Annotated in this window: 58 protein-coding genes and 2 pseudogenes (1 of these 60 running past the window's edge); 16 read left to right on the top strand and 44 right to left on the bottom strand. The window is 49.3% G+C overall.

Features of this window, described 5'->3' with window-relative positions; all coding sequences use genetic code 11:
• Positions 1-138 precede the first annotated feature (138 nt).
• The 5 genes from opp4C to C7R93_RS00025 all read right to left on the bottom strand — a co-directional run bounded on the left by opp4C (position 139) and on the right by C7R93_RS00025 (position 5,649).
• A complete protein-coding gene (gene opp4C, locus C7R93_RS00005; RefSeq protein WP_106836894.1) occupies positions 139-1,065 on the bottom strand; it encodes an oligopeptide ABC transporter permease in 927 nt (308 codons plus the stop codon).
• Positions 1,066-1,076: 11 nt separating this feature from the next.
• Positions 1,077-2,033: an ABC transporter permease gene (locus C7R93_RS00010; RefSeq protein ID WP_106836895.1), complete on the bottom strand. Its 957-nt coding sequence runs from the start codon at positions 2,031-2,033 to the stop codon at positions 1,077-1,079.
• Positions 2,034-2,119: 86 nt separating this feature from the next.
• Complete coding sequence (locus tag C7R93_RS00015; protein WP_106836896.1) at positions 2,120-3,868, bottom strand: ABC transporter substrate-binding protein; 1,749 nt, start codon at positions 3,866-3,868, stop codon at positions 2,120-2,122.
• 181 nt (positions 3,869-4,049) lie between these two features.
• Positions 4,050-4,979, bottom strand: coding sequence for a phosphotransferase family protein (locus C7R93_RS00020; protein ID WP_106836897.1), 930 nt, complete (start codon positions 4,977-4,979; stop codon positions 4,050-4,052).
• A gap of 13 nt (positions 4,980-4,992) precedes the next feature.
• The gene (locus tag C7R93_RS00025) at positions 4,993-5,649 is read right to left on the bottom strand and encodes a TetR/AcrR family transcriptional regulator (RefSeq protein WP_106836898.1); all 657 of its coding nucleotides are present in this window, start codon (positions 5,647-5,649) and stop codon (positions 4,993-4,995) included.
• Between the two features lie 118 nt (positions 5,650-5,767).
• Here C7R93_RS00025 and C7R93_RS00030 point away from each other — a divergent pair, with 118 nt between their 5' ends.
• Positions 5,768-6,139 carry a hypothetical protein gene (locus C7R93_RS00030; protein WP_106836899.1) on the top strand — a complete coding sequence of 124 codons (372 nt, stop codon included), beginning with the start codon at positions 5,768-5,770 and terminating at the stop codon, positions 6,137-6,139.
• A 497-nt stretch (positions 6,140-6,636) separates the two neighbouring features.
• On the opposite strand, the gene C7R93_RS00040 is transcribed toward C7R93_RS00030, so the two are convergent.
• Both C7R93_RS00040 and C7R93_RS00045 read right to left on the bottom strand, forming a co-directional pair.
• The gene (locus C7R93_RS00040; protein ID WP_106836900.1) at positions 6,637-7,026 is read right to left on the bottom strand and encodes a VOC family protein; all 390 of its coding nucleotides are present in this window, start codon (positions 7,024-7,026) and stop codon (positions 6,637-6,639) included.
• Between the two features lie 42 nt (positions 7,027-7,068).
• Entirely contained in the window at positions 7,069-8,451 is a 1,383-nt protein-coding gene (locus C7R93_RS00045; RefSeq protein WP_106836901.1) for an aminotransferase-like domain-containing protein, read from the bottom strand.
• 122 nt (positions 8,452-8,573) lie between these two features.
• On the opposite strand from C7R93_RS00045, the gene C7R93_RS00050 reads away from it, so the two are divergent.
• Positions 8,574-8,990, top strand: coding sequence for a GNAT family N-acetyltransferase (locus C7R93_RS00050; protein ID WP_106836902.1), 417 nt, complete (start codon positions 8,574-8,576; stop codon positions 8,988-8,990).
• On the opposite strand, the gene C7R93_RS00055 is transcribed toward C7R93_RS00050, so the two are convergent.
• The 5 genes from C7R93_RS00055 to C7R93_RS00080 all read right to left on the bottom strand — a co-directional run bounded on the left by C7R93_RS00055 (position 8,977) and on the right by C7R93_RS00080 (position 13,274).
• On the bottom strand, positions 8,977-10,041 hold the full coding sequence (locus C7R93_RS00055; RefSeq protein ID WP_106836903.1) for a CapA family protein: 1,065 nt from the start codon (positions 10,039-10,041) through the stop codon (positions 8,977-8,979). The two genes, C7R93_RS00050 and C7R93_RS00055, sit on opposite strands and share 14 nt — an antisense overlap.
• Positions 10,042-10,448: 407 nt before the next feature.
• Positions 10,449-11,315: an SDR family oxidoreductase gene (locus tag C7R93_RS00065; RefSeq protein WP_106836904.1), complete on the bottom strand. Its 867-nt coding sequence runs from the start codon at positions 11,313-11,315 to the stop codon at positions 10,449-10,451.
• Between the two features lie 23 nt (positions 11,316-11,338).
• Positions 11,339-11,821 (bottom strand): hypothetical protein, encoded by a 483-nt coding sequence (locus tag C7R93_RS00070; protein WP_106836905.1) that lies wholly within the window; start codon positions 11,819-11,821, stop codon positions 11,339-11,341.
• Between the two features lie 106 nt (positions 11,822-11,927).
• Positions 11,928-12,458 carry a MarR family winged helix-turn-helix transcriptional regulator gene (locus C7R93_RS00075; RefSeq protein WP_106836906.1) on the bottom strand — a complete coding sequence of 177 codons (531 nt, stop codon included), beginning with the start codon at positions 12,456-12,458 and terminating at the stop codon, positions 11,928-11,930.
• Positions 12,459-12,503: 45 nt separating this feature from the next.
• A complete protein-coding gene (locus tag C7R93_RS00080; RefSeq protein ID WP_106836907.1) occupies positions 12,504-13,274 on the bottom strand; it encodes a 3-hydroxyacyl-CoA dehydrogenase in 771 nt (256 codons plus the stop codon).
• A gap of 272 nt (positions 13,275-13,546) precedes the next feature.
• Between C7R93_RS00080 and C7R93_RS00085 the strand changes: the two genes are divergently transcribed.
• Positions 13,547-14,635, top strand: a complete 1,089-nt coding sequence (locus tag C7R93_RS00085) for a DUF418 domain-containing protein (RefSeq protein WP_106836908.1) — start codon at positions 13,547-13,549, stop codon at positions 14,633-14,635.
• A gap of 95 nt (positions 14,636-14,730) precedes the next feature.
• Complete coding sequence (locus C7R93_RS00090; RefSeq protein ID WP_106836909.1) at positions 14,731-15,204, top strand: GNAT family N-acetyltransferase; 474 nt, start codon at positions 14,731-14,733, stop codon at positions 15,202-15,204.
• A 55-nt stretch (positions 15,205-15,259) separates the two neighbouring features.
• On the opposite strand, the gene C7R93_RS00095 is transcribed toward C7R93_RS00090, so the two are convergent.
• From C7R93_RS00095 to adhP, 7 genes are all read right to left on the bottom strand, one after another.
• Positions 15,260-16,228: a tripartite tricarboxylate transporter substrate binding protein gene (locus C7R93_RS00095; protein WP_106837086.1), complete on the bottom strand. Its 969-nt coding sequence runs from the start codon at positions 16,226-16,228 to the stop codon at positions 15,260-15,262.
• 57 nt (positions 16,229-16,285) lie between these two features.
• On the bottom strand, positions 16,286-17,812 hold the full coding sequence (locus tag C7R93_RS00100; protein ID WP_106836910.1) for a tripartite tricarboxylate transporter permease: 1,527 nt from the start codon (positions 17,810-17,812) through the stop codon (positions 16,286-16,288).
• 18 nt (positions 17,813-17,830) lie between these two features.
• Entirely contained in the window at positions 17,831-18,304 is a 474-nt protein-coding gene (locus C7R93_RS00105; RefSeq protein WP_106836911.1) for a tripartite tricarboxylate transporter TctB family protein, read from the bottom strand.
• 114 nt (positions 18,305-18,418) lie between these two features.
• Positions 18,419-18,736: an HD domain-containing protein gene (locus C7R93_RS00110; RefSeq protein WP_106836912.1), complete on the bottom strand. Its 318-nt coding sequence runs from the start codon at positions 18,734-18,736 to the stop codon at positions 18,419-18,421.
• Between the two features lie 304 nt (positions 18,737-19,040).
• Positions 19,041-19,166, bottom strand: a complete 126-nt coding sequence (locus tag C7R93_RS30905; RefSeq protein ID WP_279629434.1) for a hypothetical protein — start codon at positions 19,164-19,166, stop codon at positions 19,041-19,043.
• 3 nt (positions 19,167-19,169) lie between these two features.
• Positions 19,170-20,453 carry a helix-turn-helix domain-containing protein gene (locus C7R93_RS00115; RefSeq protein ID WP_106836913.1) on the bottom strand — a complete coding sequence of 428 codons (1,284 nt, stop codon included), beginning with the start codon at positions 20,451-20,453 and terminating at the stop codon, positions 19,170-19,172.
• Between the two features lie 519 nt (positions 20,454-20,972).
• Complete coding sequence (gene adhP / locus C7R93_RS00120) at positions 20,973-21,986, bottom strand: alcohol dehydrogenase AdhP (RefSeq protein ID WP_106836914.1); 1,014 nt, start codon at positions 21,984-21,986, stop codon at positions 20,973-20,975.
• Positions 21,987-22,077: 91 nt separating this feature from the next.
• On the opposite strand from adhP, the gene C7R93_RS29990 reads away from it, so the two are divergent.
• From C7R93_RS29990 to C7R93_RS00140, 5 genes and pseudogenes are all read left to right on the top strand, one after another.
• The gene (locus C7R93_RS29990; RefSeq protein ID WP_158264000.1) at positions 22,078-22,224 is read left to right on the top strand and encodes a hypothetical protein; all 147 of its coding nucleotides are present in this window, start codon (positions 22,078-22,080) and stop codon (positions 22,222-22,224) included.
• A 20-nt stretch (positions 22,225-22,244) separates the two neighbouring features.
• Positions 22,245-23,393 (top strand): iron-containing alcohol dehydrogenase, encoded by a 1,149-nt coding sequence (locus C7R93_RS00125; RefSeq protein WP_106836915.1) that lies wholly within the window; start codon positions 22,245-22,247, stop codon positions 23,391-23,393.
• Positions 23,394-23,403: 10 nt separating this feature from the next.
• Positions 23,404-24,717, top strand: a complete 1,314-nt coding sequence (locus C7R93_RS00130; RefSeq protein WP_106836916.1) for a sensor histidine kinase — start codon at positions 23,404-23,406, stop codon at positions 24,715-24,717.
• A pseudogene (locus C7R93_RS00135) lies at positions 24,686-25,333 on the top strand (sigma-54-dependent transcriptional regulator); the annotation flags it as partial. The gene C7R93_RS00130 and the pseudogene C7R93_RS00135, both read left to right, overlap by 32 nt.
• Positions 25,334-25,470: 137 nt before the next feature.
• The gene (locus C7R93_RS00140) at positions 25,471-26,706 is read left to right on the top strand and encodes a benzoate/H(+) symporter BenE family transporter (RefSeq protein ID WP_106836917.1); all 1,236 of its coding nucleotides are present in this window, start codon (positions 25,471-25,473) and stop codon (positions 26,704-26,706) included.
• Positions 26,707-26,778: 72 nt separating this feature from the next.
• Here C7R93_RS00140 and C7R93_RS00145 read toward each other — a convergent pair whose 3' ends face one another.
• Positions 26,779-27,654, bottom strand: coding sequence for an SDR family oxidoreductase (locus C7R93_RS00145; protein WP_106836918.1), 876 nt, complete (start codon positions 27,652-27,654; stop codon positions 26,779-26,781).
• 120 nt (positions 27,655-27,774) lie between these two features.
• Between C7R93_RS00145 and C7R93_RS00150 the strand changes: the two genes are divergently transcribed.
• Positions 27,775-28,731 (top strand): helix-turn-helix transcriptional regulator, encoded by a 957-nt coding sequence (locus tag C7R93_RS00150; protein ID WP_106836919.1) that lies wholly within the window; start codon positions 27,775-27,777, stop codon positions 28,729-28,731.
• On the opposite strand, the gene C7R93_RS00155 is transcribed toward C7R93_RS00150, so the two are convergent.
• The 3 genes from C7R93_RS00155 to C7R93_RS00165 all read right to left on the bottom strand — a co-directional run bounded on the left by C7R93_RS00155 (position 28,700) and on the right by C7R93_RS00165 (position 31,841).
• Positions 28,700-29,893: an MFS transporter gene (locus C7R93_RS00155; protein ID WP_106836920.1), complete on the bottom strand. Its 1,194-nt coding sequence runs from the start codon at positions 29,891-29,893 to the stop codon at positions 28,700-28,702. The genes C7R93_RS00150 and C7R93_RS00155 overlap by 32 nt on opposite strands.
• Before the next feature lie 200 nt (positions 29,894-30,093).
• On the bottom strand, positions 30,094-30,873 hold the full coding sequence (locus tag C7R93_RS00160) for a helix-turn-helix domain-containing protein (protein WP_106836921.1): 780 nt from the start codon (positions 30,871-30,873) through the stop codon (positions 30,094-30,096).
• A gap of 107 nt (positions 30,874-30,980) precedes the next feature.
• On the bottom strand, positions 30,981-31,841 hold the full coding sequence (locus tag C7R93_RS00165; protein WP_106836922.1) for a LysR family transcriptional regulator: 861 nt from the start codon (positions 31,839-31,841) through the stop codon (positions 30,981-30,983).
• Positions 31,842-31,970: 129 nt separating this feature from the next.
• On the opposite strand from C7R93_RS00165, the gene C7R93_RS00170 reads away from it, so the two are divergent.
• Positions 31,971-32,939: a DMT family transporter gene (locus C7R93_RS00170; protein ID WP_106836923.1), complete on the top strand. Its 969-nt coding sequence runs from the start codon at positions 31,971-31,973 to the stop codon at positions 32,937-32,939.
• A 145-nt stretch (positions 32,940-33,084) separates the two neighbouring features.
• Here C7R93_RS00170 and C7R93_RS00175 read toward each other — a convergent pair whose 3' ends face one another.
• The 4 genes from C7R93_RS00175 to C7R93_RS00190 all read right to left on the bottom strand — a co-directional run bounded on the left by C7R93_RS00175 (position 33,085) and on the right by C7R93_RS00190 (position 35,743).
• Positions 33,085-33,744, bottom strand: coding sequence for an anti-sigma factor (locus C7R93_RS00175; protein ID WP_244191403.1), 660 nt, complete (start codon positions 33,742-33,744; stop codon positions 33,085-33,087).
• Between the two features lie 59 nt (positions 33,745-33,803).
• Entirely contained in the window at positions 33,804-34,349 is a 546-nt protein-coding gene (locus tag C7R93_RS00180; protein ID WP_106836925.1) for an RNA polymerase sigma factor, read from the bottom strand.
• A gap of 93 nt (positions 34,350-34,442) precedes the next feature.
• Positions 34,443-34,901: a hypothetical protein gene (locus C7R93_RS00185; RefSeq protein ID WP_106836926.1), complete on the bottom strand. Its 459-nt coding sequence runs from the start codon at positions 34,899-34,901 to the stop codon at positions 34,443-34,445.
• A 38-nt stretch (positions 34,902-34,939) separates the two neighbouring features.
• Positions 34,940-35,743, bottom strand: coding sequence for an extracellular solute-binding protein (locus tag C7R93_RS00190; RefSeq protein ID WP_106836927.1), 804 nt, complete (start codon positions 35,741-35,743; stop codon positions 34,940-34,942).
• Positions 35,744-35,904: 161 nt separating this feature from the next.
• Between C7R93_RS00190 and C7R93_RS00195 the strand changes: the two genes are divergently transcribed.
• Positions 35,905-36,123 carry a hypothetical protein gene (locus C7R93_RS00195; protein WP_146142400.1) on the top strand — a complete coding sequence of 73 codons (219 nt, stop codon included), beginning with the start codon at positions 35,905-35,907 and terminating at the stop codon, positions 36,121-36,123.
• 160 nt (positions 36,124-36,283) lie between these two features.
• Here C7R93_RS00195 and C7R93_RS00200 read toward each other — a convergent pair whose 3' ends face one another.
• Complete coding sequence (locus C7R93_RS00200) at positions 36,284-36,679, bottom strand: GNAT family N-acetyltransferase (protein WP_106836929.1); 396 nt, start codon at positions 36,677-36,679, stop codon at positions 36,284-36,286.
• 436 nt (positions 36,680-37,115) lie between these two features.
• On the bottom strand, positions 37,116-38,105 hold the full coding sequence (lplA, locus tag C7R93_RS00205) for a lipoate--protein ligase (protein ID WP_106836930.1): 990 nt from the start codon (positions 38,103-38,105) through the stop codon (positions 37,116-37,118).
• A gap of 242 nt (positions 38,106-38,347) precedes the next feature.
• Between lplA and C7R93_RS00210 the strand changes: the two genes are divergently transcribed.
• Positions 38,348-40,105, top strand: a complete 1,758-nt coding sequence (locus tag C7R93_RS00210; protein WP_106836931.1) for a methyl-accepting chemotaxis protein — start codon at positions 38,348-38,350, stop codon at positions 40,103-40,105.
• 87 nt (positions 40,106-40,192) lie between these two features.
• Here the strand turns inward: C7R93_RS00210 and C7R93_RS00215 are convergent, their stop codons facing one another.
• The gene (locus tag C7R93_RS00215) at positions 40,193-41,956 is read right to left on the bottom strand and encodes a sensor histidine kinase (RefSeq protein WP_106836932.1); all 1,764 of its coding nucleotides are present in this window, start codon (positions 41,954-41,956) and stop codon (positions 40,193-40,195) included.
• Entirely contained in the window at positions 41,946-42,671 is a 726-nt protein-coding gene (locus tag C7R93_RS00220) for a response regulator transcription factor (protein ID WP_106836933.1), read from the bottom strand. Before C7R93_RS00220 ends, C7R93_RS00215 begins: the two co-directional genes overlap by 11 nt.
• 199 nt (positions 42,672-42,870) lie before the next feature.
• Here C7R93_RS00220 and C7R93_RS00225 point away from each other — a divergent pair, with 199 nt between their 5' ends.
• The gene (locus C7R93_RS00225; protein WP_106836934.1) at positions 42,871-43,860 is read left to right on the top strand and encodes a M23 family metallopeptidase; all 990 of its coding nucleotides are present in this window, start codon (positions 42,871-42,873) and stop codon (positions 43,858-43,860) included.
• A gap of 49 nt (positions 43,861-43,909) precedes the next feature.
• Here the strand turns inward: C7R93_RS00225 and C7R93_RS00230 are convergent, their stop codons facing one another.
• Positions 43,910-44,509, bottom strand: coding sequence for a DJ-1/PfpI family protein (locus C7R93_RS00230; protein ID WP_106836935.1), 600 nt, complete (start codon positions 44,507-44,509; stop codon positions 43,910-43,912).
• 135 nt (positions 44,510-44,644) lie between these two features.
• Here C7R93_RS00230 and C7R93_RS00235 point away from each other — a divergent pair, with 135 nt between their 5' ends.
• Complete coding sequence (locus C7R93_RS00235) at positions 44,645-45,352, top strand: ArsR/SmtB family transcription factor (protein ID WP_106836936.1); 708 nt, start codon at positions 44,645-44,647, stop codon at positions 45,350-45,352.
• Here C7R93_RS00235 and C7R93_RS00240 read toward each other — a convergent pair whose 3' ends face one another.
• The 9 genes and pseudogenes from C7R93_RS00240 to C7R93_RS00280 form a co-directional block, all read right to left on the bottom strand.
• Positions 45,353-46,240, bottom strand: coding sequence for a DMT family transporter (locus C7R93_RS00240; RefSeq protein WP_106836937.1), 888 nt, complete (start codon positions 46,238-46,240; stop codon positions 45,353-45,355).
• Between the two features lie 95 nt (positions 46,241-46,335).
• A complete protein-coding gene (locus tag C7R93_RS00245; protein WP_106836938.1) occupies positions 46,336-47,481 on the bottom strand; it encodes a GNAT family N-acetyltransferase in 1,146 nt (381 codons plus the stop codon).
• On the bottom strand, positions 47,474-48,808 hold the full coding sequence (locus tag C7R93_RS00250) for a F390 synthetase-related protein (RefSeq protein ID WP_106836939.1): 1,335 nt from the start codon (positions 48,806-48,808) through the stop codon (positions 47,474-47,476). Before C7R93_RS00250 ends, C7R93_RS00245 begins: the two co-directional genes overlap by 8 nt.
• The gene (locus tag C7R93_RS00255) at positions 48,796-49,647 is read right to left on the bottom strand and encodes an MBL fold metallo-hydrolase (protein WP_106836940.1); all 852 of its coding nucleotides are present in this window, start codon (positions 49,645-49,647) and stop codon (positions 48,796-48,798) included. The genes C7R93_RS00250 and C7R93_RS00255 overlap by 13 nt, the downstream gene beginning before the upstream one ends.
• Positions 49,637-50,638, bottom strand: coding sequence for an NAD-dependent epimerase/dehydratase family protein (locus C7R93_RS00260; protein ID WP_106836941.1), 1,002 nt, complete (start codon positions 50,636-50,638; stop codon positions 49,637-49,639). Before C7R93_RS00260 ends, C7R93_RS00255 begins: the two co-directional genes overlap by 11 nt.
• Positions 50,639-50,653: 15 nt before the next feature.
• Entirely contained in the window at positions 50,654-51,829 is a 1,176-nt protein-coding gene (locus C7R93_RS00265; protein ID WP_106836942.1) for an ATP-grasp domain-containing protein, read from the bottom strand.
• Positions 51,819-52,814, bottom strand: coding sequence for a beta-ketoacyl-ACP synthase III (locus C7R93_RS00270; RefSeq protein ID WP_106836943.1), 996 nt, complete (start codon positions 52,812-52,814; stop codon positions 51,819-51,821). Before C7R93_RS00270 ends, C7R93_RS00265 begins: the two co-directional genes overlap by 11 nt.
• A gap of 142 nt (positions 52,815-52,956) precedes the next feature.
• Positions 52,957-53,154: pseudogene (locus C7R93_RS00275) on the bottom strand (winged helix-turn-helix domain-containing protein); the annotation flags it as partial.
• A complete protein-coding gene (locus C7R93_RS00280) occupies positions 53,142-53,558 on the bottom strand; it encodes a hypothetical protein (RefSeq protein WP_244191405.1) in 417 nt (138 codons plus the stop codon). The pseudogene C7R93_RS00275 and the gene C7R93_RS00280, both read right to left, overlap by 13 nt.
• Positions 53,559-53,731: 173 nt before the next feature.
• On the opposite strand from C7R93_RS00280, the gene C7R93_RS00285 reads away from it, so the two are divergent.
• Positions 53,732-54,610, top strand: a complete 879-nt coding sequence (locus tag C7R93_RS00285) for a proline iminopeptidase-family hydrolase (RefSeq protein WP_106836944.1) — start codon at positions 53,732-53,734, stop codon at positions 54,608-54,610.
• Between the two features lie 51 nt (positions 54,611-54,661).
• On the opposite strand, the gene C7R93_RS00290 is transcribed toward C7R93_RS00285, so the two are convergent.
• The 3 genes from C7R93_RS00290 to C7R93_RS00300 form a co-directional block, all read right to left on the bottom strand.
• Positions 54,662-55,648, bottom strand: a complete 987-nt coding sequence (locus C7R93_RS00290; RefSeq protein ID WP_106836945.1) for a FecCD family ABC transporter permease — start codon at positions 55,646-55,648, stop codon at positions 54,662-54,664.
• Positions 55,645-56,637 (bottom strand): FecCD family ABC transporter permease, encoded by a 993-nt coding sequence (locus tag C7R93_RS00295; RefSeq protein WP_106836946.1) that lies wholly within the window; start codon positions 56,635-56,637, stop codon positions 55,645-55,647. The genes C7R93_RS00290 and C7R93_RS00295 overlap by 4 nt, the downstream gene beginning before the upstream one ends.
• A 72-nt stretch (positions 56,638-56,709) precedes the next feature.
• Positions 56,710-57,671 carry the 3' portion of an ABC transporter substrate-binding protein gene (locus C7R93_RS00300; RefSeq protein ID WP_106836947.1) on the bottom strand. Its footprint extends 19 nt past the window's final position, so 962 of the gene's 981 nt are visible here — the last part of the coding sequence; its start codon lies beyond the right edge, outside the window — the gene reads right to left on this strand; the stop codon is at positions 56,710-56,712.

Below are 57,671 nucleotides of genomic sequence, written 5' to 3' on the forward strand. Positions count from 1 at the left end.
AAGCTGAAATTCCCCGCCATTTTTTTCGATGCTGGGAGGGGCTCCAGAGGCGCTTGGACTGGAAATCACTTCTCCCTGCGCTGCTTCAGTATTCTCTTGAAAGGAAGTTCAAGAAGGTAAAAAACTTATAAACACTCATCATCGCTTCTGCTTCGGGTCCAAAGCATCTCGCAGTCCATCCCCCAGCAGATTGATCGAGATGACGGTAGCAAAAATAGCAATACCTGGCGGAACCCATAGCCACGGTCTTTTCTGAAAATCGATCAGGGTGTTCGCCGCATCCATCATGTTGCCCCATGTAGGCGTGGGAGGAACGACACCGAGTCCGAAATACGATAATACAGATTCACTCAGGATGGCACCACCGACGTTTAAGGTGGCAACTACAATCAAGAGTGGTGTCAGATTGGGTAGCAAATGGAAGTATAGCTTGCGTCTGTCGCGCAGACCGAGTACTTCTGCTGCTTGCATGAATTCACTTTCGCGCAGGGTGAGCATCTGGCTGCGGACCATTCGCGCCAAGCCGGGCCAGCCGATCAGGCTCAGCATGATCATGACAATGTAAATGCGGTAATCGGTCGGGATTTTCCACTCGGAGAGGACTGCGCCCATAATAAACAAGAGCGGTAGACCAGGAATGGTCATGAGTACGTCTGCCACACGCATGATCACTTGATCGACCCACCCGCGGTAAAAGCCGGCCAGTGCACCGAGAAGGGCGCCAATGGAAACGGAGAGCACCATGGAAGCGATGCCGACTGTCAGCGAGATTCGACCAGCCTGCATCAATCGCGTCAAAATGTCTCTGCCCAAACTGTCTGTCCCAAGCCAATGGGAGAGGCTTGGCGGCTTGTTGATCATGGCGGTATTAATCTTGCCGGATGCGTACGGAGAAAAAAACGGACCGATAAAGCATACAACTGCCATGACGAGTAAAAACACAAGTCCAAACATGGCCAGACGCTTCTTTTTCAGTCGCAAAAACGCCTCGTGCCACAAGGAAGAACGCAACGCTACCTGCTCTGGTCTCGTCACCTCCGCTACTTCACTTACCGTTGATGCCATCGTTTTCCCTCCTATTTCAACCGAACCCGCGGGTCAGCCACTCTATACAGCAAATCAGCAGATAGATTCCCGATGACAGTGAGAATCGCCAGGAACATCGTAAAGCCCATCAATAGCGGGTAGTCCCGTACAGAAAATGCCTGCATGTACAACTGTCCGACACCGGGCCAGTTAAAGATTTTTTCCGTGATGATCGCCCCACCGAACAATGCTGGCAGCTCAAAGCCCAGCAGTGTAATCGCAGGCAAAAGTGCATTGCGCAGCGCGTGCTTGTGCAGGACGACTTTTTCCTTCAGCCCTTTTGCCCGGGCCGTGCGAACGAAGTCTTGTTGAATGACCTCCAGCATGTTCGTGCGGAAATAGCGCGTCAGCGTCCCCACACTCAGCAAAGTCAGAACCGTCACAGGCAAAATCATATGCTGAACCACGTCCCACGCATAAGCGAGCCCTGTTTCCTTGCTGCCGATCGTCATCATGCCCCCTGCGGGAAACAGCTTGGCATCGACGGCAAACAACTTGATAAACAGCAGACCGACGAAGAAGACAGGTAACGACATCGCAGCAAAAACACCGATCGTCACGAGCGCATCGAACCAGGAATGCTGCCTTGCAGCAGACAGAACTCCGATTGAGATCGCGATCAGCCACGTAAAAAAGGTGGAGGTAATCGCCAGCAAAAACGAATTCCAGATGTAATCGTTCAACAGTGACATCACCGGCTGCTGGTATTGCAGGGAATAACCAAAATCGCCTTGAAAGGCGTTTTTCATCCAGATGAAATACCGTTCGACGACAGGCTTATCCAGCCCGTACATCGCTTTTAGCTCCAGCTTTCGTTCGGCTGTTAGCTTGGGACTCGTATCGACGAAGTCACCAGGCGTTAGGGCATACAGGAAAAAAATCAAAATGGATGCGCCGAAGAGCGTCAACGCCATGTAAAAAACCCTTTTCAGGAAGTAGAACGTCATCGTTGGCCTCCTTTCATGCTTTGGAAAAAAAGAAAGCCCAGCCCCAGGGCCGGGCACAACATTCGTGAGTCAATTACTCCAACTTGTTACTCCATTTTGATACCAGGCAGGCTGGTCGAAATGCCCGTGAACGGATTCGGCTCCAAGCCCTTGATCTTGCCGTTGTGCGCAGACAAAATTTTGCGGTAGCCGAGGAAGATGTACGGCGGGTCATCGCTCAGCTCTTTATACAGGTCTTTGTAGATCGCTTTACGTTTCTCGATGTCCAGCGTAGAAAGACCTGCTTCCAGCAATTCGTCTACTTTGGCATTGGAGTAGCCATTCGTTCCGGTAAATCCACTCTTTCCCTTTTTCGTCGAGAAGGCGTCTACACCGTCATCTGGATCGATCAGCATCGTGGTCGAGAACGAAGCGAGGTCGTGATCGCCTTTTTCCGTCCGTGCCAATACGGCGTTGTAGTCCATCATTTCCGCTTCAAACTGGATGCCCAGCTCTTTGTAGTTTTCTTTAGCAATGGGGATCAGGACCTCTCCTAGCTTTCCTTTGGTCGTATAGTAATGCACGACCAGCTTCTGCCCGTCTTTTTCGCGGATGCCGTCAGCGCCCGGCTTCCAGCCCGCTTCATCCAAGAGCTGCTTCGCCTTTTCTGGATTGTACGCGTACGGATTGACATCCTCCGTGTACGCCCACGAAACAGGGCTAATCGGTACATTGGCAACTTGCGCGTATCCTTGGTAGGTCAGGTCCAGAATCTTTTGGCGATCCAGTCCGTAAATGAAGGCTTGGCGGACGCGCTTGTCTTTGAAAAATGGCTTGGAATGATTGAACTTGATGTACGAATAGGCGCTGGATGTGTACAAATTGATATTCACATATCCCAGCTCTTGCAGCTGCTCAATGTTATCCGAGTTGACGGTAAAGGAGTTGTAATCCATTTCCCCTGTCTGGATAAACTGTAGAGCGTCGCCCTCGGTCGTCTTGTAGATAAAGTGCTCGACTTGCGGCTTGCCTGCGTAATAGTGCTCGTTTGCGAGATAGCGGACTTCTTGACCAGGAATGTACGCCTCGAATTTGTAAGGTCCGGCTCCCAATGGCTTGCCGTGCAAGGTGCGGAGATACTCCAGATTGCCTGGTTTGTACTCCTTACCGTAGTACGCTTTGGAGAGCACCTGCCCGCCTAACAGGACGAGAGACTTGGCGTTCACTTTCTCCGTGGTGATCTGGAGCGTCTGTGGATCAATTACCTTGATTCCTTCGATCGTGTTCGCTTTGCCTTCCTTGTATTCACGGCCGCCTTTGATACTTGCTACGAAAATGTCCGTTTCGCCGTCGTACGTTTTGTCGTGCAGAATCGTCAGTGTAAAGGCTACATCCTCTGCCGTCAGCGGTGAACCATCGCTGAATTTCAGATTCGGTCTCAGGTGGAACGTATACGTGAGCTGGTCAGGAGATACGTCCCATTTTTCCGCGAGCTTGGGTACTGGTTTTCCTGTCGCATCGACATCCACCAGTGATTCGAAGATCGCAGAGGAGACGTTGCCATCATAGCCGTTGTGGTAAAAAAACGGGTTAAACACGCCGCCTGGCTCCGTCAGTCCCGCAATAAATGTATCGGTCCTTTTGGTGGCTGCTTCCGGCAGCTTGGATAAATCCGTAGCCAAATTGATGCCGTCTTTTATGTCTTGAACCTTGCTGGCAGCTGGTGCTGGTGCTTCTGTCGACGGAGTCGCCGTTTGTGTCGAGGTAGTCGGCGCACTGCCTTCAGAGCTGCATCCGGTGACCAGCAGAGTCCCTAACAGCAAAGTTGAAATGATTTGCGAAAGCCTTTTTTTCATCGTGATCCTCCTTCATATCCACGTAAGTCAGTGAAGCATCAGGTCCTCCGGTGGTCCGGTCGGATCAAATAACAAAACTAATAAATCATACCTGTTTACTATGAATTAGATTATAGGTATCGATACCGGATCGGTCAACAGTTTTTTCCAAAACAAAAAACCTCGATTAATCGAGGTCTTTTTATTCAGCATGCCTTGCATACGGAATGTTCAGTTTTTCACACGCTTGCCTGACGAACAAGGAATGTCGCTCACGCATGATTCTCTCTGTATCTTCATCCAATCCCCAAGCAGATAGATTCGATGCCGGTCGCAGTGCCGCACATAAATCCCAGTACGGAAGATCGGTGTAATCGAGTTTCGTCACGGCAGCCTGATAGTGAAGTGTAAAATCGTTCATGGCTTGTACACCAAATCCCCAAAGAATTTCCAATCTAGCATTCCCGAAATCAGCTAGCGGGTCTCCGATCCCAGCATCCTCCCAGTCGATGACAGCTGCCAGCTTCTCGTCCTTCCACATCGTATTTCCCGGCCAGAAATCGCCATGCAAAAGGGATGGCGCATTCGCCTGTGGCAGCGGCCAAACGGACTCCAGCACTTCGCGAATGAGCCCCTCATCCAATGATTGGTCTAGATTCATTGATGTTTTATGAAGCTTTTCGGTTATTGCTTCCTCCTGTTTCGGCAAAAATGTGTCCGCCAGCATAGAAGGGTCCACCGAATGGATACGAGTCAGCACCTCGGCTACTTGTTGCAGGAAGCTAGACAAATCGGCTGGTGTAGCGACTGTCTGTCCTTCTATGAATTCGATGACAAGGCACGGCGTGGGAAAAATATCGCTGGATGCTTCGAGATGATAGGGCGTTGGAGTCGGCAAGCCAGCTGTCTTCAGTATTTGCAAAAGTTTGAATTCATCTGATGCGATCTGCGGATTTCGCTTGAGGTCAGCCTGACCATGCTCGCGGACGACTACTTTTTTCTTCGTACCATCAGGGCTCTCCATTTCTAGCGCAGTGACCTGTGCAGAGATCCCGCCTTTTAGCTCCCATGCACGAAGGAGCTTGGCTTGCGGGTTCATGTTATGTGCCAGGAGTGACCATTTTTCATCCATTATTTTTCCCCCTTCATGCCCCACTGTCTGACTGCTTGTACAGCCCTACCTTCATCATTTCCATGTACGTTTCTAATTCCTCAAAAAATAATTGGACATGTGCGAAGCCTTTATCGCTCGCTTCGTAGTTTTCGCGGACGTACTTTTGCGTCAATGCCTCTACAGCCGACAGCAAAAAATGCAGTGCCTTTTCCGGATCGAACTGTGCTTTGATCAATGACGTATCGACTTGATCCAGAAACAAGGGAATATATCGCGCATTGAACTGTGTTTCTCTGTCTTCGATCTCAGCCCGGCATTCCTCGGGATAGTCGAAAAAAGTCGCCACTGCCATTTGATAAATCGCTGGTTCCTCGGCAAAGAGCGCCATTTTCGCTTGATTGCCATGAAGAAATCGCGCAAAAAAGTCTTGCGGCGCCGCTTCCATTCGCGCTTGTATATAGGCAAAAAATCGTTCGATACAAGCATCAACAATCGCCAGAAACAGTCCCTTTTTATTCCCGAAAAAATGGAACAGCATCCCTTTTGATACACCTGCGTTCTGGACGATTTGATTGGTAGAGCCTCGTTCATATCCTTTGGCGGAAAATTCAATAAGGGCCGCTTCCAACAGCTTTCGCTTATTCGGCTCCAGTGTTTCGGCCTGCCAGATTCCTTTTATGTCCGTCACCTTCTCCCCCGTTCTTCTTTTCCCTATCATAACGCATATTGACCAGGTGGTCAAAGTGGAGTTATACTTTCCTCGAAGACTTCATCATCCATATTCCACCACAAGGAAGTGATGCCTTATGGCACGGACTTTGCCTGTATTCGCTCGTATCATCCTTGGTTTGATTTTGCTTGGAGCAGGTGTGAATGGTTACATTGTGTTGTTTGGATTCGAGCCTATCTTCCCAACCAGCCCTGCTGCCATGGAGCTTTTGCAAGGGTACTTGCTGGTTTTGGTCAAAACCGTCGAAATCATCTGTGGATTGCTATTCCTGACGAACCGCTTCGTCCCACTGGCCCTTACCGCCACCGCTCCTCTTGTAGTTAATATCTTGACGTTCCACTTGTTTGTCGATCCCGATATGCTCGCTATGGGACTGATCGTCGCGATTTTGGAAGTGTATTTGCTGTGGAGCTATCGGCGTAGTTTTCGTCAGTTGATGACGATGTAGATGGATGTCCGACTGCTGTTGTGGTCGGGAGAAGTCCTGCCACATGTTTTCCAGTCGCCTATATCCTCACTACGTTCGGGCGGTCTCCTTCCAAACATGTGACAGGACTTCCGTACAGCTGTGGAATCCTTCGTATGTTTAAAACGTTTTGCAAGTTAACACAAGGACGCTTCTGAATTGGAATAAAACATCTTAGAACCACTTTCAATGAATGAGCGAAAAGCTACGTAGGAAGAAGCGAATTTCCAGTCCAAGCGCCTCTGGAGCCCATCCCAGCATCGGAAAAAATGGCGGGGAATTTCAGCTTTACTTATGAGCTACCTCCTCGAAACTTCTACGTTTAAAGCGCTCCCGCCATTTATTCCGATGCGGACAGTGATACACCTTGTGGGGCGTAGGCCGAAGCGTAGACTGGAAATTCGCTTCTTCCCCCCACTACAGCTACTTCATAAAAACTAAAAAAGCCGGTACCAAGAGGTGTACCGGCTTTTCAACTATCATCTTTTCGGTAAATTAATCTGCCACGATACTCCGAAACGATCTTGAACCCATCCGAACTTTTCGCTGAACGGCGGTAATGGTCCAAGTGGCATGAGTACTTGTCCATCCGAGGAAAGCTGTTCAAAAACACGATCAATTTCTTCCTCCGAATCGCAGTCCACAAACAACGAAATCGCTGGAGTAAAGGCATGATGGTCACCGTTCGTATTGTCGATACACATGAAGGTTTGGCCTTTTAATGTAAAGGTAGCGTGCAGGACTTGTCCATTCTCATGATGCATCACCTGCTTGATTTCTGAGCGATCAAAAATCGAAGTATAAAACTTCATGGCTTCTTCTGCTTGTCCATGGAACATGAAAAACATTGTGATGGCTTGCACGAACAACCACTCCTTTTCGTGAAGATCAGCGTTTTCCTATTCATTTCCTTACGTCCAGTCAATCATCCGCCACTGCCCTTCTTTTCTTTGCTTTTGCAACAGCGCAGTCGCCGTTTCTGCTAACAGGGCGATCCCTCTCTCTATCTTATCAGCATCGGTTTGAATAATACTAATTCGCAACCCGTTTTCACGAGGAAAGGTAGGCAGATAGCTCTGGTTCGTGGACGTGACCCGCACGTTTTTCTGGTGCAACGCCGCGATGATATCTTGGGCGTCCAGTTCTGCTGGAAGCAGTACTCTCGAAAAAATCCCGCCTGTTCCGATTTGTGCGTGAAGCTGCGGAGGAAGATAACGCTGGCAGCAGTCGGCCAATGTCTCCATCCGCAGGCGATAACGTTCCCGGACAAGGGCAGCATGGTGGTCGTACATCCCGCTATTCAAATATAGCTCCAAAGCCGCCTGAGACAAGACAGCCGTGCTGGAATCACACGATGCTTTAAACAACCGGAACGTTTCCATCACGGAAGGGGGGAGGACGACTGTCGCCAAGCGAAGTCCGGGCAGCATGATCTTGGAAAAGCTTTTGACGTACAGGACACGCCCTGATTGATCGTAGCTGTAGATTGGGTCTGCCTTCAAACTAGTTTCCATGTCCGCCAGATAGTCATCCTCGACGATGTATACATCGTAGCGCTGAGCCAGCTTGACGATTTGTTTCTTTTGCTCTGTTGTATAACTCGTCCCCAACGGATTGTGAAACCGGGGAACCGTGTAGAAAAACTTGATTTGGTTGTTGCGGAAATGCCGCTCCAGCTCATCCATATCGATGCCTGCTGTGGTCCGCTGGATGCCCAGAACCGTAACGCCCAGCAGCTCGAGTGAACGCAGCATGCCGTGAAAGGTAGGCTGTTCGACCAGCACGGCACTCTTCCCATTCGGAAACGGCATAGAGGCGAGCAGATGCAGCGCTTGCTGAGCTCCCGAAACCACGCAAATTTGGGAAGGAGATGCAAATACTTGTGACTCCGCGAGATGACTCTCCAATGCCCGGCGCAAGGAGAAAAAGCCCTGGGGGTCTGAATAGGAGAACAACTGGTCCTCGTACAATTCAATCGCGCGGTTTAGACAATGCTGGAAATCTTTGAATGGCATGACTTCTGGATCTGGGCTGGCTGCCGTAAAGTCAATTCGCTCCTCTGGCAAACGCATTCTTTGAAGAGGGCGCAGGACTGCATAATAACCGCTTTTAGGAATGGAATAAATCAAGTGCTCCTTCTCCAGCTCTTGATACGCCCGTATCGCCGTATTCAAACTGCACGACCATCGCTCGGATGCAGTACGAATCGATGGCAGCTTCTCCCCTGGCTTGATTGTATGGGTGCGAAGCTGCTCTTTTATGCTGTCTCTCACTACTTCGTATTTATTCTTCATCCCGTTTACTCCCCCGTCATCTGTGTGGGTACAGATTCACTTTTCTCTCCTTTATGCGCCCTTTTCCCTTGAGTATAGTGAATTATAAGCAAAGGAGTAAATACAAATACGGAGGGATACAGATGGAAGCAAGACACGCGACACTGCCTTACACAATCAGTGATGAGAAGCAATTACTCGATAAGGAACGCATCAGCGACTGGCTGTCGACAACGTACTGGGCTTCTGAACGCTCCAAGGAAATGATCATGAAAAGTATCGAAAATTCACTCTGTTTCGGCTTGTATAGTGAGAATGGACAGGCAGGGTTCGTCCGAATTGTGAGCGATTACGCGACGATTTCGTGGGTATGTGATGTCTTCGTCGATCCAGAGCATCGAGGCAAGGGATTGAGCAAATGGCTAATGGAAGTGATGGTGGAACATCCAGCCATTCGGCATACGAGCATGATACTCGGTACTCGGGATGCCCATGGTTTATACGAGCAGTACGGTTTCACACGAAGAGAAATGATGCGCAGACCAGTTATTGAGGCTTAGACTCGCTAACCTCGCCTTTTGCGTCTTTGCTCGCCCCATAGGAAATGCGGTTGAGCTTGGCGATGATCCTCTGTTTGTTTTTCTCGTCCATCGGAGCAGGCTGACCGCTCGTGAGCTTCACCGGGATCACGCGGCTCTTGCTCCCGTCTTTTGTAAACGTCAGTTGGACCATCATGGCTTCGCGACCTTTAGGATTGCGCGAGGTGGTGAACACAAAATTTCCTACGCTGTAGTAGATTGGCACCTGTTTATAAAACTCAACGCCCATGATCGAATGGCTGTGCGACCCGACAATGGCATCCACACCGCTGTCGATCAGCTTTTTCGCCATCTCACGCGCATATGATTCTGGGTAATCCTTATATTCCCGATTCCAGTGCATGACCGCAATCGTAATGTCTGACTCCGCCACTGCCTTTTTTACATGAGACAACATCGGCTCATAAGAGTAGGCATGTGCGAGACCCGGCTTGTTTTTTCTCGCATACCAACGCTCGTTTGGAAGGACACGGCTGATCCCGATGACTGCTACGCGTTTCCCCTTGATCGTTTGGATATAGGGAGCGAATGCTTCCCCTTCGTTTTTTCCTGCCCCTACATAACCGATCTTCGCCTTTTTCAAATGCTCCATCGTATCGTAGAGCGCATCCATTCCGTAATCCAACGAATGATTATTCGCCAGATTGACCACGTCGATGCCCGCGTTCACGAGCCCCTTCAACGACTCTGGCTTCGCACGGTAGGTATATTCCTTTTTCTCTGGACGTCCCCGCGTGCTGACTGGTGTCTCCAGATTACCAATCGTCAAATCGGCCTGCTTGAGAAAATCCGCTGTTTTTTGAAACGGATAATCTACGCCGTACCGCCCGATCTGATTCCCGACGCTCTTATCCAAAATCATATCTCCGACAAACGCTACCTGAATGGAATCCTCCTCTTGCAAATCCCCTTCGCTGCTCGCCTGCACTGCGACTGATTCGGTCCCCATCGCAACACAGAGCATCAATGCAGCTACCACGATTACGGCGTGCTTCCATCGACCGATCTTCATGCCCACATGCCCATCCTTCGTTTTTTGCTTTCATTCTAGAAGGTGTGGGATGTGAAGACTGTTGAAGCATGTCTGGCTTCCTTGGAAATTTCTCGCCTAAAAGTGACGACTGTGCAAAAGATGGCGGTTTAGGGCCTGCTTCTTGGAACAACAGATTCCTTCTTTTTTAAAATTTCGATATTTACCGATAACAAGTATCGCAAAAAAGGAAGCGCTGGCTTTCCTCCACGAAGCGCTCATGATTAGTGGAAACAATTGCTACGTCCGTAGCTTTCTGGACGAGGGAACGGCGATGTCGGCTGCGTACGTCAATCAACTGCTAGCCCTGTTCCCAAAGAAAATAGAGAAAAGAAAAGCTCCTTTGATCGAGCCACTAACGGGAAAGGAAATGATAATAGTCCCACTGATTAACGGAACGATTCGATCTGCTCATGCAAAAAAGCGTCCAGCTTGCGAGGTGCTCTGCCGAGAACACGCTCGACATCGTCTGTCGGCTTTTCCGGGATCGCCACAGACATGGCTTGAATTTCGACGACGTGACTAGCGAGCCACTCTGGCATCTTTCCATACTCCATCAGATCACGTCGGAGTGCTTCGCTATCCTTGTTGATGTACGTAATCGGGCGGTCGAGCAACTCGGACAGCTTGCTCGCAATTTGCGGATAGCTGAAAACCCGAGAACCAGTCAGTGTGTATACATGACCTGCCTTTTCAGGATCGGTCAATGCCTCTGCGGCAACATCGGCGATATCCCGGCAATCGATAAAGTTGCATGCTGTTTCGCCCATCGTGCCGAAGAAAACATGTTGCGTTTGGATCGTCGGTGCGAAGCGGAGCAGATTTTGCATAAAGGCGTACGGTCGCAGCACGGTGCTTTTCATCCCGGATTCAGATAATGCGCGCTCGATTTCCTGGTGCCATCCCGCTACGGCGACTGGCGCCTTTTCGTCGTAGGCTGGACTGGATATTTTCACGATGTGTTGGATTCCAGCCTCAGCAGCTATGCGAATTATCGAGGTTTCCAACTCGACCTGACTGGGACTGTTTGATAGAGAAAGGAAGAGCTGATTCGCACCTGCAAATGCCCGGCGCAACGATTCAGGGTCAGAAGCTTCCGCTGCTGCAACTTCCACCATAGATGCTGCCTCCTCTCCAATTCGCATCTGCAGTTTTTCCGGCGTTCTGCTCAATGCCCGAGTTGGGACACCAAGCTCTATCAATCTTTTCAAAAGTGCACTGCCTATGGTTCCTGTTGCTCCCATAACTACGATCATTTTCTATCTCCTCCGTAACCGATTCATTTTTGATGATCATGGTTGATGGAACTACGCCACCCCCATGTGATTAATGTGCTGGCGATTATCGCTGATAGCGGGAAGTCGATCCAGACACGACTTAGCCAAGCCAACGATTCACCGGGAGCAAAGATGACGAGTAGCTCCGTTGTTAGCCATGCTGCCAGTAGACCGATTACAGCCAGTGTCATCCCCATAACCGCTACCAGCGCCAAACGAGGTGTGCCGGTGACCCAGCGTTTATGTATACCACAGCTCTGTAACCATTGCCCAAGGAGTAAGGCAATCAATGCGGATGTTCCGCCAATCGTGGTCAATGCCCCTAATTGCAGACCTTTATCAGCGGTGATCCAGCCTCCTATGCTCGCCATGATCGCAGGAGACAAATAAGCCATGAATGCTTCTCGCCATAGAACAAACGATTTTCGCTTGGAACGTGCCACCTTGATCGGATAAGCAACTCCCGATTTTTCAGGGTCATGCATGTTATTCACCTCCTTTCCCCTGTCCGAAAAATAATTAGGAACCTAATTATATAGGAGTAAAAATGGGCTAGCTTCCTAGCCCGTTTTACCACTGCCTGCTGTTTACTTATTCATCTGTCAGTGCCGAGATGCCTTGTGTCACGCGGCCAAGCAGGTCGAGGAATACACTTCGCTCCTCTGTATTGAGCAATCCGACCATCGCTTCCAATCTCGCAAAGTGCTCTGGCGCCATTTCACGCAGCTTGCTTGCCCCGAGCTCCGTTAAAATGACCGATTTTTGCCTGCCATCTTTTGCACTCGCTCGTCGGGAAACAAGACCATCGCGCTCCAGGATGTCGATCAGACCGGTAACAGTAGCGCGTGTTACTCCCAGATGCTCTGCCAATTGTGACGGCAGCACTTCCCCTCCGTTATCTTCAAGGTCTGCCAATAACCGATATCGTCCCGTGGATAAGCCGAATCTAGCAAAATGTATTTCGGCCGCATGCCCAAGTTTTGCTCCTGCCTCCATCAGCCTGGCGGCAACGAGTACAGCTTGCGCATCAACATCGAGTCCATACCGATCAATCTGGCGTTGCGATTGAACAAGCGAAGGGATCGCGTCTTCTTGTTTTCTTCCATTTGAATGGTTTGTCATGAATATAGTATGGCACCTAACTATTTTTCTGTCAACACGTCTTCTCTATTTCGGTGCCATCCTGATTGCCCCATCCAACCGGATCGTTTCTCCATTCAACATCGGATTCGTGACGATACTGTTCACGAGCATCGCATATTCTTGCGGATCACCCATGCGAGGGGGGAACGGAACAGTCGCACCCAACGCATCTTTTACAGAGCGCGGGAGCTGATCAAACATCGGCGTGTCAAATAGACCGGGAGCAATTGTCATGACACGTATGCCATACGAAGCCAGGTCTCTTGCTAGCGGCAGGGTCATGCTTACAATTCCGCCTTTGGAGGCGCTATAGGCAACCTGCCCCACCTGCCCTTCAAAAGCCGCCACCGATGCGGTATTGATGATGACACCCCGCTCCCCCTGTTGGTTCGGCTCGTTTCCTGCCATTTGCTCCACCGCCAACCGAAGGACATTAAAAGTACCGATCAGATTGACAGAAATGACTTTGCTAAAGGACTCTAGTAGATGTGGACCGCTTCGCGACAGCGTTTTTTGTGTCAAACTGATCCCCGCACAGTTGACCACGGCGTGAATCGTACCGAATGTGCCAGCAGCCTGATCGATAGCGTCTCGTACACTCGCCTCACTCAAGACATCCGTATGCACGAACAAAGCATTTTCTCGCCCCAGCTCATTCGCCAACGCTTGCCCCTTTTCTACCGCCAAATCAAGAATGGCTACTCTTCCCCCGTGTTGAACTACATTCCTCACAGTGGCTTCTCCCAAACCGGAAGCACCACCCGTTACAATGGCAACCACTTCCCGCATATCCAAGCCATTCTCTCCCTTCCTCAGCAATGGCATCCGCATTCAGAAAGAAGCATTGCAAGTTGGATACCAACCGAATCCCCCTTGTCGCACGTTATTTTGACAAGCGACAGTCGGTCTGCACCTTCTCAAATCCAAACAGGTATGAGACATCGGTGTCCCGGCAAAGGACAGTTTTGTTTTTCATGTCCAACATTTTAGGGCTTGATATTTACAATTCCACCCAGTATATTTTACTTACCGGTAAGTAAAATAAAAATAGAGAGGAAAGAACCCGGATGAAAGTATCTTCTACCAGAGTCATTGGTCTCGATTTTGCGAGGGCGTGGGCCATGCTGGGCATGATGATCGTCAACTACGTCGTCATCTTGAACGCAGAACATAATGGACCTGATTGGCTCATTGCTTTTTCCAGTTTGTTTCAGGGCAGAGCATCTACCGTTTTCGTTGTTTTAGCAGGAATCGGTATTGCCTATATGACAAAAAAAGCGAGGACCTCAGGTGACCCGGCCCTCTTGCAGGCTAGCCGCCACATCCTTTGGAAGCGCTCCTTGTTTTTATTCACGACCGGGATCTTGCTCTATCTCGGTGGATGGAGCGGCGACATCCTACATTACTACGGTGTCTACATGCTCATTGCCTCCTTCCTCCTCGTCATATCGGGGAAAACGCTTCTTCTCGCATTCAGCGGCATCCTGCTCACAGCTCAAACACTCCAATTGTCGCTCAACTATATGCAAGGGTGGGACCCAAAGCAACCATTTATCGAGTATCTTGATTTTTGGACGGTCGAAGGATTCCTGCGCAACTTGCTATACAACGGCTATCACCCGGTATTTCCCTGGATGTGCTTTTTCCTTCTTGGCTTGTGGCTGGGGCGACTAAACCTGCTCGATCCATCTGTACGCAAAAAAATGTTGGGATGGGCAGCTGCCCTATTCGTCAGCTTGGAAGTTTTATCGTATTGGTTGATCAAGCTCTCTGTTCCGGTCGTCGGCAGCGACTTCGCCCTATTTTTATGGGGAACGAAACCAGTTCCACCCAACCTGTTTTATGTGCTGTCCAGCTCAAGCTCCGCTGTCATCATCATCCTTCTGTGCGTCAGCTTTGCGGAAAAATTCGCAAACAGCTGGTTTACGCAAACATTGGTAAAAACCGGACAGCTGACACTGACACACTACGTCAGCCATATCGTTGTCGGGCTTGGCTTCCTCGCATGGATTGGCAGATTCGAAAATCAAACGCTCGCTTTTGCGATGCTCTACGCCGTAGGATTCTTCCTCTTTTCCATTGTGCTCTCGCTCTTATGGAGACTTTGGTTCGAGCGGGGACCGTTGGAGAGCTTCATGAGAAAAATCAGTGGGTAACCATTTTGTGGGTTCATCCGTCTGCTATATAGGAGAATTTTGCTAATTATTCATACACCGATTTCGAAGTAGTCAGACGAACTGGAGATGATCTCATGAGTCCTATGGTTTTTTTCAAAAAGGCTGTCCCCGCGAACGCGGAGCAACTCACCCAAATTGCTGTTCGCTGCTTTGCAGAAGACGTCCAAAAGTATGGAGAAGGCCCTGCCGGACATGACAAGCCTGACCAGCATGTTTTGTTCATGCAAAAGGCCCATTACTATACGATCTTGCTGGATGACCAGATCATTGGCGGTTTTTGTCTCCTTCCAGTCGATCATGAGCATTTGGAGCTGGGGATCATCTATGTCGATCCTGATAAGCAAAACTTGCGTATCGGAAGCCAAACCATGCAGTTCATGGAGGCTGCTTATCCACACATCAAGAAGTGGACGCTCGATACCGGCTATGAAGCGGCACGCAACCAACACTTTTACGAGAAATGCGGTTACAAAAAGGTCGGCGAGACTGCACCGAACATAGCGAATGGTTTTTATAAATTCAGGTATGAAAAACGGATACCTAAATAGATAGATGGAAAAGGGAGAACAGCTACATGCTATTCTCCCTTTTTTCTTTCATCGCTTATTTTCGAATCCCCTTTTTGCTCGCCAATTCCAAGTAGTACGTCGTTTCTGCCTGTGTTTCCTTCGTAAATGCTTCACTGGCCGCGTATGTCGGCTCCACCTGGATTTCACTCAGCTTTTGCAAAAAGGCTGGGTCCTTTTCCATCTTGGCAATCGCTTCTTCCCATTTGCGGATAACTGACTCTGGCGTTCCTTTGGCAAAGGACACTCCCGTCCACCAGAAAACCGACAAGCCTTGGATCCCTTGCTCCCCCGCAGTAGGGACGTCAGGCAGGAACGGACTTCGCGTGTCACCGGATACGGCGAGGATTTTGACCTTGCCCGCTTGCAGCATCGGCATGATCTCCCCCACTGTATGCACTGCTAAAATCGCGTGCCCTCCAGCGACTTTCGGGACAGAATCGGAGGCGCCTTTCGTCACGATCATTCGCGTCTTGGAGAAGTCAGCTCCAATCACATCCAGCCACTCTGCCACCCCAAAAGCGGAAAAACCTGCTGGTCCTACAGAGGTCCACGTTAACTGCTCCGGATTCGTACGCACCCACGCGGAAAATTCAGCGAAATCTTTCCAAGGCGCGTCGGCTTTTACTGCAAAAGCAAGCGTTCCTTTGCCAATCCTGGCCGTATAGACTTGATCCTCGTTTGTAATCGGCGGCGTTTTCATCCCAGCTGTAAGCATCGTCGTATTGGATACATTGACAGCAAGCGCTGTGTACCCATCGTTTTTAGCTTGCTTTAAGGCATACTCCGCACCTACCGCCCCACCACCACCCGCCTTGTTGACGACGACGATGGGCTGCCCCCATTCCTTGCTCAAATAATCTGCTGCCGCTCTGGCCACGAGATCGACTCCGCCCCCGGCAGAATACGGCACGATATACTCCACCTGCTTCGATGGATAGGCCGCCTCGACTGTCCCTTGATTTCCACATCCACTAACGGCTACAGCCAAAAGGAACGACATCATGACAGCCGTCCATTGTTTATATCCTCTCAATGACTCTTCCTCCCGTTTCTAACTCGCTCACGCCACATCTACTCCCCGGTCCCGCTCTTCTTTCAACCGTTGCTGTGTCCGGCGGTTCAACATCATAGAAATAATCAAGAGTGCTCCTGCTGCCAACAAGATGGTCAACGATAAAGGACGGAACAAAACAATGCTGAGATCACCCGAGCCCATCGCCATCGTTTGAATAAACGATTCTTCCAGAAGAGGTCCCAGAATGAAGCACAAAACCAGCGGAACCACTGGCCATTTATATTTGGAAAAGACATACCCGAGTCCGCCAAACAGAAAGGCGACCCACACATCAAACATGCTGTTCCGCACACTGTACGCCCCAATCGTGCAAAACATCAAGATAATCGGAGCCATGATGCCATATGGAACCCTCGTCAATTTGACCCACACCCATACCATCGGGAGGTTCAGCACGAGAAGCATCGCATTCCCCACGAACATCGAAGCGATGACCGTCCAGACAAAGCTCGCATTTTGTTCAAACAAAACAGGTCCTGGCGTCAATCCGTAGATCATCAAGCCCGCCAACAAAATCGCGAGTGGCGGTGAGGAAGGAATCCCGAGCGAAAACAGCGGGATGAAGCCCGCACTGCTTGTCGCATTATTCGCTGCTTCTGGTGCCGCCACCCCTTCGATCGTTCCCTGACCGAACTTCTCTGGATGCTTGGAGATTTTTTTCTCCATATCGTACGCCAAAAACGACGTGATCGCAGCCGAACAGCCCGGCAGCAATCCGAGAAAAAAGCCGACAAGCCCGCCCCTCAGCATGGGCCCCGCACTCACTCTCACGTCTTCTTTTTTCGGGTAGACACTTCCTGGCTTGCCAATCAGGGTAGCTGAGCGCTTTTCATCAATCCCTTTAAGAACTTCTGTAATCGCAAACAATCCGATAATGATGCTAATCATGTCAAAACCGCCGACCAATGCAGGGACGCCGTAATCAAAGCGCGGCATGCCTGAGGAAGGTCCCAGCCCAACAAGGGCGAGCGTATAGCCGAATGCCCCCATCAAAAACGATTTGACCAAAGATCCTCCTGATAGACTGACCATTAGCGTGAGAGCCAAAATCATCAGCGCAAAATATTCAGGCGGCCCGAATTTTAACGCTTGATCTGCCAGAATCGGAGCGAAAAAAACGAGTCCGATCACCCCAAGAACCCCTGCACCAAACGACGACAGTGCCGATATTCCCAACGCTGGTCCGCCCCTCCCTTTTTTCGCGAGGGGATAGCCGTCCAAGCACGTAGGAACCGAGGATAACTCCCCTGGGATATTCAGCAGAATCGCCGTCGTCGAGCCGCCGTACATCGCTCCATAATAAATTCCTGCCAGCATGATCATACCTTGTGTCGGCTCTAGCACGGCTGTCACCGGAAGCAAAATCGCGATGGCAGAGGTGGGCCCGAGACCGGGCAATACGCCTACAAAGGTGCCAATAAGAGCACCGAGTGCTGCCATGAGCAAATGCTCCGGGGTGAGGGCTGAAGCAAAGCCAGCCAGTAATAATTGGAACGTCTCGACGATCAGCACCTCCCAAAAGTACGCGCTCTAAAACAAATCTCCGCCAGGCAGTGTGATATGTAGTGAGTAGATGAACACCACATACAGACCCCCTGTCAAAAGAACGGAATACACAACGGACGTACGCCACCGGTAACTGCCGATCAAAATAAAAAAGACAAAGGAAACAAAGAGGGTAGCCATTGTGTAGCCGATCGCGCCGAGCAGCCAAACATACAACAACAGGAATAAAAAACAAAGCAGCAGACGCAGCCTCTTTCCAGGAACAAGTGGTCCGGGATTTGGCGAAGCGGCATCCTCGGTCACACGGAATGATTGGACCAGCAGCACACCTCCCAGCATGAAAAGCAATAAGCCGAGAATCGCAGGCAGTGTGTGATCCCCTACGTACAAGGACGTCGAAAATGTCTCCAGACGATAGGCCTCGAACGATATGACGACTCCAAGGACCATACTTAGAAGGGCACCGATAAAATCTGGCTGATTATCCGGGCGTCTCATGTGTATCACCTCAGCAAAAAGCTACCACCAGCCTATGGCACATGCGCCCATTGTGTGCGAAAGCAAAAAAACTACCATAGCCTGCCCGCATGGGACACAGCATATGGTAGTCATCTACATTTCGATTTGGTCGATCAGACGAATAATGGCATGGGCGACTTTCGCTTCATACGTCTCATTGCTTTCGAACTCGCTCCACAGCTCTTTGATATCGCTGTTCGAAACATCGTCTATTCGCAGCCCGCGAAAGGAGGAGCCTTTCTGCTCCGGGATCGTTTCTCGTTTTGCAGACATGGAGGCGACATCATGGATCATCAGCATTTTCAAAAGCTTCTCCATATTGGCCTGATTGCGGATCAAATGCGGCTCCATCCGCTTAACCACCATCCATAATTTTTGCGAATTGACCATCGTCGTCGTCACCATCAGCACCCGCTACCCCCATACCAATTATAACTATATATAACTAGTTATAATTAATTATAACCAAATACTCAAGTGAAAATGTTGTCTTCTGACTGTTGTGGTCAGGTGGAAGCCCTGCCACATGCTTTCCAGTCGCCTTTTTCCTCACTTCGTTCGGGCGGTCTCCTTCCAAGCATGTGACAGGACTTCTGTACAGCTTTGGATTTCTTCGTGTATGAAAAATAACAAATGCCCTCCAAGTGGAGGGCATTGATGGCATTTTTCTGTTTATTGCTTCTGCATCAACAAGCCCTCGACACTTATGAGACGCTTACCAAGGCTCCGGCCAGCCATATTGGATAATCAGATTTGTTTGCTTGGCTGGTTGTTGTTCTACTAAAACTGGTAATGTAATGAAGGCAGTTAACATACACAAAGACAATATCCATTTCTTCATGACCTATACCTCCTGTTTGATACTATGATTACTTCCATTATACACATTTGACAATTTATGGAGTATATCAATTGGAAGATTTTTTTTCTGTGACAAGTAGAATTCAAAAAGAGCGCTAAGACTCTTGTCTGCATGTTTTATTTCATTGATTGCGCGATAGTAATTCACGCTTTCTACAAGACTATCGACTCCTAGATCTACCTCATTTTTTTGAATGCAAAAGATGCCCTTCGTTCGAAAATACAGACCCAATTGATTGTATTGATTCGGAGTAGTTAGATTCTTTGGCAGGATAGAGGCTTCTGCCAAAAATAGATCACGGATTTTCTCTACTTCCCCTACCTGTATATAAATCTCCAACAAATCATTCGCTATCACAATCTTGTCATCTTGTGTTTGTTGCGCCAGACACTCTTGTAATACCGGAATGGCCTTATCAAATTTCCCCGTCTTTCCGTATAGTTTCCCCCGAATATGTCGGGCATGTTTATGTACTTCGGGATAATCGAACATTTCGTATCTCTCCAGATAAAAATGTCCCAATGTGTAGTCTTCCAACTCAAAATAGGAAATGATGATCGCAAGGATCGCTGCTGCTTTTTGCTCACTCTGACTATTGTCGATTTCAAGTCCTTGTTTACACAGATGAATACAATCTGAGTAGAATCCAAGACGTAATGCATGGAAGGAAAATTTATAGTAGGCCAAAATTCGCTCATTTACATGCAGATAGGACGTGTAGTGTAATAGCTCCTTGCCCTCTACATAGGTTTGATCCAGCTGACTAAGATTTTCACGTCGAATCATATATCGTTGGAAAAGCGATCTTGCCAGATACAAAGGAATTCCATGCTCACGTGAGTAGTCAGAGATCACGTCATAAAGAGCCAAGCGCAGTTCTTCATTCCCTTCAGTCCCTGCGGTTTGATACAGATAGTCTAAAGATAGAAATGTATTGCTTTTGGGACAATTAAGCAATTGCAAAGCTACTTTTTGGGTAAGAACCACATTCTTCTGTTCCATGACAGCCTCTAATAGAAGCCGAAGTGTCGCTTCTCGCTTAATGTTATATAAGTATGGTACGATAGCCGTATAAAGTGAAATATCCAGTACTTTTGCCAGTTTCATTATATGCTGCATATTTGGTAAAGTAAGTGTATCGGACTCTATCTTACTAATGGTTCCAGAAGCTACACCTGTTCTTTCCGATAACTCAGTCAGTGTTAAGTTTGCTCTATTTCGATATGCTCGTAATATGCCCCCAAAGGTTTTTCCCTCTGAAATCACAGCAAATACACCCTCCTGATGATTCCTTTTTATGGATATAATAGCACAATAAACCACAGATGTTATAATCGTTTTGAATCATTTTTAAATAGATTACACCTTTTCTACTAAAATGAAAGTGTTTCTTTATTGAGTATGCTATTCTTTTGAGGAATATAGGGGCCGAGTAAATCTTTCTCGCTCCTAGATACACTATCAATGATGAACCAAAAGCTACGTAGGAAGAAGTGAATTTCCAGTCCAAGCGCCTCTGGAGCCCATCCTAGCTTTGGAATAAATGGCGGGGGTTTTCAGCTTCACTTATGATTTACCTCATCGAAATTTCTACGTTTGAAGCGCTCCCGCCATTTATTCCAAAGCGGACAGTCTTCCCCCCTTGCAGGGCGTAGGCCGAAGCGTAGACTGGAAATTCACTTCTTCCCCCACAACAGCTACTTTCCTACACATAAACCAAAAAGCTGTCGCCCAGACCATGCTCAAGAAAAGCATAGCCCGACAACAGCTTCACGTATCCTTCAACTACTCCATCGTCAAAACAACCCGGCCATTGATTTGACCTTTTTCCAAACGCTCCAGTACATCGTTGATCTGATCCAGCGGCTGCGTCTCAATAATTGCGCGAACCTTGCCACGTGCAGCAAAATCAAGCGCTTCTTGCATATCCTTGCGCGTCCCCACGATGGAGCCTTTTACCGTCACGCCATTCAACACCGTGTCAAAAATCGGGATGGGCAGCTCTGCATTCGGCAAGCCAACAACGACAAGCGAACCGCCGCGTCGAATGGATTTGTAGGCTTGTTCAAACGCCTTCTTGGTAACTGCTACGCTGATCGCCCCGTGGACACCGCCCACCTGCTCTTGAATAGCTTGTACGGGATCAACCTCACTGCCGTTTACTGTAACATCTGCCCCTAGTTCTTTTGCCAAGTCCAGCTTTTCCTTGTGAATATCGACCGCTACGACGTTGTAGCCCATCGCCTTGGCATATTGGAGAGCCACATGTCCCAAGCCACCGATGCCGTAGATCGCGACCCACTCACCCGGCTTCACGTTTGCTACCTTCAACGCTTTATAAGTGGTCACTCCTGCGCACAGGATCGGTGCTGCTTCTACATCGCCCAATTCGTCTGGAATGCGCGCTACGTAAGCAGCAGGCGCTACGCAATATTCGGCATAAGCACCGTCAGCAGAATAGCCCCCGTTTAACTGCTGCAAGCACAGCGTCTCCCATCCTGTCAGGCAGTAGTCACATTCGCCGCAAGCGGAGAATAGCCACGGAATTCCTACCCGATCACCAATTTTCAGTGAGGTAACGCCCTCCCCCAGCTTTTCGACAACACCTACGCCTTCATGTCCAGGAATCAAAGGCAGCTTTGGCTTCACAGGCCAATCCCCATGTGCCGCATGCAGGTCCGTATGGCAGACACCGCACGTTTTGATTTTCACCAGAACCTCACCGTGTCCGACCTCTGGAATGGCAACTTCCTTTACTTCCAGCTTTTGATGGAACTCGTTGACTACTGCTGCTTTCATCTTGACCTTCCTCCTCTTTTTCCCCTTCAGGCATGTACGTAAAGGGCAGGTGTTCTTCCCGCCTCCTACTAGTTGCAAGCAGTATGCCAATATGAAAACGTTTAAAAAACCAGTTATCATGCCGCTTCCTTTCATCCACGCAGCCGATATTGCGGCACATGAGCCGAAAAAACGGCCCACTTGCCAACCTTTTGGCCGAAAAAGGGTATTCTTCCTTGCCTGCGGTATTACTACGTAGTGGAAAAAGGGGGAGAACGCATGCAAATATCCAAGTTCATGACGCCGGAAATCATTTTCGGGAACCAGTCTCTTGGCCAGGTAGGGGAAAGCTTGCGCAGATTGGGAGCCTCTCGCGTCTTTCTTGTCAGTGATCCGGGAGTCGCAAACGCTGGCTGGGTCGAGCGGATCATCTGTTATTTGCAGCAGCAACGGCTCGACTACCATCTATGGACCAACGTGACAGCCAATCCGAAAGATTACGAGATTCATGCCGGGATTGCCGAATATCGCGCCAAGGAATGCAATGCCATTCTCGGTGTCGGCGGAGGCAGTGCCATCGATGCAGCCAAGGCCATCGCGCTGTTGGCTACCAACGAGGGCAGCATCGTCCAATACGAAGGCGTCGACAATATCCAGCATCCTCTTCCTCCCATGGTGATGGTACCGACGACAGCCGGCTCCGGATCGGAGGTGTCGCAATTTTCCATTATTGTGGACAGTACGCGCAAAGTAAAAATGGCGATCATCTCCAAATCGCTCATACCCGATATCGCTATCATCGACCCGCAAACCTTGATGACCAAGGACAAGCTCCTCACTGCCAATACAGGCATGGATGTGCTGACTCATGCCATTGAATCGTATATTTCGCTTGCCGCGACGCCACTTACCGAGGTTCATTCGCTGCAAGCTATTCGTCTCATCGCCCAACATCTGCGCCCTTCCGTCGCCAGTCAATACAATACAGAGGCCAAGCAAGCGATGGCCATGGCGAGTCTTCAAGCCGGAATCGCTTTTTCCAACGCCATACTCGGTGCTGTACATGCCATGTCCCATCAGCTCGGGGGATTCCTCGACGCTCCGCATGGCGAGGTGAATGCCATCCTGCTTCCCCATGTGCTCGAGTACAACTACATCGCGGCTCCAGAAAAATACAGGCAAATCGCAGACTGCCTCGGTGAAAACACGGCGGGATTGAGCGCCCATGCCGCCTCTCGTCTCACACTCAAAGCGGTCAAGGAGCTGGTAAGCGATTTGGAGGTGCCCCAATCGTTGTCGGCCATCGGGCTGCATCCAGGGCAAATCGACCTGCTCAGTTCGCTCGCTGTGCTGGACGTGTGCATGACAACCAATCCCCGCGACATGACTGTCCACGATGTCGCCACGTTGTTTCGCCAAGCCTTGTAGGAGGTTCACCATGCATACCAAACAAGAGATTTTGGAAAAATTGACCGGGATTCAATCCTCGCGAAAAAGCTATTACAGTGAGCTCGTCTATCTCATCGAGGAGATGAAAAAGAAAAACAAGCAGCTCGCCGTCATTAACCAGCTGACACAAATCCAGATCAACGCCACATGGCCGCAAACGACGAGTTATATCGCCGCACAGCTCTCGCAAATTCTCGTGTTCGAGCATTTTGCCCTGACCATCGTGAAGGGAGGCATACTTTCCTCCTATCTCGCCAAGTGGGGTGACGGGGGTTGGCAATGCCATACGCTGACACAGACCGTTTCAGTCGAATCCCCTGTGCTCACCAGGCAGGTTCATCTTACCCTTGCCGAAGTGCTGCCTGAGTATCACTCCACCTCTGTTCCGCTGCGCAGTCAGTTGAATCAGACCTTTGGTTTTCTGACGCTCTTACGCCAAACCAAGCAGCTAGCAGATCGGGACGAAGCCGAATTGATCCAGCTCGTCGCCAGCCATGTCGGTGTCGTCGTAGAAAACAGCCTGCTTTTTCAAGACGTGAATGAAAAGATCAAAATCGAAGCCCAACTGATTCAATCCGCAAAAATGGCGGCGATTGGCGAGATGGCTGCTGGCATTGCCCATGAGCTGAACAGTCCACTCACGGCCATCCTCGGCAATTCGCAATTGCTCATGCGCGAAATGACAGATGCCCCAGAGGCTCCCTTGATGAAAGACATCTATCAATGCGGGGTTCGCTGCAAAAAGATCATTCAAAACCTGCTCACCTTCTCGCGGCAGGAAGAGTACTTGTTTTCTACAACCTCTATCGACGAAGTGGTAGAAGACGTACTGGGACTGATTGGCTACCAGTTGTCTGTTTCTGGCTTGACCATAACCCGGGAAATGTCCGAACCTCCCCTGCTGTTTCATGGAAGTCGTCATCAAATCGAGCAAATTGTGATCAATCTCCTGTTAAATGCACGGGACGCTGTGGCAGGCAGCGACTCTCCACACATTGTCATCCGTTCCTTCCTCGTACAAGAGGAGCATAGCGCTTACGTAGGCTTGTCCGTTTACGATAATGGTATCGGGATTTGTGCCGAACAGCTTTCGCAGATTTTTCAGCCCTTCTTCTCGACGAAGGGACGGACAAAAGGGACTGGTCTCGGGCTTTCCGTCAGTCTTGGAATTGCAGAAGCGCATGGCGGGAAGCTGTTTGCCGAGAGCGTGGAGGGAGAGTACAGCAAGTTTACGATGCTTTTGCCACTGTTAGCTGACGAGGAGGACAACGATGGAGAAAAAACGGATATTAATCGTGGATGATGAAACAGAAGTAACTACCTTTTTCACCTATTTTCTCAAGAAAAAAGACTGCCATATCGTCGTCGCCAATTCTGGCAAGGACGTGGAACGGCTGCTTCACTCGGATTCTACCCGCTTTCACGCTGCACTCGTGGACCTGAAGCTGCCTGATGCCGACGGATTGTCGCTGCTCAAACAGATCAAGGCCGTATTTCCCGCCTGCGAAGTCTTGATCATGACGGGCTACAGTACGATTAAATCGGCTGTGACAGCGATGCAATGGGGCGCGCGCGATTACTTGGAGAAGCCGTTCGACGATCTGGACAGTCTGGAGCAGGTCATTTACTCGGTGCTGTCCTCTTCTAACAAACACAGCGATCACCTATCCCAAGAAGCCGCCCAATATGGTATCGTGTATTCATCTGACAGTCCGATGGCCAATGTGACCGCAATTGCCAAAAAATTAGCAAAAAAGGCGATCCATGTACTCATTGAGGGCGAAACGGGTACAGGCAAGGAGCTGATGGCCCGTTTTCTCCACGGAGCAAGCAATCGCGCCCAGCAGCCTTTTGTGGCTTTTAACTGCGGAGCAGTGCCGGAATCCTTACTGGAAAGTGAGCTGTTCGGCTATGAAAAGAGCGAGGGCTTGACCGAAACGAATGGAAACAGACAGCTTTTAAGCAAAAAATTAAACATCACCAAACGGACGATCCGCTATATCTTGAACGAAAAAGCATAACGTCTGCATTGGCGCATCTAGGAGGCATTCAAGTCGTGGTTCCCGAAAAACCTTTCTCGACCCTTAAAAAAATCCCTGCTGACTTCTCTCTATCCGCTGTTATCGTTGGACTCATCGCCACGATGGTCTCCTATGCAGGACCATTGCTGATCGTCTTTCAAGCTGCCAAGGGTGCCGGACTCAGCGACGCTGTCCTCGCCTCTTGGATTTGGGCCATCTCGATTGGGAGCGGCTTGACGTGTATTGTGCTCAGTATCTGGTTTCGCACCCCGATCATCACAGCATGGTCGACGCCAGGGGCAGTTCTGTTAGTCACCAGCTTAACGGTATACTCCTTCCCTGACGCGATTGGCGCTTATATTTTCTCGGCCGTAGTCATCACGCTCGTGGGTGTTTCCGGGTTCTTTTCCGTCTTGATGAAATACGTCCCGCAGTCGATTACGACCGCCATGCTCGCGGGGATTCTTTTGTCTTTTGGCGTAGACGTCTTTGTTTCCATGCAGCACCTGCCTGCATTGGCTCTTCCGATGATCTTTTGCTACCTGTTCGCCAAACGCTGGTCTCCACGGTATGCTGTCGTGCTTACGCTTTTGGTCGGCTTGGTTGTCGCCTTTCTTTTGGGGCGTTTGCAAATGGACAATGTCCAGATGTCCCTCGTCCAGCCCGTCTTTACGATGCCGACGTTTTCTCTCGATGCGCTCATCGGCTTGGGGATTCCATTGTGCATCGTCGCGCTTGCTTCTCAGAACGCACCAGGAATTAGCGTATTAAAAGCAGACGGGTACGATACACCTCCTGGACCGCTCGTAACGACTACTGGCATCGCTTCGCTATTGCTCGCTCCTTTTGGTTCACCAGGCATCAATCTTGCAGCGATTACAGCTGCCATTTGCACGGGAAAAGAAGCTCATCCGGATCATACCAAGCGCTACATAGCCGGGATTGCATGCGGGGGCTTTTACTTAATCTTCGGGATGTTTGGTGCTACGATGGCTTCGGTGTTCGCTGCCTTGCCCAAAGAATTGATTGCCGTCATTGCTGGCTTGGCTCTGTTTGCCTCGCTCAGTTCTAGCCTCGCGCAGGCGATGAGCGAAGCAAAGGAACGGGAAAGCGCCCTGGTTACGTTTCTCGTCACGATTTCCGGTATTTCCATTGGCGGGATTGGCGCTGCTTTCTGGGGATTGATTGCGGGGGTGATCACCCATCTGATTTTGAATGGCAATGTGAAAAGCTGGTTTGTAAAAAAGAAGAATACGCAGCCGTTGGCATAACTGCCTTACCATGCCATGTAAGAAACGGCTCCTCGAATGAATCTGAGGAGCCGTTTTGTATGTTTCCTGAAACTAGCGGTAAAACCCTTGTTCCTCGGCGTAATTACCCCAATGCGGGCGGCTACCGTCCCTATCCGTGAATGGGTACTCGTCCGAAAGACCCCATGTACTGAACGTTTTCCCCGTTTTTTCTGCGACAGCCGGGTCTGAAGCCAGCGCAACTACTGCTCGCCCGATGTACGCAGGTGTTTCCGACATGATGAAGTGCTTATCTTGCTTCACTGCCTCTCTCCATGTCTCTTCTGTCACGCCGAAATGCTCGAGCATTGCTTCCGAGCGTAGGAAGCCCGGTGTTAAAGCCAACGCAGTAACCCCGTGTGGGCGCAGGTCCTCTGCCATCGACGCAGCTAGATGAATCGTCGAGATTTTTGCCAAGCTGTAGTACAGATTACCGCGGTACCGATAGTCGATTCCATCTGTAATCTCGATGATCAGTCCTTTTTTCTGTGCCACCATGAGCGGAACCGCATAGTGACTGGTGATCATATGCGTACGAATGGCACGCTCTTGCATTAAGAGGCCATCCGCCAATGGCTGCTCCCAGAACGGCGTCCCCCAATGGGTCAACGGATCTCCACCCCAGATGTCATTAACCAAAAGATCGATTTGTCCATTTTGTTCCGCTTTTACTCGCTCAAAGAATGCTTTTACCTCTTCTTCCTGCGTATGATCGACTCGCACAGCGATTCCGACTCCACCACTTGCCGTCACGAGCTCTGCTGTCTCTTCGATCGTCTCCTGTCGCGCCATATCAGAGTGCTGACCACGTACTGTGCGTCCGGTTACATATACTGTCGCCCCTGCTTCGCCGAGACTGACAGCAATCCCCCGTCCTGCTCCTCTTGTGCCCCCCGCTACCACCGCTACTTTTCCTTGTAATGGCTTCATTCGTTATGCCTCCTTTATCGATTCATACATCAAGAATAACGAAGTAAATATGACAACCGTTGTCATATTCGTTAAGATACAATCAAAGTCATTTTGTTTTTACTTCTAGGAGGGCTTTTTATGCGGGCAGATCGACTCCTTACGATCTTGTTGCTCTTGCAAAACCACGGTCGCATGACGTCCAAGCAATTAGCAGAAAGGCTAGAGGTATCCGAGCGAACCGTTCACCGTGATATGGAAGCCTTGAGTGCGTCAGGCGTTCCCGTCTATGCGCTGCGCGGTGCAGATGGGGGCTGGGCTTTGGCAGAAGGATATCGCAGTAATTTGACCGGAATGAAAATAGATGAGCTGCAATCACTGCTCGTAGCCTCCCCTGCTGCCTTGTTGAATGATCTCGGGCTGCATGAAAACTATGAAGCGGCTTTTTTCAAGCTGCTATCGGCGCTGCCAAAAACCGTTCAGCAGGATGCCATCCACGTACGCCAGCTGCTTCATATCGATGGGGCTGGCTGGCATGAATCGACCGAAACTTTTCCGTTCCTGTCTGCTGTTCAAGATGCGGTATGGCTTTCACGCAAGCTGTTCATTTGTTACATGCGCGAGGATGTGGCCGTAGAGCGCATTGTCTGCCCACTCGGACTCGTAGCCAAGCGAAGCATCTGGTATTTGGTCGCCCAGGTGGACGAGGACATGCGAACGTACCGGATTTCACGACTTTTGGATGCACACCTGCTAGATGATGGCTTTATCCGCCCAAGCGATTTCGACCTCGCACGATACTGGGAGCAATCCACACTCGACTTCAAATCCAGCCTCCCGCGATATCCAGCGCGGTTGCGGATTGATAAAGAGACCTTTCCAGCCGTAAAACAGGAGCGCTATTTAAAAATAGCTTCCACCCAAGCCGCAATAGACGGCTGGATAGAAGCAGAAGTTGAATTTCATACACTGGCATCAGCATGCTCGCTGATTCTCAGCTTCGGCCCACACATCCAAGTGTTGGAGCCCCAAGAATTGAAACGTGAGGTCATTGAGCAGGCGCGTGCTATACTTGGCCTGTACGAGGTCCCGAATTAGCAAGGACTTTCGTTTCTCGTCCGTACACGAGCAGGACGATTGCTCCCACGATCAGCACCGCGGTAAATACACTAAAAATGAACGTGTAGCTGTAATGATGCGACGAGTAGTAACCGACGAGATACGGTGCGATAATGCTGCCGATTCTTCCGACACCGGATGCCATTCCAGAACCGGTAGCGCGCAACGGTGTCGGATAGTTTTCCGGCGTGTACGCGTACAAAGCACCCCAAGCCCCCAGGTTGAAGAAGGACAAGAATGCTCCCGTCACCAACAGCTCTATCGTGCCACTGCTTTGTCCAAAAGCGAAGGCCATCACACCAGTCATGAACAAGAAGGTCGCCAGCGTCCATTTCCGTCCCCATTTTTCCACGAGATAGGCTGCCGCGAAATATCCTGGCAGTTGGGCCAATGTCATGATCAGTACGTACTGGAAGCTTTTGATCATCGTAAAGCCTTTGTCGACCAAAACAGATGGCATCCATAAAAACATGCCGTAGTACGAGAAAGCAATTGCAAACCAGACAACCCACAGTGTAATCGTCTCTGTGCGATGGGACGTCAACAGCGTTCCAACAGGAATCTTCTCGGCCTGCTTTTGAAACTGCGGAGATTCAGGAATGCTGCTCCGGGCGAACCAGGCGTACACAACGGGCAATGCCCCGATCATGACAGCCACGCGCCAGCCATAGTCCGGAATGATGAAATACGCTATGACGGCTGCCGCGATCCAACCGACCGCCCAAAAACTCTCCAACAGCACAACCGTACTTCCTCGCTTCTCCGGCGGTGCAAACTCGTTTACCAACGTCGAGGCTACCGGCAACTCTGCTCCCAAACCGAGTCCCATCAGGAAGCGGAACAGCAGCATGGTTGCAAAACCAGTTGCGAAAGCGCTCGCAAAACTCGCCAAGCCAAACAAGACCAAGGTCAGCAAAAATACTGGCTTGCGGCCAATCCGGTCAGCCAAGTAGCCCCCTGCAATAGCCCCAATCGCCATGCCGACGAGATTGCCCGTCCCTAAAAGCCCGGCCTCTTCCCCTGTCAAACCCCATTCCTGTCGTAATGCCACCATAATAAAAGATAAAAGTGCAACATCCATGGCATCGAACATCCAGCCAAAACCGGCTGCCCAAAAAACTTTTTTGTAAGGCTTTGACATTCTCGTTCCCTGCTTTCCTTTCGTTTGCGCCTGATATTCGCGCCTAGTTATCATTTCGCTTTTTCGTCCAATATCCTGCTCACGGAAAAAAGTTCGACTATTGTGATAGTAGGCTTTCCCAAGAAGCTCCAATCTAGTCGGGAACATAGCAAAAAAGGCAGCCTTATTATGCGTAAGCCGCCATTTTTTCTATCCTGGGACTATTGAGGAAGCCGCTGAATGAATCTGTTCATGAGCAAAGAAAGAGATATCAAAATAGGAGGGTCGTCCGGATGAGGCACATGGAGAGTAACTTGCTGATGAGGGACGATCGTAGTTGGTGTGACAATGATTGGTTTCTTGGAACGTGTGCGCAATGTCTCGTACGGCAAGAGAAAATCCATCGCCTGCATGCCCCAGGCAACTGATGTCGCCATCAAGTAATACGTGCCCGGCTTGACATTGGTAAAACAAAAATTGCCTTGTGAGGGTAGCAATGTTCCGTACAAAGGAAGACCTTCTGGAATCGGCTTGGCAAACAATCCAATCAAAATGACACCTTGAAAAGGCTCGGTGGACTCGATTGTCCCTGCAATGGTCATCGGTCGCTCGGGGGCAGGATGCAACCGAGTCCACTCTGTCAACTGCTGTAAGGAACGGAGACGATCTTCGGCTAGCTGGGCCGTTTCTCGAAATTCGCTAGGCGACACCCCGACACGCTCCGTAAAACGGGTAGAGAACGTCCCCAAGCTCTGCTGGCCAATTTCCAGACCAATGTCGCGAACACTCATGTTCGTGCGTAGCAGTAAATCCTTTGCCCTTTGGAGGCGCATGGTCGATACGTAATAAAGCGGGGGGAGACCGATTCTTTCTTTAAAAATCCGCGCAAAATGATACTGGCTATACGCAACATGATTCGCCAACCGGGAAAGTGGTAAAGGCTCATCTAAATGTCGATGGATATAAGCGATCACTTCGTCAATTTCAGTATACCTGTCCATCAGTAGAGCCGCTCCCTCCTTCATATGCACCGCCAGATATAGAACGCTTGTTCTGAAATAAAATTTACCATATTTTTCACATCGATGGAAGGAGGAAATTGCAGCACTTACGCTTTCATTTTCTGCAAACGGATTTCGTCCAGAAACGCTTGCATCGTGCTCGTTATAAATGAATCTTTTCGGCGAATAAAAACGGTTGTTACCTCATGATAAGGCTCCGGGATGCAATGAATATGAACCGCTCCGCTCTCGACCAAGTGATGCACTGCCGACTTCGGCAAAATGGTAATGCCGATCCCCGCTGCTACGCCCCCGATAATCGTCTCGAACGTTCCGAATTCCATCACTTTTTTCGGAATCAAGCCCTCTACCTTCATCCAGGTCTCTAACCGCTCACGATACCCGCAGCCCTTTTTGTAGAGCAAAAGAGCTTTCCCTGTGATATCACTGGCAGTGAAGGAACTGTTTTTCGTTACCAACACCAACTCCTCTTGAAACACTTGCTCCTGCTCAATTAAAGGATGGTTGATCGGCCCACTTACGAACGCGCCATCCAGCGCGAGATCCAGCACTTTTTGCAGCAAATTCTCCGTCACCCCTGCCTTGAGTGACAGATCGACATGCGGATACTGGCTGCAATACGAGGATAACAGCCCTGGAAGGGCATTGATGGTCTCGACCATCCCGACTTCCAGCACCCCGGACGGCTCAGACGCCCGATGAAAATAATTTTGCATTTCTTCGAACTTGGCGATGATTTCTCGCGAATACTCGAGCAGGCGCTTCCCTTCTGTATTTAAGGTCATTCCTCGCTTGTTGCGATAAAACAAAGGCGTTCCCAGCTCTTTTTCCAGCAGCTTGATCCGCGCCGTTACATTCGACTGAACATAGCTCAGCTCGGCTGCGGTCTTGCTCACGCTGCCCAAAGTGGCTACCATCTGGAATATTTTCAAATCATTGATCTCCACTTTTCTCTCACCTCATTTTATCCATCATTGAAAATGATACATAAAGTTATTATCAATCATTATACTAACATATTTTCATCCAGTATGATGTGGTAAGTCAGCTTTGTATTGAAAGGGAGAAATCGCATAATGAACAAGCAACTACTTTTGGGGTCTATTTTCTGCATGGTCGCCAGTATGTCATGGGGGGCGATGTTTCCGGTAGCGCACATCGCGCTGCAAGAGATCGATCCATTTTACTTCTCATTTCTTCGCTATTTTTTCGTAACGATCATTTTGTGCGGTTTGCTCTGGGCAAAAGAAGGCTTGTCTGCTTTTCGTTTGGAGGGGCGCGGGAAGTCTCTGCTGTTTTTTGGAACCATGGCGTTCACCGTCTATAATATGGGGGTATTTCTCGGGCAGGATTTGATGGGAGAGCCAGGCACGATTGCAGCGTCCATTATGGAAGTGCTCATGCCGATGATCTCGATTGTACTTTTGTCCATTACCACTAGAAAGCTGCCGCCGTACTATACGTTGGCAACGATTCTCGTAGCTTTGGTCGGTGCTGTCCTTGTTATTACCAATGGCAATCTTACCTTCTTTACTACAGCAAGTGAGCATTTGATCCCGTTGTTCTTCATTTTCATCGGTGTTGTGGGTTGGGTCGTCTATTCGATCGGCGGCGGGCGTTTTAACACGTGGTCTACGCTTCGCTACTCCACGTTGACGTGTCTCTTAGGAACAGGCGTTAATTTCGTGATTGTCACGGTCTCCTCACTCTTTGAATGGCTTCCGGTTCCTACCGTCGAAACTGTGATGTCCATCAAGTTCGAAATGGCGTTCATGATTCTTTTACCCGGCTTTGTAGCTCTTTTGAGCTGGAATGCAGGCATCAAGCTGCTCACTCCGCTCAACGGCATTTTGTTTATCAACCTGGTTCCGATCACGACTTTTGCCATGATGGCGTTTCAAGGTTATGAGATCAGCCGTTACGAATTGTGCGGCACCTTGCTCGTGATCCTTGCTCTGATCGGGAACAACCACTTCCAGAGAAAACAACTGCTATACCGAAAAACTGTAAAACAGCCTAGCGGAAGAAAGGTACCGTCTATGTGATAGGAATTGATATAAAAAACAGTCAGGGCACAGTAATTAAGCCACATATAAGGTTTGAGTTCGGTATTGTACTGGACTCAAGCCTTTTCATTTTGTGTTGATTCTTGCTCGTTGCAAGGTTTTTGCGATGTAATCCCGTTACCATCTATGACCCGGCGATTTTTTGTCCCCTTGGCTGGCTGCTGTTGACGTCCGGTTCGACGGTGATGCCGATTTGATCAAAAGTCTGCCCTGCGGCGAGCTGATAGGTCAGTAATCCGAATCCATTTTCGTCCGGCTTGAATATGCCGCCATTTTCCCTCTTGCCGTCTTTCAGCAGCCAAACCTGGTATACCTGTGAACCTTCGACGTCGGGAAATTCGTTAACCTGCACCACCAAATTTTTCTCTGATCCCTGCTGGACAATATAGGCGATGCCGTTTGCTCCCGGGTGGCTTTGATTGGCTGCTTTCAAGCGAATGGCTGTTAAAATTTCAATAGGTATATTTTCGGCATGGCGATTGTTTTCCTGCACATTCGCTATTCCAAGGCCAGTAATCGCGAGCAACAAAACGGCCACGATGCTGGCTGAAACTGGAGTGAACTGGCTCTTGAGTATCATGGCAAGCTTGCTCATCTTAGCCATAAATGTTTCCGTACCACTTTTCCTTTTGTGATCAAAAACAAACCCCAGTACCTCGCCTTTTAGCGATTCAGGCACCTCGATTTCGGTATAATCAAACGGCAAAGCATGCCAAGCCTGGGACAATTCCTGATATTCTTTCTTACACTCCGTACAATTCTTTAAATGTTCAACAAAGGCCATGTGTTCGCTCTCCTTGAGCTCATTTGCTATATATGGAATTAAATGCTCACAATCTCTTCTCATTTTATATCCTCCAGTTCCAGATGCTTCCTCAATCCTTTAAGAGCCTGGTGAAGCCTGCTTTTAATCGTGCCGAGCGGCTCTTGTTCCAGCTTGGCGATCTCTGATAGAGAATACCCTTTCCAATAAAGCAAATCGATTAATTTTCTTTGCGCCGTCGGCAATTTGTTTTTCGCCATCGCGATATCATTCGTATTTACTCGTTGCTCGATTGCATTGGCAGGGTCGGCGATCTCTTCAAGTTTCTCTTGATGGTGTCGTGTATGCCGTTTCTCTTTGCGGAGGTAGTCAATGCAAATATTGCGGGTAATCGTGAGGAGCCAATTGACAAAGCTGCCTTGATCGGGATCGTAATGGCTGTTTGTTGTCCATAGCCGCAAAAAGACCAACTGAACAATCTCTTTCGTCTTATCCTCATTCCCATTGCAAAACTTCATAACAAAGCCGTAAACAAGCTTTATATATCGATCATAAAGTTCATCTAATGCGTGACGGTGTTTTTCGTTTACCAATCTCATTAATTCCGCATCGTGTTTTTCTTTCATGTGGCACTCCCTGTTATTGGATAAAAATATATTGCCGTACTATTGTAAAAGTAAGGATGGGAACGACCGCGACTGATCGTTCCCTGGGTAGGCTTATTTAAATTCTGTCTCGCTGTTTACGACAAACCATACATCTTTTACTCCTTGTCCGCTTACATCCCCTTTTTGCGTGTCTTTTGCAAAATAATAGAGAGGAAAGCCTTTATACGTGACCTGCTTCACCCCGTTGTCTTCTCTTGTGATCGTAGCGAAATCCTTTTTGTCAAAACCTTCAGGGACGGCGAAATCCTCCTGGGTAAATGCTGGCCAGTTTGCCAGACAGTCTCCGCTGCAATTGCTTTTTCCTGCTTCGTCCTTTTTAAAGTAATACAGAGCTCTTCCCTTTGGATCCGCCAGGTACTTTCCAGCTTTCTCATTCTCCAAAAGCTGGAGGCTCTCCGCTGGGGCTTGAGCGGGTTGATTCGTCTCTATTTTTTCGTCAGTGCTTTTGCCGCAGGCAGCCAAAACAAAAAGAATGGATAGTATCGCAAGGATATAAATTCCTTTTTTCATGTATATTCCTCCCCGTTGTTTAGATGTAAGGCTCGTCCTTACTTCCAGCCCCATTTTCGAAAGATTTGGTGAGACTCTTCTGTTTTTAAATATTCAATAAATTGCTGCGCCTCTTTTTTCTGATCGGTGATTTTCGTCAGGGCAATCGGCGTTCCACGATAGAGTTTTTCCTCTTCGGGCAGTTCGACCAAGTCAGTCACATCCTGGAGCCGGTAATGCCATGATTCATAGGTAATCCAGGCGTCCATGCTGGAATTCGATTTCCATTGTTCAATGGCTTCGGCACTCGACTTTACAGAAAGGTTTATATTTTGGGAAATGCCTTCGATCAGCCCTTTTCTGCCTGCCTGGTCTTCCCACAGACCAAGCTGGCCAGCCCCATTCACATCGATTATGTTTACTCCCTTTTTCGTTAAATCCTCTAGGCTTTCAATCTTCTTAGGATTTCCTTTCCTCACCAATATTCCTGCAGCACGCGGGTAAAGCTGCGTTCGTGATTTCGTGTCGATCATTTCGGGGTGGTTAAAGATGAAGTCCTGTAGCATATACTCGGAGCCACCGAAAATAATATCTGCATCTTGCTTTGCTTGGCCTATCCATTTGCCCTCTGGGCCGGCTGTTACTTCCACCTTGATTCCCGTTTTAGTTGAAAAACGTTCAGCAGATTCCTTGATCGGTCCAAGTGGTCCGCCCGGTCCGTACACCCGGATGACATGATCACTTTGGCTGGAAATTTGTGTCGCCTGGGATGCCGGCTTACGATCCTCTTTTGCATAGGCTGACAATCCGGCAGTCGTAATGACAAAGAGCAGTACAGTTGATAAGAACACGGTCTTCTTCATGATTCTTCCTCCATTTCATAAATAAATTTTCCCGGTATATTAAAGGAAACGAAGGGAGGCTGTAAACGGTTTGATTGTTATTCAAAATCCGGACGATTGATCTGAATCGAGACATCTCAAGAGCTAGGCAGCGCCATTTACGCCTAAGTAAGACAGAACTTGTGGAACGCATTCTTACCTTAGAACAAGGTTTTGCCTTACAAGAAGAACATTGGCTTTGCTTAAACGATGATTTACTTCATTGGCGACTACGTGCGGAAAAGGCTGAGGCACTTGCTGAAAATATGAAAAATACTTTAAGTATTAAGGATGCCCAGATTCATCGTCTACGCTCACAACTTAATGAGGTCCTATCAAATGATAATATTAGAGGCCAATAGTGTTCGAGGAAAATAAAGTAATAGACTGGATGTGTTGATCCCACGCGAATTAAGGCAAAATTAAAAGGCATGAGCCCGGTACAATACCGGACTGATGCCCAGGCAGCCGCCTAATTAAATGACATGTCTAACTTTATGGGGTCACTTCAGTCCCGTTGGTTTAATCTTTCCTCCTCCATAATCCCCCAGAACAGGGAGTGAATCCACTCCTTGTATAAAAGAATGTATGTTTTGAATCGTATGTCAATGTTACAATCTCTAACCCAACACGTTCTGCCTCTTGCAGTAATTTCCTAACTAAGGATTCGCCAATTCCTTTTTTCTGATATTCCGGGTGTACAATTATGTCTTCCATGTACCCATGTTGCAACCCCATCCCGGCAACATAGCCGAATGCTATAAGCTTATTTTCCTCATCTCTGAGACCAGCCCAAAAGTTACAACGTTCGAATAATGTTGGATAATCTGAATATCTGCCGTCCCAACCAACCAGTTCCCTCAACTTGGGAACTTCATCCGCTACTATTGGTAGATTAATTATTATCTCTTGCTTCAATTTATTATTCTCCCTTGTCTTTTCTAAAATTTGTTCTACACTATCTTGAAACTATCCTGCCAGTTAGTTTAATGACGAATCGTCAGTCTACAGCTTTATTTTCATCTGACAAATAGCGCGATGCATTGGTGTACAAGAGCTAAAAGCGGCGGTGACACCACCTGCAAAGTAGCAGAAATTATATCGGGAACTTCTGCACGCCAAAAAGGGGCAGCACGAGGAATCAATGCTCCTTTACGAGCAGTGTCTCGCTGAAACTGGGCATGTCGGTCGCGTTACCATTGTGAACGATCTTTTGGAGGTCTATTTGGAGAGCGACCAACCAAGAAATTTTAAACATTAACGCAGAGTCGTTTAAAAATCAGATTAAATAAAAATGGCTGTCGACTTTCTCGACAGCCTGACCTAACAAAATTTGGGTTTTTTGCGTTCTTTTTTACACAAGTAACAGATCGACAAAAGATTCTTGTTCCAGCTTCCCGAAAAACTCCTGGAGATTGACATCAGACAGTCGGGCACTAACGGAAGAACGATCATACGGCGTATCACGAAGCAATTCCTCCAGCTCAGCTACATCACGTACACCGAAGAAATCCCCATAAATTTTCGCTTCTTTTATTTTGCCTTTTTCAATATCAAGCTGGATCTCCACGGTGCCGATATCAAAACGTTTGGATTGACGGTAATTGCTTTTCGGAGACTTGCCGTAGTTCCACTCCCACGTCTGGTAACGGGAACGAGAAAGCTCGTGAATTTTCTCCCAATCCTCGTCAGTCAGCTTGTATTCTTCGATCTCCCCTTCTCCAAAAATCGAGCGGAGAATCGCCAGACGGAACTCTTCAATGGTCATCTTCGTCTCCAAAAACTCCGAGATGTTGGCGACACGGCTGCGAATAGATTTGATCCCTTTGGACTGGATCTTCTCTGCGTTTACCTTGAGAGCAGACACGACGTTTTCCATCTCCGAATCAAAAAGCAGCGTGCCATGGCTGAACATGCGTCCTTTGGTCGAATACTGCGCGTTTCCAGAAATTTTCCGTTCCCCGACCTGTATGTCATTTCGTCCTGTCAGCTCTGCTTCTACCCCTAATGTTTTCAAGGCTTGTACCACAGGAGCCGTGAATTTGCGGAAATTGTGGAAGGACTCGCCGTCATCATTCGTAATAAAGCTGAAGTTGAGATTGCCCAGATCGTGATAAACAGCGCCGCCTCCAGACAGTCTGCGAACGACGTGGATATTGTTTTCCTCTACATAAGTTGCATTAATCTCTTCGATTGTGTTTTGGTTTTTCCCGATAATAATAGAAGGTTCATTAATATAAAACAGTAAGTAGTCGTCACTGTTGGGCAAATGCTTTAGGGCGTACTCCTCAATCGCCAAATTGATGCGTGGATCTGTAATCCCTTGATTATCGATGAATTTCATTAGATAGCCTCCATCCGTAAGCGTTCTATCTTCCTAATCATACCATTTCCTGCTGGTCTGTACTGCTTTCGAATCTGCTCATTTATGCAGCGACGATTACTTATCTTATTTTTTTTGTAGATTTTTTGAAAATCCTCTTTAAAAACGTTTTCATTTTGTCGATATAGGAACGTAAGTCTAGGGCAATCATCTTGGTGTTTTCTTTTCTAGATCAAATACTATGGACCAACGAGGTGTTCTTTATGAAAACAACCAAGTTCTCCCGTTCAAGCTCTCTTCGTACTAAGCTCGTCCTGTTATGTCTCCTACTATTGGCGATTCCTTCCCTTAACATTGGAATTCAGGGCTATTATTCTGCGAGCTACAGCTTGGACGACATGGGCAGCCGCATCTTAAAAAACAACGTGAACTTGACGATTGAAATGATTGATGTTCTCCAGAAACAGGTCGAAGCTGGAAAAATCAGCAAAGAAGATGCACAAGAGCAAGTAAAAATTCACATCCTCGGCCCCAAGCAGTCGGATGGAACCCGCTCGATTAACAAAAATATCGATACTGGTGCCAGTGGATACATGTTCGTTCTGGATGAGAAAGGTGTCATGCTGGCCTCTCCTACTATTGAGGGGAAGAATCAGTGGGATGCAAAAGATCCTGACGGTATCTTTTTTACCCAAGAAATGATTAAGCGTGGCCAGGAAGGTGGCGGCTTTACATACTATCAGTGGTTGAAGCCAGCGGAGCCAGATATTCTCTATCCGAAAATCGCCTACTCCAAGCTAGACCCTCACTGGGGATGGATCGTAAGTGCAAGCAGCTACATGGAAGACTTCAATGCCCCTGCCGAAGAAGTACTGTCTGATTTGATGCTCGTGCTGGGAATCTTCTTGATCGTCGGATTCGTCGTCTCTTGGTACGCCTCTGGGTTCATTTCCAAGCCGATCTCCTTGGTTACCGAGCGTGTGAAAGAAATTGCTGGTGGTGATCTGTCCGGAAAAGATATCGTGATAAAAAACCGTGATGAAATTGGGCAATTGGTACATGACGTGACCCATATGACAGAGAATTTGCGCCAGCTCATCTCTCGCGTCCGCATCAGCTCTCTGCATGTTGCTTCTACCTCTGAGGAGCTGACGGCGAGTGCAGAACAGACGAGCAAGGCAACCGAGCAAATTGCCGTCACGATGCAGGAGATCGCCATCGGAGCAGAGGATCAGTCCAAAACGATCGATGGAACGGTTAAGACGATCAACGATATGTCCTCGAGTCTGCAACAAATTGCATCCAGTTCCGAACAAGTCTCTCTGACAGTCGATACAACGAACATGCTGGTCTCAAACGGCAATGAAGCGATTGTCGGTAGCATCGCTCAAATGAATTCCATCAACACTACTGTCCAAGAGCTGGCAGAATCAATCAAAATGCTTGGTCACCGCTCTTCGGAAATCAGCAAAATTATTGAGGTCATCACATCAATTGCCGAACAAACGAACCTGTTGGCGCTAAACGCTGCGATCGAAGCTGCCCGTGCTGGAGAGCATGGACGTGGATTTGCTGTCGTCGCCAATGAAGTACGTATCTTGGCCGAGCAATCAGCAAAATCTACTCAACAGATTAAAGACCTCATTAGCGCGATTCAAGTCGATACGAACAAAGCCGTATACGTGATGGAGACGACGACATCTGAGGTTTCGGCTGGAATCGAAGTCGTACATGAAGCCAGCAAGGCCTTCCAGGAAATTTTGTCTGGAACGACAGAAGTAGCACGTCAAATTCAGCAAGTTACCACAGCCACTCATCACATGACAACAGGAGCAGAGCAAGCTGTCCATTCCATTGAAGCCATTGCCTCCACTGCGGAGACAACGGCTTTCGGAACACAAAACATTTCTGCTGCCGCTGAACAACAATTAGCCTCTATGGAGGAAATTTCGTCCTCTGCTGCTTCCTTGTCAAAAATGGCGGACGAGCTGCATGAATCGATTCAGCAATTTAAGGTGTAACCATAAAATCTCGTAAACGAAAAAGGCTGCCTTGCTGGTCAAACCTGACCTCGCAAACGCAGCCTTTTTCTCTCCATAAAAGCCTATCTAAGCTCGAGGCGATTGCTCGGCTTCCCACGTAATCGAAATCGTCGTCCCCTGCCCGACAGCCGTTTTCACCTCGATTGAACCACCAAACGCTTCCACTAATGCTTTTGTAATGACCATCCCAAGGCCAGAGCCTTCCGTCCGAGACTCGGTGTCTGTGCCACGATAATACCTCTCAAATAGTCGAGCTGCTGTTTCTTCATCCATCCCACTGCCATTGTCTCTAAAAATGAGCACAGCTGTAGATGGCTCGACTGCCTGTACACGGATGGACACAATCGTACCGCTCTCGTTGTGAATCAAGGCATTGGCAACCAGATTATCCACGATACGCTGAAACCAAGGCTTGTAGACGAGCATGTAAACAGGTTCGGCAGAGGGGGTAAAGCGAATGCAGCCTTCCGGGTACAATGGGTGTTTTGCTGTTTCCCTAATGGCTTCGGTCGTGCAAACATTCAGGTCAACGAGCTCGACTGTAGGAGCGCCTTGTCCGTTTCTTAATCGATACGTCAGCGCCAAATCGTTGATCAGGTCTTCCATATACGCTGACTTGTCCAAAATAATTTTGGCAAAAGTATGTACCTCTTCTGTCGACCACGTATATTCAGCATTCCCTAACAAATGCGCGTACCCTTTGACAGAGGACAGCGGTGTTTTGAGATCATGGGACACACCTGCGATCCACTCATTTCTCAATTGCTCCGTTTCTTGGCGAAGCTTTTCGTTGCGGTAAAGCGTTTGCGACAAGGAGTCCATCGAATCGATCACATCTTGGTAGATACGATATTTGCGCTTTCTCTTCCCCCGCTTGTCTTGACTGAGCGGAACACCATCCGCATTGGCAGGCTCCTCGTACTTTCCTCCACGCAGAAAGGTCAGCCACCGTAAAACGTGAACAATTGGTGCCCCAAATCTCTGTCCGAACAAGTAAGACACAATCCCGAAGACGAGCATCGCCGACAAGAGCAACATACCCATCCCGATGAAAAGGGCCTGACTTTCCGGTGTCAATAGCGGCTCTTCCCCGGGAGTCGTTCCTGGCAACGGAAAACTGAGTACCCAGGTTTGACCGCTATTTTGATCATAATGCGATACAATTGTTGCTCCGTAGCGATCCGGGTATATCGAGCGCAGCGCCAGTTCTTCCACTGAGAAATCCTTGATCGCTTTTGCAGGCTTATTAAATGAAGCCAGCTCTGCCCCCTTCGGATCTAGGAGCTGCACCCAGCCTGCTTTGCTCTTCAGTTGATTTTGGATACTTGGAGGAAGCATGATCTCGTTATTATTATGAACAGCTTCCTTAATCACTTGCTGCAAGAAGTCGTCATCGCGATTCGACATCCCATATAGCAAGGTGTGAACCACGCCGTCTTTTTCCTGTATCCATAACGATAGCCGATACGGAAACGGGCTTTTACGGAGCCAATAAGCTGTTAATTGGCCAGGACTGTAGTAGCTGGGGACGTCAGGCGGAGTAAAGAAAGAGTCGGTGACATAGCCCTTTTCATCAATCCGCTGAAGCCACCCTCCGCTATCTCGCACACCCTCCAGCAGCTTCGGGTCAAAACGGACATCCTCTCCCTCTACTTCAATGGTCTGGATCAGCCGCTGCAAGCCGACACTCTCAAATTCACGTGAGGACTGTACTTTTGACATTTCTTCAAGCGTCCAATATAGCGTAAAACCGGCTAGCACAAAGAGGATGAGGCCAACCAGCACCAGCCACATGATCAGATGGAGCGCGATTCTGCTTTTAATATTCATAAGGAAGGCCCTTTTTCACCATTTTGTACCCGAGTCCCCTGACGTTTACTAAAAACTCCGGTTGCGCTGGATCGGGCTCGATGCGCTCCCGAATCCGGTGGATATGTACCATGATGGTGTTGTCGTCACGTAAGCTATTCACGCCCCATACTCGTTCATACAGCTCGCTTTTCGAAAATATCCGATTCGGATTTTTGCACAAAAATAGCAACAGTTGAAAAACAAGGGACGGGCAAGGAATGACTTTTCCCTCTACTTGGAGCTCCCCTGCCGCTTCATAGACTTGAAAACGCCCAAAATCGAAGCCCCCATGAACGGTTGCTGTCGGTACGACTGGGTTCGGTTTGCGCGTACGGCGAAGCAATGCCTTGATGCGTGCGACGATTTCCATTGGGTTAAACGGCTTCGTCACGTAATCATCCCCGCCAACGGCAAATCCGGTCAGCTTGTCAAAATCGGTATCTCTCGCACTCAAGAACAAAATCGGCGCATCCGTCAGACGGCGGATGAATGGACATGCTTCTATGCCGCTCATGTTCGGAAGCGTTACGTCCAGAACGATCAGGTCATAGCTTTTTCGCTCGCATGCCCAGAGCGCCTCTTCGGACGTTTTCACTTTGTCGATCGAGTGGAATCCTTCTTTGTGCAGTACGGTCTCAAGCAATTGGAGAATGGCTTGCTCATCGTCCACGAGAAGGATAGCTGCATCTTTCACGATCACTTCGCTCCTTTTGCGCTTTTGCGTTATCCTCCATTTTATCATGCGCAGTGTCAGCGCGCGTCCGCAACAACCTTAACGGAATCATAATTTTGCGTGCGATCGATTTAAGCATCCTGTAAGCCAGCGTTTCATGTCCGATAAGAATGGCTTTCTATAATGGAGCTAGCGCTAAGAAAAAGATAGGAGTGGCGACATGAAAAAAGTATGGATTTCACTCGGTGTAGGAGCAATTCTTCTGACAGGATGTGCTACGCAATCAGAAGCAACCGCAATATCCTCTACTACTGAATCCCCCAAAAAGAAAGAAGAAGGGGCAAAAACGATGACTGTTCAAGCAGAATCTTTTGTGCAAGCTCTCCATGACGGAAAAATAGAGGATGCATATGAGCAGAGTAGCTCGTCATTCAAACAGCAGGTTTCAAAAGCACAGTTTGTAGAAGGGTATGCCGCTTTTAGCAAGGGGTTGAAATCGTGGAATCACCATTCCCACACGTCCGTAAACGGCAGCTATTATGACACCTGGGTGGATCAGGACGCCAAACGGGGACTTGTCCTTGCGACGGATGAAAAAGGAATCATTACGGGCGTTTTATTAAAGCCGCTGCAAAGCTACCCTGACACCGACAATGCTTTGACAAAGCTGGTGTACAGTGCACCCTTTACAGGTGAGTGGTATGTATCCTGGGGAGGTCAGAATGTCCTTTCGAACTATCACTACGAGGTGGAGAGCCAACGCTACGCATACGATCTGATTCAGATCAAAGACGGATTATCCTACAAAGGTGATCCTGCGAAAAACGAGAGCTACTTCGCATTCGGGCAAGAAATACTTGCACCGCAGGCAGGATCAGTTGTACATGTCGTCAACGATATCAAGGATAATGTCCCTGTCGGAGCGATGAACGCGCAGCAGCCTGCTGGCAACGTCGTCATCCTCGATCATGGCAACGGAGAATTCAGCTACTTCGCCCATTTGAAGGAAGGCTCCGCTAAGGTGAAGGTTGGTGATCGTGTGCAAAAAGGCGATTTGCTTGGACTATGCGGCAACTCTGGTAATTCCAGCGAGCCTCATCTGCATTACCAGGTCTCTGACGGCAAAGATTTGTACAATAGCAAATCGATTCGCGTGCAATGGGAGAATGGATTGAATCCGCGTCAAGGTGACAGCATTCCCGCGAAGTAAAACGTATAGTTGTTCATCAGCGGCAGTCATCGCAGACTGCCACTTTATTCTAGAGGACAATATCGTACTCCATTGTCTTGGCAGTCTGTTCTGCTACTTCCGCCCCTACTAATCGTTTGATGATATGGAAGGACATATTGATACCTGCTGAGATTCCAGCAGATGTCACGATATTTCCTTCATCTATGAATTTTACCCCTTTTTGCACAATGACTTCAGGAAACTCCTTTTCCAGTCGTTCGAGACTTGCCCAATGGGTCGTTGCTTTTTTGCCTGTTAATAAACCTGCTTTTGCAAGTAAAAAGGCTCCTGTACAGACAGAAGCCATCAGCTCCACCTGCTGCATTTGCTCACGAATCCAATTGATCACTTGTTCATTATGTACTTCTCGTTCCCTTGCACCCACCCCACCTGGAATGATGAGAATATCAAAAACAGGCATATTGTCAAAGCTGTAATCAGGTTGGACCTTCAGACCATTCAATGTTTGAATCATGTTCCCTTTTTCCGATACCGTTTTTACAAGAAAAGGTGTGTGGCTGTCATTTTCCATAGATGTGACCGAAAAAACTTCAAGCGGACCTGCAAAATCCAATACCTCTACATCGTCAAATATAAAAATTCCTACTCGCCATTGCTTGGACTCCATGTGGATCTCCCCCATTCGCCTTTTGGGTATATCTTACAACAACTCATTGTGGAACATCTCTTGTTTTTTTAGCTGTGAGAATCTGCTAGAGTCATGGTTAAGAAGATAAGAACGATGGAGGAGGTCCGCTGTCTGATGAGTACCAGCCCGAATATTATAGAGGTAGCGTCCCTCATAGGAGAACCATCCCGCGTCTCCATCCTGGTCAGCCTGATGAACGGTAAGGCACTCCCTGCCAGTGAACTCGCACGAGCCGCAAAAGTCACCCCCCAAACGGCAAGCACGCATTTAGCAAAGCTGGTAGAAGGCGGTCTTCTAGTCAGCGAATCACACGGCAGACATCGCTACTATCGTCTGGCCAGCGCAGAAGTCGCCCATGCCTTGGAATCGTTAATGACCATCGCTGCACCTAAGCCAGTTCGTTCCTTGCGCGAGTCCGACCAATTGCGAGCCATCCGCTATGCTCGCACCTGCTACGATCATCTCGCAGGCGAAGTGGGCGTTGCCCTGACGCAGAAAATGCTGGAATTGCAGTTGATCGAGGCATCCGATCAAGACTACGTGCTCAGTGAAGCGGGAAAAACCAAGCTGCAATCACTCGGCGTGGACCTACAAGCCAAGCCGAAGAGCAGGCGTCGTTTTGCCCGTCCGTGTTTGGATTGGAGCGAGCGTCGCCACCACCTGGCAGGCAGTCTCGGTGCCTCTCTCACCAACCGGTTGTTTGAGCTTGGCTGGATCGAGCGAGTGCCAGGAGGGAGAGCTGTTCGTGTCACCTCGTTAGGCAGCACTGGATTTATGACGGAGTTCGGGTTGCATGTAGTTGAATGCAAAAAGCACAGCTAGCTACTCTGCTAGCTGTGCTTTTTCACTTACTTGCCTTCGCGGAGCAAACGTCCAATTCACGAGGAAAATCCCTGCGAAAATCAACAATCCGCCTATATACACATGCCATTGCACTACCTCACCGAGCAGCAACCACCCCGACAAAACACCGAAGAACGGAGCAAGGAACAAGAATGCACTCGTCCTACCCGGATCTCTGTGATTCAACAAATAAAACCACGTCGCAAACTGCACAATGGAAGCCATGATGGCGAGCCATAGGACGACGAACACAGCGGTCTGGGTTATAATCAGCTTCGGCGTTTCCAGCGTGAACCCCATGACCAAGAGAACAATTCCTCCGAACAGCATCTGATAGGCAGTCATCACCCACACGTTGAACCGAACTCCCCACTTTTTGACGAGAATCGTGGCCATTGACCACGCCAGGGCGGACCCGATGCCGAACAACGTCCCCGTCTCCCATTGCAGATGGAAGCCAAGCGTGATGAACACCCCAACCAGTCCAATCAGAACGCCCATCCATTGCGTCAGCCGATAAGATATTCCGAGAAACAACGTTCCCCATATAACCACGAGCAGTGGGTTCATAAACGTCAGGATCGAGGATTCACCCGCTGTAATCGTACGCAGACTCAAAAAGATACACCCCATAACGGCGGCTGTCTGCAAAAATCCGATCAAACACAGCTTCCCCCAGTCCCTCACCGACTTCGGGAGCGGCTTTTTCCATACCCACGCTGCCATGATCAGTCCTGCCAACGTAAAACGCAGTCCTACCAGCAGCAATGGTGAAAAATATGCCAATCCAATCTTTCCTACCGCAAATGACGAGCCCATCAATGATGTCGTCACGACGACAAGGATGCCGAACAAAATTCGATTCATTGCGTTGTTCCCCCGTTTCAGGCAAGCTACTTGTTTCTTCTTACATGTAGTGTACCTGACGGTTAGTTCGATGAGTGTCGAAGTGTCAGATGCTTTTATAGTTGGTACTTCTCCACCATCTTGATCCCAATTTGATTCAGCAAAACAGCGAGCACCTTCCAGACCGATTGACGATAAAACGGCAAATGTTTGACATACACCGCTGTATATTCGGGTTCCCCCTCGGCTCCTCTGTCCGCTTTGAATGCGCCTACGCCTGCACTTTGATGAAGCAGGATGCCTTTTCTCTCTGCTTCTTGTACCAATAGACACGACAACATCCGATACAGCCCGGTCTCTTTGGGGAGAGTCGTATCATAGCCAAATAGCGGTGTCGTCATCACACCTTTTCGCTCAAAGTAGCCCAAAATGCCGTCCAGTCGCCCGTCTTTTTCCAAGCCGATGAGGGTCAATGTCTTCTTTTGTATCGCTAGTCGGACGAACTCCACCGAAAATTGTGGATTATGCTGGGAGTATTTATCCAGATATAGCGCGTTATATAAAGCAACGATTCGCTCGACATGCTGTTCTCCCATTTCCTCATGACGTAGGATGCGATAGCCGGATTTGGCAAGCATTTTCCGATCGCGACTGAGCGTATTGCGGACCCGCCACTTGCCCTGCGCTGGCCAATCGGGGTGGAACAGGTAGACGTAGCGGCTGGGAACCATCAGATAGCCCTTCTCTACGAGTCCTTTGTGGAAATCTGGATACAGCCTGCGACAAACAGATCGAAACGCGATGATATGGCCGGGGAACTTTTTCACGCAGCCCTCCGTGATCATCTTCACTTCATCTGCATTCACATCATGATACAGATTCGTCGATAACAGCCAATTGTTGACGATGACCATTTTGTTGCATTGGCTTTTTTTCATCCAGCGTCCAAGCCCTGTCAGAACCGTCGACAATACGCGCCGGAGCAGCCTCGAATCGAGCATGCCCAGCTCTTCCTTCGCATACGTCACGTAATGGGTAAACACCGAACTGACATACGAATTGTCGTACTCGGTATCGTTCACCGTTACGGGCATGATCCTATCGCCTACACGGAGTGCATGTATCTTCGTCTGTACGTTTTGCACATAACGGGATGGCTGTTCCGTCATCATGGGCAACAAGTAGCTTTTGACGTAGTCGTCATCCTGCGCTTGTTCCCAAGGGATGTCCCCCTTAGAGGCCTCTTCATACCATTCAATCACTTGCCTGTTCACCTTGAACAAACATCCTCTCTACGCGCCGCAATTTTTTCGTACCGAGATTCAACTGGTACGGCGCAAACACAATCGCAGGCAATTGTCCTTGCTGATCGGCAATGACTCGTTCAAGACTTTGGCGCACTCGCTCCTGCTCTCGCTTGGACGGTCCTTCCCCATCCTTCATGAGTAGTGCTACCTCTACTTGCTCATGACTGAGCTGCCGTACCGTATACTCTTCAATCGCATCAGACGAGGTAATGACCGCACGACGGATGAAATCGGGAAAGACCGATATCCATCTCGCTTCGTTTTCATGGCGAAATACAAACAGATCATCTGCCCTGCCCTCAATCGATTCCAGCGCCATAAACACAGAGCCGCACGGACATGGCGTACGCTTTTCCGTTAAAATGTCGTTCAAACGATAACGGATAATCGGCTGTGTCGTCCGGGAAAAGTCTGTGATGATCGGAAAGAACCTCTCCTTTTGCTCATCGAGATACTCCTTTTCCACCACCACAAGGTCTTCATTGACATGCAACGTCCCGTGAGAGCAGCTCACGGCAAGCAGCCCTTCCGTGCACTGATATATTTGATGCACAACCTGCCCGAACACTTCTGCGATGTACGTTTGATCCAACGGGTCCAGCACTTCCGCCACCGAGATCACCTTGGTCGGAGATACCCGCAATTTCCCTTGACGCTGAGCCGTCGCAAGCATTCGCAACATCGAGGCTGGCGCAACCAACACTGTCGGCTGATACTGATTCAGGTGATCAAGGTGCTGATCGAGCGGTATTTGCAAATCGAAGAACGAGAATTGAATGCGCCGCCTGTTGACCGCCGTGTACAGGTTGCTGTTCGCTCGCAAGAAAAAAGCAATCCGATGCGTAGACCAGAGCGGACCAGGCAATGCTTTTGCCAAAATCACGCCCGCCCACTTCGCTTGCTCCTGCGGCCCTACGAGAAAAAGCCCACGATTGCCAGATGTTCCAGAGGATAAGCCTACGGTCACGCCGTTTAATTGGGGAGTGAAATCGCGGGTCGATTCTGCTTTCAGCGCAATCGCAAACGCTTCTTCCTTCTTGACCCCGCACGTATTCAGCTCGTCAAAATGGTCCATCATGTGCTTTTTATCAATCGGCTCCATCTGTCTCCATTGTTCTTGTGCTCCCATTCTCTTTCGGTAAAAAGGAGAGGCTGGCAAAATGCGAGACAGCATCGCTCTGACCTGCTCTTCTTGCCATTTCACCAGCTGCTCACGCGTGGAAAACCGACGGGCAAGCCACTTCGTTTTTACATACTGCTTCAAGAGGGTCATGATCTCCATGTAAACTCTCCTCTGCTGGCCTGCCAGACTTCCCCGCAGTGTGTCGGCATGATTTTCATGTCGGGACGCTGGCTGGACAGCACATGCAGCTTGTGCAAATGCGAACGATACGCCTGTCGATCCGCCATGATCAACCTAGCCAAAGGATGAGGCAACAGGTTGCCACGATAGGCTTCACTTGACCAAGCGGCATCCGCGCATAAAAACACATCCCCATGATCCCGATCGCGCAGGAACACACCAAACTGCCCGATTGCATGTCCGTTCAGATCGACGATGTACAAGCTCTGATCCCCAAACAAATCGTAGCCTTCGTCGTATGGCGCGTAAGCTTCTGGCAATGCCACCAGCCCTCCGCGATCAAGGAAAATCACCCGTTCTTCGAAATCGTCAGGCATCAAATCAGGCAAGTACGCCTCCCTAAGCGCCGCCCACCCCGTTTTTCCCTTCACGTGGTTATAGGCGCTCTCAAAGCAATATAGTCTCGCATGTGGAAAATCCCGCAAGCCACCGAGATGATCCGCATGAAAATGGGAAATGAGAATTCCCGCTATGTCTGTCGTTTTGATTCCACGCGCTGCGAGCTGCTCAGAAATGCTCTCGTGTGCCTCCGAGAATACGGGCGTTATTTTGCCGTACAGCGAATAAGGAAGCTTGCTCGTGGCTTCAAAAAAGCGCTGCGAATAGCCCGTATCAAAGAGTAGCAAGCCGTGGACGGGGTGCTCGATGAGTCCTGCGATGGCGTGGAACGGAATGTTTTTCATCCGTCCGCCTTTTCGCGAAAACATCTCGAGCTGCTTGCAGTAGCCTGTGTCTATCAGCGTCAATTTAACGTCCATCGTGCATCCTCCACCAATCTGTAAACGTCTCGATGCCACGGGCAATGCTCACCCGTGGTTCATAACCCAGATCGCGCTTTGCCTTGGAGATATCCAAGGTTTGTGATTTGGCGAGTACGCCTACCGAGTAACGTGTCAAAACCGGCTCGCGATAGCCCAAAACGGTCTTGGAGAGTGCCTCCAGCACCCAAGCTGCCGCATACGCCTTCCAATAGGGCAGCTCGCGTGTTTTCAACGGAACTCCCAAGCGACGAAACACATCTGACAACACCTCAATCATCGTCACTGGCTCCCCGTTTGTAATGTTGTAAGCCTGTCCCAATGTGTGCGCTGGAGAATCCATGCACAAGATCAACGCGTCCACGACATTTTCCACATAGGTCAAATCAACGATCGCCTTGCCACCGTCGATAAGCGGAACGAATTTCTTTTCATTGGCGCGAATCAGTCTGGGAAGAATCGCATTGTCCCCTGGGCCAAACAAGGCCCGAGGACGAATCGTTATCGTCGGAAGCCCTGCAAGAAATGCCTTGTCGACTTCCAGCTCCGCCTGATATTTGGTCTGTGCGTATGTATTGGCAAACCGTACGGGCATCGGCTCATCTTCGCGGATTCCCAGCTTGTCGTCAAAAGCAAAATAAATACTCGGCGTCGACACATGAACCAGCCGCTGGATGCCATGTTGCTGGCAGCCCTCGATGACATGAATCGTTCCTGTGACATTCGTCTCGTACATGTCATGGTACGTTCCCCACGGGGAGGAAAAAGCAGCCGCGTGATGCACGATGTCCTGATCGCGGCAAGCCTTCCACATGGCTTCTCTGTCTCTTAGATCTGCCCGAAGGAATCGAATGCCTCGCTCTTGCAAAAGACGGCCGATCTGCTCGTCTCGTCCTTGCGCTGTCACCTCATAGCCCATTTCATGCAGTCGCGTAGCCAGCTTCTGTCCGAGAAACCCCGTCGCCCCTGTTACTAGAACTCGCTTGTTCATTTCTTCCTCACGTCCTTACGCCTCTTCTCCGTTCCATTCGATATCGCTCGTACTGCAAGCGATCATGCTTTTTCTCGTTCGAAAACTCTGCCAAGCCAAATCTGCCAGCATGGAGAACTGATCAAAAAAAGGCCGCGGATCATCCCGCCTGAACAGAACATCCCTTGCTGAAAACAGGTCGCTCACCCAACGCTTTGCCTTTTCCCCATTCGTCATGCCAAGCAGGCCGTATGTCAGCATCGCCATCCCTAGCATGCAAGCTTGTTTTCCAGCAGGAACAACGGTTTTTCCCCGATCCGAAAAATAAGCAGTCGCAGCCTCTAGCTGTCCTGTAAACAAGTGCACACCGCTTGTCAGGCGTGGATTGCATTCGATCACGTATAGTTCTCCCTGCTCATTCTCAATGAAGTCAAATGCGATTTGTCCACTAAACTTATGCTGTTGTACGAAGCGACTAACAAAATCTCTTACCTGTGGATGGGCGGAATAGGCGAAGTGAATCGAGGCGCCCTGCCCTGCTGTATGTGTTGTTTCGTAATCAGCGTACAAAGAGAGCTGTCCATTATGAGCAACAGCGTAGCTGCACACCTGTTTCCCTTTTATAAACTGTTGGACTAGCCATGGTTGCCTACCTGTCGGTTCGGGTAGCGTGGACTGCCCTGCCGCAGATGACGGGTCTTCCACGATCCGTACATGTGCTGCGAAGCGAGAATACACGGGCTTCAACACAACAGGCCCACTAGCTTGCAGCATGGTCTCCCGCAATTGAGCAGGAGATTGTACCCGAACTGTCTGTGGGACCAGTGCTCCCACCTCACGCGCCATTTCGGCAAAAAGCCATTTGTCGTGCAACGAGCGCAGTACCTCGATTCCTTCCACAAGCACTTCCCCATAGTCAAGCAATCGATCCCGCCCGCGAGATACGTAGAATATCTCCTCGCAAGTCGGGATCAAAAGATCGATGCGCTCATGCTGCATGATTTCACACAACTTTTCAACATAAGCATTGGGCTGCTGGCGGGGAGGCGGAACTTGATAGGAGCGTTCCACATAACGAGAGTGCTGGCATAAATGTCGCCGCGCACTCTCCGCTACAATAACCCGATGTCCCGCAGAACCCAACAAACGCGCCAGCTCTAACGTAGCTGGAGCTCGCCCTCCTGTCAGCAAGACTGATTGTTTAGTATTCAAGCACAATTCCTCCGAGAGACAAGCCGGCAGATGTGCCCAGCAGCAACAGATGATCGCCTCGCCGTACACGATTCTGCCCAATCGCTTCATGCAGCGCCATCGGGATCGAAGCTGCGATAACATTCCCGTGCTCCGCCAGAATGTTCACCATTTGCTGGTCGCTAAATCCGAGCTTACCCGCCATGATCCGCATCGCCATCCCACTGGCCTGATGAGGAATGACCGTGCGAATTTGCTCCTTGGTTACGGAGGCTCCGGACAGCAAACGATCCACAAATCCGGTAATCAACTGCGAGGTCAGTCGAAAAATTTTCCGTCCATCCATATCAAATGCGAAGTCAGCTTCTCTTCCTTTTGCAAATTGGCTTGGGTGGATAAGCGTACCGCCGCCCCTTATTTCGGAATAATGCGCTCCTTCACTATATGTTTTCATGCTTGAACCCAGGATGCGGGAGCTTTCTGTCTCTGGCGTCCTGCCGATGACAACAGCCGCAGCTCCATCTCCGAACAGCACGCAGCTCTCCTTTTGCTCCCAATTCAAGCCGGCAGAGGATATCTCTGATGAAATGATCAATACTCGCTCATAAATACCAAGCGCCATCTGGCACGACATCACATCCAGTGCAGTGACAAAGCTTAGGCATGTCGCATTTATATCAAAGCAGGGAATACCTGATTTGTTTAATTGAAGCTCTTCTTGAATCAAGGCAGCCGTACATGGGATTTCCTGCTGCGCCGTCCCACTTGCACATACGATACAATCGATATCGTGAAGGGAAAGTCCCGCCACTTCCAAAGCACGCCTAGCAGCGATGGCCCCCATCTGTGCAGCCGTTTCATTCGTCACAAAATGCCTGACGCTTACCCCGGACTTTTTCTCTACCCATCCAGCCGCAAGTCCCAGCTTTTCTTCTAGTTCTGCCGCTGTTACTCGCCGAGTGGGCAAGTATTTTCCTGTTCCGAGGATTTTGATTCTTCTCTCCATCATCTGTGTCTCCCTTAGCTCGCGTTACTCACACACTATTCCATGTCTGCCATTTATTTTACCTAAGTTAGTCGATTTATGGTAAACAGAATAAACACTTGGTACTAATTACCCAAGTGTTTGCGTATGTGCATTTTACCTACTAGAGTAAAAATCGATATCCGACACCCCATACCGTCTCAATATATTGCGGCTTAGACGGATCGCTTTCTATTTTTTCCCGCAGCTTGCTGATATGCACCGTCACCGTGGCGATATCCCCGTACGAATCGAGACCCCAAATTTTTTCAAACAGCTCTGTTTTGCTGAATACCCAGTTGGGGTGTGTTACCAAAAAGACCCGCGTTTGTTATCGGCGTCATTTTCTGGTTGGTGTCTTCTATCCATTTTTTCCATGACCCGATAAACGTTACTATCCCCTTTTTTAACAACGACTTGATCATTTTCCAGAAAGGCTTGAAAGCTTTTCTCGCCAAGCATATCTGTAAAAGTCGCGTCCACGATTCCGATGTGCTGGTTATGATCGATCTTTGCGACTCCCTCCAGTGTGAGTAGCTCCGCTCCGTTGTCTGTGAGCGCTAACTGCGCGTGGGCCGTCATGCTCTTCGCTTCCTTCGTTTGATGCAGAGCTGATTCATACACGCCCCTTGTCGTGTTATCCGCACTCGCCGATGCCACGTAACCCCAAATCAATGCTCCTGTGATTCCAACCGACAAGCCGATACCCAACCATTTTTTCCGCATGTTGATCCCTCCTATTTTATCGAAAGCAACTGTCATCGCTTTCTATACCAGTGATGATAAAAGGAGGGTCTAAACACGCTCTAAATCAATTCTTAAAAAAGTGTAAAAACAATTCCATATGCTATATTGAGAGAAGGAAAGATCAGCATGAACCCGAAGTGGAGGCATTATCGATGAGCATGCAAGAAGGCTATATAGAAGTTCCTGGCGGAAGAGTATGGTACAGTCGTGTCGGCGAAGGGGAGAAAACACCTCTGATCGTCCTTCACGGAGGACCTGGCAATACGCATGATCCGCTCCAATCAACGCTTCATGTCTTGGGAAACGACAGACCTGTTATTTTCTACGATCAGCTCGGGTCAGGAAATTCCGATCGACCGACTGATCTGTCTCTTTGGAAAACAGGGCGCTTTGTGGAAGAGCTGGCTTGCGTAAGACAAGCACTTGACTTAAATGCGGTTCACATCCTGGGGCACTCGTGGGGCACGATGCTGGCAGCCGCTTATTTGGTGGATGCCAAACCAGATGGAGTACAGAGCATCATCTTCTCCAGTCCATGCCTGAGTGCAGAGCGTTGGAAACAGGATGCCGATCGTTTAATCGAGCAATTGCCAGTGGATGTGCAACAAACCATCGCCACACATGAGGAGCAGGGCACAACTGATTCACAAGAGTACCAGGACGCCATGAAGGAATATTACAAGCGCCATGTGTGCCGCCTTGAACCCATGCCAACAGTCATGACAGAAAGTCGCCCTAAAGCGAACAAAGAGGTGTACATGACGATGTGGGGACCTTCTGAGTTTTGCCCGACAGGTAACCTGAAAACGTTCGACTACACACCCAAGCTGTATCAGATTAACATCCCTTCCCTGTTCGTTTGTGGTCGTCATGATGAAGCGACTCCAGAATCGACAGGTTATTATCAGTCTCTGGTGCCAAACGCCGAGCTCCATGTCTTCGAGAACAGCTCGCATGTCGGCTATTTGGAAGAGACTGAGGAATACGTGCAAGTCATCCGCAGCTTTTTGCAAAAAGCAGATACGAAGTAATGAAACAGGACCGAATCTCGCAAGTCATTTTGCAAGATTCGGTCCTTTCTTTTATGTTCCTCTTCTTTTCTCTTTTCCAATCAAATACAAGAAATACGGAGCCCCAATGACAGCTGTCACGATTCCCACTGGTACTTCCATCGGCGGCAAAAGCCATCTGCCTAGCCCATCAGCGGCGACCATGAGCGTAACACCGAGCAGAGCAGCGACAGGGAGAAGAAGTGCGTGCTTCCCTCCTACCAATCGACGAGCGATGTGCGGTGAGAGCAGACCGACGAACCCGATAGAACCGACAACCGCCACACATGCTCCTGCGAGTGCGACAGAGGTTACCAAAAGTACAACACGCAGTCTCGTCACATCCTGGCCCAAGCCTTCTGCTACATCATCTCCGAGAGACAATACGTCGAGCCGGTACGCCAATAAGTAAGCAATCGGTAGAAAGACGAGTATCCACGGAAGCACCGCCCATACGTGTTCCCATCCTCGCCCCCACAAGCTGCCTGCCATCCAGAGCAGTGCTGCATTCACATCACCCGGATTTTTGACCATCAGGTATTGGATGCCCGCCTGACAAATGACCCCGATGGCGATCCCTACCAGTGCTAGAGTAGCGGGCTGGACGCGTTTTCGCGCCGTGTACACATACAATATGACTGCGACAACTGCCGCACCGCCAAATGCCGCCAACGGCAGCAAATAAGCCGGAGATTTGGGAAAAAGAAAAATGACGATGGCAGATGCGAGTCCCGCCCCTTTGGTGATGCCGATTACGTCAGGCGACGCCAACGGATTGCGAATCATTCCTTGTAAAATAGCTCCAGATACCGCCAAACCCGCTCCAGCCAGCATGCCTAAGACAATACGCGGCAAACGATACTCGCCAATAATAAAGCTGTGATTTTTCGTCCCCGTTCCAATAAGTGACTCGACAACCTCACGCGGCGATATGGACACCGCCCCAGTTCCAATGCTGATAATAGCGGAGACGATGAGCAACAGCAGTAAGACAGGTACAATACTTTGTCTGCGTGTCATGAAGCTCTCCTCTCCTTGCCCACTAAATAGAGGAAAAAGGGAGCGCCCAAGAAAGCCGTCACGATGCCTACTGGCGACTCATACGGATACGCAATGAACCTAGCAAGAACATCCGCATAGACCAGCAGCAATGCGCCGAGCAGCGCTGTGATCGGGAGGTATAGCAGACTCTCTCTTCCTAGCAAAAGTCGAGTCAAATGAGGCACCATCAATCCGACAAAGCCGATTGGACCAGCAACGGCAACAGCCGAGCCTGCGAGTACGATGACAATGATTCCACAGATCGTCCGCACCCGAAATACATGCTGTCCAAGATTTTTGGCCACATCCTCCCCCATACGCATAATCCCGATGGAGCGAGCCATAAAAAAAGCAAGCACGAGCCCACCGATCGACCAAGGCAGCACACGGTTCACATCTGTCCAATCTGCTCCATCCAATGACCCCGCAAGCCAAAACAGGACCTGATCGGTAGAGTGCTGATGAAACAAGATGAATGCCTCTGTAATCGATGCGAGAAACAGATGGACGGCTGTGCCAGCCAATGCCAGCTTAACAGGAGTCATCCCCCCAGCCGCACCGAGATAGTACACCGCAAATCCACCTATGACAGCCCCGCCAAAAGCGAGTGGCGCTAAAAGTGGCACTGGGAGATTTGGCAAGAGTACCAAAGCAGCTACGACAGCCATCGATGCACCAGCGTTCACTCCAAACGTCTGTGGAGAAGCGAGTGGATTGCCTGTCATTGCTTGCATAATCGCACCGGCCACACCGAGACCTGCCCCAATGATGACCGCCAAAAGCGCCCTCGGGAGCCTGAGCGTCGTCACAATCAGATGCTCTTGTGATGTAGAGGGGGCGAAAAGCGATTGTACGCCACTCACCAATCCCATGTCTGTCCAACCAACCGAGATACTGACGACTAAACCAAAAACGAACAGAAGAATTCCTGCCGCCAGAATAATGCCCGCCTTTGAAGCTCCCTCCATAGGTACATCCTCCTCCCGCAAAAACGACGGGATCGATGTCAGCTACGACACCCATCCCGAAATGATTTCCGCTTATTTACCAGAAAGAAGCGTTACGGCTTCCTCCGAGCTTTGCTCCGATCCAATCAAGCCTCGCGACAGCGCCCATTTATTGCGAGCTACTTCAAACACCTTACCATTTTTTACGGCGTTGATGTTTTGCCACAGTGGATTCGTCTTCCATTCATCCACAATCGTCTTGTCACCTGTTTTCATCAAGAACAGTACGTCTGGATTGAGGGCAACCAACTGCTCCAGATTGGTTTTTGGATACGCCTCTTCACTCTTTGCCGCATCCTCCAAGCCGAGGTATTCCATCAGAGAACCAGCATAGGAAGCATTGGAGTGAGCGAAGAATCCTGTCGGGTTCACTACTGCTGGCAGAACCTTCAGCTTAGCGTCTGTTTTTGGCAGCTTCGCTTTGATAGCTTCCATTTTCGCTTGATGCTCGTCGAGGCGTTTTTTGCCTTCTTCTTTCATGCCCACTGCATCCGCGATAACAGCGTAATTCGCCAGCATATGCTCATAGTTCGCCTGGTGGTCATTCAGTACAATCGTCGGTGCAATTTGCTTCAATTTGTCGTAGACAGCCTTATGCTTGTTCAAATCTGCAATGATGAGATCAGGAGCAAGGGAGCTGATCAGCTCCATGTTTGGTTCGTAACGGGAACCGAGCGATGTATAAGTGCCTACTTTTTCTTTTACCTCTGGAATGATCAGATTCGCGTCACTGTCATCGGAGATTCCTACAGGAGCCACACCCAATGTAGCCAAAGCATCTGCAAAGGAAAAGTCCATCACGACAATACGCGCAGGCTTGCCAACGATTTCTGTTTCGCCCAGCTCATGCTTGATCACGCGCTTTTCACTAGGAGCAGCTGGTGTAGACTCTGTGTTGGTCGCAGCTGCTGGAGTTGTTCCCTGTGCATTTTGTGTCGCTGTACCGCAACCACTCAAAAAGATAGATACCAAAAAAATAAGAAGAAAGCCGGGTA

It is taken from the genome of Brevibacillus fortis (assembly GCF_003013395.1).
Classification (GTDB): Bacteria; Bacillota; Bacilli; order Brevibacillales; family Brevibacillaceae; genus Brevibacillus; species Brevibacillus fortis.

Bases quoted from the DNA above. Each gene is read 5' to 3' on its own strand.
- C7R93_RS00010 (WP_106836895.1), bottom strand. From the start codon at position 2,033: ATGACGTTCTACTTCCTGAAAAGGGTTTTTTACATGGCGTTGACGCTC.
- C7R93_RS00090 (WP_106836909.1), top strand. From the start codon at position 14,731: ATGAGTCCTATGGTTTTTTTCAAAAAGGCTGTCCCCGCGAACGCGGAG.
- C7R93_RS00095 (WP_106837086.1), bottom strand. From the start codon at position 16,228: ATGATGTCGTTCCTTTTGGCTGTAGCCGTTAGTGGATGTGGAAATCAA.
- C7R93_RS00045 (WP_106836901.1), bottom strand. From the start codon at position 8,451: ATGAAGAATAAATACGAAGTAGTGAGAGACAGCATAAAAGAGCAGCTT.
- C7R93_RS00270 (WP_106836943.1), bottom strand. From the start codon at position 52,814: ATGGAGAGAAGAATCAAAATCCTCGGAACAGGAAAATACTTGCCCACT.
- C7R93_RS00020 (WP_106836897.1), bottom strand. From the start codon at position 4,979: ATGGATGAAAAATGGTCACTCCTGGCACATAACATGAACCCGCAAGCC.
- C7R93_RS00215 (WP_106836932.1), bottom strand. From the start codon at position 41,956: ATGAATATTAAAAGCAGAATCGCGCTCCATCTGATCATGTGGCTGGTG.
- C7R93_RS00145 (WP_106836918.1), bottom strand. From the start codon at position 27,654: ATGAAGCCATTACAAGGAAAAGTAGCGGTGGTAGCGGGGGGCACAAGA.
- opp4C (WP_106836894.1), bottom strand. From the start codon at position 1,065: ATGGCATCAACGGTAAGTGAAGTAGCGGAGGTGACGAGACCAGAGCAG.
- C7R93_RS00250 (WP_106836939.1), bottom strand. From the start codon at position 48,808: ATGGAGATCATGACCCTCTTGAAGCAGTATGTAAAAACGAAGTGGCTT.
- C7R93_RS00150 (WP_106836919.1), top strand. From the start codon at position 27,775: ATGCGGGCAGATCGACTCCTTACGATCTTGTTGCTCTTGCAAAACCAC.
- C7R93_RS00295 (WP_106836946.1), bottom strand. From the start codon at position 56,637: ATGGAGGGAGCTTCAAAGGCGGGCATTATTCTGGCGGCAGGAATTCTT.
- C7R93_RS00230 (WP_106836935.1), bottom strand. From the start codon at position 44,509: ATGGAGTCCAAGCAATGGCGAGTAGGAATTTTTATATTTGACGATGTA.
- C7R93_RS00210 (WP_106836931.1), top strand. From the start codon at position 38,348: ATGAAAACAACCAAGTTCTCCCGTTCAAGCTCTCTTCGTACTAAGCTC.
- lplA (WP_106836930.1), bottom strand. From the start codon at position 38,105: ATGAAATTCATCGATAATCAAGGGATTACAGATCCACGCATCAATTTG.
- C7R93_RS00175 (WP_244191403.1), bottom strand. From the start codon at position 33,744: ATGGCCTTTGTTGAACATTTAAAGAATTGTACGGAGTGTAAGAAAGAA.
- C7R93_RS00225 (WP_106836934.1), top strand. From the start codon at position 42,871: ATGAAAAAAGTATGGATTTCACTCGGTGTAGGAGCAATTCTTCTGACA.
- C7R93_RS00170 (WP_106836923.1), top strand. From the start codon at position 31,971: ATGAACAAGCAACTACTTTTGGGGTCTATTTTCTGCATGGTCGCCAGT.
- C7R93_RS00075 (WP_106836906.1), bottom strand. From the start codon at position 12,458: ATGACAAACCATTCAAATGGAAGAAAACAAGAAGACGCGATCCCTTCG.
- C7R93_RS00160 (WP_106836921.1), bottom strand. From the start codon at position 30,873: ATGGACAGGTATACTGAAATTGACGAAGTGATCGCTTATATCCATCGA.
- C7R93_RS00280 (WP_244191405.1), bottom strand. From the start codon at position 53,558: ATGCGGAAAAAATGGTTGGGTATCGGCTTGTCGGTTGGAATCACAGGA.
- C7R93_RS00180 (WP_106836925.1), bottom strand. From the start codon at position 34,349: ATGAAAGAAAAACACGATGCGGAATTAATGAGATTGGTAAACGAAAAA.
- C7R93_RS00065 (WP_106836904.1), bottom strand. From the start codon at position 11,315: ATGATCGTAGTTATGGGAGCAACAGGAACCATAGGCAGTGCACTTTTG.
- C7R93_RS00030 (WP_106836899.1), top strand. From the start codon at position 5,768: ATGGCACGGACTTTGCCTGTATTCGCTCGTATCATCCTTGGTTTGATT.
- C7R93_RS00085 (WP_106836908.1), top strand. From the start codon at position 13,547: ATGAAAGTATCTTCTACCAGAGTCATTGGTCTCGATTTTGCGAGGGCG.
- C7R93_RS00105 (WP_106836911.1), bottom strand. From the start codon at position 18,304: ATGAGACGCCCGGATAATCAGCCAGATTTTATCGGTGCCCTTCTAAGT.
- C7R93_RS00260 (WP_106836941.1), bottom strand. From the start codon at position 50,638: ATGAACAAGCGAGTTCTAGTAACAGGGGCGACGGGGTTTCTCGGACAG.
- C7R93_RS00015 (WP_106836896.1), bottom strand. From the start codon at position 3,868: ATGAAAAAAAGGCTTTCGCAAATCATTTCAACTTTGCTGTTAGGGACT.
- C7R93_RS00185 (WP_106836926.1), bottom strand. From the start codon at position 34,901: ATGAAAAAAGGAATTTATATCCTTGCGATACTATCCATTCTTTTTGTT.
- C7R93_RS00130 (WP_106836916.1), top strand. From the start codon at position 23,404: ATGCATACCAAACAAGAGATTTTGGAAAAATTGACCGGGATTCAATCC.
- C7R93_RS00190 (WP_106836927.1), bottom strand. From the start codon at position 35,743: ATGAAGAAGACCGTGTTCTTATCAACTGTACTGCTCTTTGTCATTACG.
- C7R93_RS30905 (WP_279629434.1), bottom strand. From the start codon at position 19,166: ATGAAGAAATGGATATTGTCTTTGTGTATGTTAACTGCCTTCATTACA.
- adhP (WP_106836914.1), bottom strand. From the start codon at position 21,986: ATGAAAGCAGCAGTAGTCAACGAGTTCCATCAAAAGCTGGAAGTAAAG.
- C7R93_RS00050 (WP_106836902.1), top strand. From the start codon at position 8,574: ATGGAAGCAAGACACGCGACACTGCCTTACACAATCAGTGATGAGAAG.
- C7R93_RS00235 (WP_106836936.1), top strand. From the start codon at position 44,645: ATGAGTACCAGCCCGAATATTATAGAGGTAGCGTCCCTCATAGGAGAA.
- C7R93_RS00055 (WP_106836903.1), bottom strand. From the start codon at position 10,041: ATGAAGATCGGTCGATGGAAGCACGCCGTAATCGTGGTAGCTGCATTG.
- C7R93_RS00125 (WP_106836915.1), top strand. From the start codon at position 22,245: ATGCAAATATCCAAGTTCATGACGCCGGAAATCATTTTCGGGAACCAG.
- C7R93_RS00240 (WP_106836937.1), bottom strand. From the start codon at position 46,240: ATGAATCGAATTTTGTTCGGCATCCTTGTCGTCGTGACGACATCATTG.
- C7R93_RS00255 (WP_106836940.1), bottom strand. From the start codon at position 49,647: ATGGACGTTAAATTGACGCTGATAGACACAGGCTACTGCAAGCAGCTC.
- C7R93_RS00070 (WP_106836905.1), bottom strand. From the start codon at position 11,821: ATGCATGACCCTGAAAAATCGGGAGTTGCTTATCCGATCAAGGTGGCA.
- C7R93_RS00155 (WP_106836920.1), bottom strand. From the start codon at position 29,893: ATGTCAAAGCCTTACAAAAAAGTTTTTTGGGCAGCCGGTTTTGGCTGG.
- C7R93_RS00285 (WP_106836944.1), top strand. From the start codon at position 53,732: ATGAGCATGCAAGAAGGCTATATAGAAGTTCCTGGCGGAAGAGTATGG.
- C7R93_RS29990 (WP_158264000.1), top strand. From the start codon at position 22,078: ATGAAAACGTTTAAAAAACCAGTTATCATGCCGCTTCCTTTCATCCAC.
- C7R93_RS00290 (WP_106836945.1), bottom strand. From the start codon at position 55,648: ATGACACGCAGACAAAGTATTGTACCTGTCTTACTGCTGTTGCTCATC.